Origin of the sequence: Enterobacter cloacae complex sp. SHL001, assembly GCF_049236825.1 — a bacterium.
Classification (GTDB): domain Bacteria; phylum Pseudomonadota; class Gammaproteobacteria; order Enterobacterales; family Enterobacteriaceae; genus Enterobacter; species Enterobacter hormaechei_C.
In genome coordinates, this window is the sequence record NZ_JBMKIP010000006.1 from 56,813 (window position 1) to 112,215 (window position 55,403).

General features: G+C 55.3%; 56 protein-coding genes and 1 tRNA gene (2 of these 57 running past the window's edge). 34 read left to right on the forward strand and 23 right to left on the reverse strand.

Annotation, left to right across the window (positions count from 1 at the left end):
• The 5 genes from ACOTYH_RS16710 to coaD all read left to right on the forward strand — a co-directional run.
• Positions 1–1,033, forward strand: the 3' portion of a protein-coding gene (locus ACOTYH_RS16710; RefSeq protein ID WP_017693963.1) for a glycosyltransferase. It extends 68 nt beyond the left edge of the window; 1,033 of the gene's 1,101 nt are visible here — the last part of the coding sequence; its start codon lies beyond the left edge, outside the window; its stop codon occupies positions 1,031–1,033.
• An 11-nt stretch (positions 1,034–1,044) separates the two neighbouring features.
• Positions 1,045–2,034, forward strand: coding sequence for a glycosyltransferase (locus tag ACOTYH_RS16715; RefSeq protein WP_421637833.1), 990 nt, complete (start codon positions 1,045–1,047; stop codon positions 2,032–2,034).
• Positions 2,035–2,100: 66 nt separating this feature from the next.
• Positions 2,101–3,375: a lipid IV(A) 3-deoxy-D-manno-octulosonic acid transferase gene (gene waaA, locus ACOTYH_RS16720; protein ID WP_003860874.1), complete on the forward strand. Its 1,275-nt coding sequence runs from the start codon at positions 2,101–2,103 to the stop codon at positions 3,373–3,375.
• On the forward strand, positions 3,375–4,145 hold the full coding sequence (locus ACOTYH_RS16725) for a glycosyltransferase family 2 protein (protein WP_047741059.1): 771 nt from the start codon (positions 3,375–3,377) through the stop codon (positions 4,143–4,145). Before waaA ends, ACOTYH_RS16725 begins: the two co-directional genes overlap by 1 nt.
• Before the next feature lie 3 nt (positions 4,146–4,148).
• The gene (gene coaD / locus ACOTYH_RS16730) at positions 4,149–4,628 is read left to right on the forward strand and encodes a pantetheine-phosphate adenylyltransferase (RefSeq protein ID WP_015570040.1); all 480 of its coding nucleotides are present in this window, start codon (positions 4,149–4,151) and stop codon (positions 4,626–4,628) included.
• Between the two features lie 2 nt (positions 4,629–4,630).
• On the opposite strand, the gene mutM is transcribed toward coaD, so the two are convergent.
• The 4 genes from mutM to radC form a co-directional block, all read right to left on the reverse strand.
• A complete protein-coding gene (mutM, locus tag ACOTYH_RS16735) occupies positions 4,631–5,440 on the reverse strand; it encodes a bifunctional DNA-formamidopyrimidine glycosylase/DNA-(apurinic or apyrimidinic site) lyase (RefSeq protein ID WP_003860879.1) in 810 nt (269 codons plus the stop codon).
• A gap of 72 nt (positions 5,441–5,512) precedes the next feature.
• Positions 5,513–5,680 (reverse strand): 50S ribosomal protein L33, encoded by a 168-nt coding sequence (gene rpmG, locus ACOTYH_RS16740; RefSeq protein ID WP_003024094.1) that lies wholly within the window; start codon positions 5,678–5,680, stop codon positions 5,513–5,515.
• Between the two features lie 22 nt (positions 5,681–5,702).
• Positions 5,703–5,939 (reverse strand): 50S ribosomal protein L28, encoded by a 237-nt coding sequence (gene rpmB / locus ACOTYH_RS16745; RefSeq protein ID WP_002436699.1) that lies wholly within the window; start codon positions 5,937–5,939, stop codon positions 5,703–5,705.
• A gap of 217 nt (positions 5,940–6,156) precedes the next feature.
• Complete coding sequence (gene radC, locus ACOTYH_RS16750) at positions 6,157–6,822, reverse strand: RadC family protein (protein WP_421637834.1); 666 nt, start codon at positions 6,820–6,822, stop codon at positions 6,157–6,159.
• Positions 6,823–6,995: 173 nt separating this feature from the next.
• Between radC and coaBC the strand changes: the two genes are divergently transcribed.
• From coaBC to slmA, 3 genes are all read left to right on the forward strand, one after another.
• Positions 6,996–8,207: a bifunctional phosphopantothenoylcysteine decarboxylase/phosphopantothenate--cysteine ligase CoaBC gene (gene coaBC / locus ACOTYH_RS16755; protein ID WP_168728665.1), complete on the forward strand. Its 1,212-nt coding sequence runs from the start codon at positions 6,996–6,998 to the stop codon at positions 8,205–8,207.
• Complete coding sequence (gene dut, locus ACOTYH_RS16760) at positions 8,185–8,643, forward strand: dUTP diphosphatase (RefSeq protein WP_045348433.1); 459 nt, start codon at positions 8,185–8,187, stop codon at positions 8,641–8,643. The genes coaBC and dut overlap by 23 nt, the downstream gene beginning before the upstream one ends.
• A 121-nt stretch (positions 8,644–8,764) precedes the next feature.
• Positions 8,765–9,361, forward strand: coding sequence for a nucleoid occlusion factor SlmA (gene slmA, locus ACOTYH_RS16765; RefSeq protein ID WP_003860901.1), 597 nt, complete (start codon positions 8,765–8,767; stop codon positions 9,359–9,361).
• Between the two features lie 82 nt (positions 9,362–9,443).
• On the opposite strand, the gene pyrE is transcribed toward slmA, so the two are convergent.
• Positions 9,444–10,085: an orotate phosphoribosyltransferase gene (pyrE, locus tag ACOTYH_RS16770; RefSeq protein WP_015570043.1), complete on the reverse strand. Its 642-nt coding sequence runs from the start codon at positions 10,083–10,085 to the stop codon at positions 9,444–9,446.
• Positions 10,086–10,151: 66 nt separating this feature from the next.
• Positions 10,152–10,868, reverse strand: a complete 717-nt coding sequence (rph, locus tag ACOTYH_RS16775; protein ID WP_063413361.1) for a ribonuclease PH — start codon at positions 10,866–10,868, stop codon at positions 10,152–10,154.
• A gap of 125 nt (positions 10,869–10,993) precedes the next feature.
• On the opposite strand from rph, the gene ACOTYH_RS16780 reads away from it, so the two are divergent.
• Both ACOTYH_RS16780 and ACOTYH_RS16785 read left to right on the forward strand, forming a co-directional pair.
• Entirely contained in the window at positions 10,994–11,857 is an 864-nt protein-coding gene (locus ACOTYH_RS16780; protein ID WP_003860907.1) for a YicC/YloC family endoribonuclease, read from the forward strand.
• A gap of 208 nt (positions 11,858–12,065) precedes the next feature.
• A complete protein-coding gene (locus ACOTYH_RS16785; RefSeq protein WP_015570045.1) occupies positions 12,066–12,683 on the forward strand; it encodes a trimeric intracellular cation channel family protein in 618 nt (205 codons plus the stop codon).
• Between the two features lie 26 nt (positions 12,684–12,709).
• Here the strand turns inward: ACOTYH_RS16785 and etk are convergent, their stop codons facing one another.
• From etk to ligB, 8 genes are all read right to left on the reverse strand, one after another.
• A complete protein-coding gene (gene etk, locus ACOTYH_RS16790) occupies positions 12,710–14,887 on the reverse strand; it encodes a tyrosine-protein kinase (protein ID WP_045907000.1) in 2,178 nt (725 codons plus the stop codon).
• Positions 14,888–14,909: 22 nt separating this feature from the next.
• Positions 14,910–15,353 (reverse strand): protein-tyrosine-phosphatase, encoded by a 444-nt coding sequence (locus tag ACOTYH_RS16795; protein ID WP_015570047.1) that lies wholly within the window; start codon positions 15,351–15,353, stop codon positions 14,910–14,912.
• Complete coding sequence (locus tag ACOTYH_RS16800; protein ID WP_032652117.1) at positions 15,341–16,474, reverse strand: polysaccharide export protein; 1,134 nt, start codon at positions 16,472–16,474, stop codon at positions 15,341–15,343. The genes ACOTYH_RS16795 and ACOTYH_RS16800 overlap by 13 nt, the downstream gene beginning before the upstream one ends.
• Before the next feature lie 43 nt (positions 16,475–16,517).
• Positions 16,518–18,611, reverse strand: a complete 2,094-nt coding sequence (locus ACOTYH_RS16805; protein ID WP_193361109.1) for a YjbH domain-containing protein — start codon at positions 18,609–18,611, stop codon at positions 16,518–16,520.
• Positions 18,611–19,348, reverse strand: coding sequence for a capsule biosynthesis GfcC family protein (locus tag ACOTYH_RS16810; RefSeq protein ID WP_032668873.1), 738 nt, complete (start codon positions 19,346–19,348; stop codon positions 18,611–18,613). Before ACOTYH_RS16810 ends, ACOTYH_RS16805 begins: the two co-directional genes overlap by 1 nt.
• Positions 19,345–19,989 carry a YjbF family lipoprotein gene (locus tag ACOTYH_RS16815; RefSeq protein ID WP_047062550.1) on the reverse strand — a complete coding sequence of 215 codons (645 nt, stop codon included), beginning with the start codon at positions 19,987–19,989 and terminating at the stop codon, positions 19,345–19,347. The genes ACOTYH_RS16810 and ACOTYH_RS16815 overlap by 4 nt, the downstream gene beginning before the upstream one ends.
• Before the next feature lie 115 nt (positions 19,990–20,104).
• Positions 20,105–20,401: a hypothetical protein gene (locus tag ACOTYH_RS16820; RefSeq protein ID WP_032672160.1), complete on the reverse strand. Its 297-nt coding sequence runs from the start codon at positions 20,399–20,401 to the stop codon at positions 20,105–20,107.
• Positions 20,402–21,104: 703 nt separating this feature from the next.
• Entirely contained in the window at positions 21,105–22,775 is a 1,671-nt protein-coding gene (ligB, locus tag ACOTYH_RS16825) for an NAD-dependent DNA ligase LigB (protein ID WP_305870705.1), read from the reverse strand.
• A 250-nt stretch (positions 22,776–23,025) separates the two neighbouring features.
• Between ligB and gmk the strand changes: the two genes are divergently transcribed.
• The 5 genes from gmk to recG are packed head-to-tail and all read left to right on the forward strand — an operon-like array spanning position 23,026 to position 28,892.
• Positions 23,026–23,649 carry a guanylate kinase gene (gmk, locus tag ACOTYH_RS16830; RefSeq protein ID WP_006177710.1) on the forward strand — a complete coding sequence of 208 codons (624 nt, stop codon included), beginning with the start codon at positions 23,026–23,028 and terminating at the stop codon, positions 23,647–23,649.
• 54 nt (positions 23,650–23,703) lie between these two features.
• Entirely contained in the window at positions 23,704–23,979 is a 276-nt protein-coding gene (gene rpoZ, locus ACOTYH_RS16835; RefSeq protein WP_000135058.1) for a DNA-directed RNA polymerase subunit omega, read from the forward strand.
• 19 nt (positions 23,980–23,998) lie between these two features.
• A complete protein-coding gene (gene spoT / locus ACOTYH_RS16840) occupies positions 23,999–26,113 on the forward strand; it encodes a bifunctional GTP diphosphokinase/guanosine-3',5'-bis pyrophosphate 3'-pyrophosphohydrolase (RefSeq protein WP_003860921.1) in 2,115 nt (704 codons plus the stop codon).
• A 4-nt stretch (positions 26,114–26,117) separates the two neighbouring features.
• Entirely contained in the window at positions 26,118–26,807 is a 690-nt protein-coding gene (gene trmH / locus ACOTYH_RS16845; protein WP_116290703.1) for a tRNA (guanosine(18)-2'-O)-methyltransferase TrmH, read from the forward strand.
• A gap of 3 nt (positions 26,808–26,810) precedes the next feature.
• The gene (gene recG / locus ACOTYH_RS16850) at positions 26,811–28,892 is read left to right on the forward strand and encodes an ATP-dependent DNA helicase RecG (RefSeq protein WP_349401168.1); all 2,082 of its coding nucleotides are present in this window, start codon (positions 26,811–26,813) and stop codon (positions 28,890–28,892) included.
• A gap of 3 nt (positions 28,893–28,895) precedes the next feature.
• On the opposite strand, the gene gltS is transcribed toward recG, so the two are convergent.
• The gene (gene gltS, locus ACOTYH_RS16855; protein ID WP_006812438.1) at positions 28,896–30,098 is read right to left on the reverse strand and encodes a sodium/glutamate symporter; all 1,203 of its coding nucleotides are present in this window, start codon (positions 30,096–30,098) and stop codon (positions 28,896–28,898) included.
• A gap of 225 nt (positions 30,099–30,323) precedes the next feature.
• Between gltS and xanP the strand changes: the two genes are divergently transcribed.
• Together xanP and ACOTYH_RS16865 are read left to right on the forward strand one after the other, a co-directional pair.
• Positions 30,324–31,715, forward strand: a complete 1,392-nt coding sequence (gene xanP / locus ACOTYH_RS16860) for a xanthine/proton symporter XanP (protein WP_015570053.1) — start codon at positions 30,324–30,326, stop codon at positions 31,713–31,715.
• Positions 31,716–31,833: 118 nt separating this feature from the next.
• Positions 31,834–33,528 (forward strand): AsmA family protein, encoded by a 1,695-nt coding sequence (locus ACOTYH_RS16865; RefSeq protein WP_032620691.1) that lies wholly within the window; start codon positions 31,834–31,836, stop codon positions 33,526–33,528.
• Between the two features lie 128 nt (positions 33,529–33,656).
• On the opposite strand, the gene yicI is transcribed toward ACOTYH_RS16865, so the two are convergent.
• Both yicI and ACOTYH_RS16875 read right to left on the reverse strand, forming a co-directional pair.
• Positions 33,657–35,975 (reverse strand): alpha-xylosidase, encoded by a 2,319-nt coding sequence (gene yicI / locus ACOTYH_RS16870; RefSeq protein WP_058688705.1) that lies wholly within the window; start codon positions 35,973–35,975, stop codon positions 33,657–33,659.
• Positions 35,976–35,987: 12 nt separating this feature from the next.
• Complete coding sequence (locus ACOTYH_RS16875; protein WP_058688704.1) at positions 35,988–37,379, reverse strand: glycoside-pentoside-hexuronide family transporter; 1,392 nt, start codon at positions 37,377–37,379, stop codon at positions 35,988–35,990.
• 287 nt (positions 37,380–37,666) lie between these two features.
• Here ACOTYH_RS16875 and ACOTYH_RS16880 point away from each other — a divergent pair.
• Positions 37,667–37,761 (forward strand) — tRNA-Sec (locus ACOTYH_RS16880).
• An 80-nt stretch (positions 37,762–37,841) separates the two neighbouring features.
• Positions 37,842–38,468 (forward strand): DUF6680 family protein, encoded by a 627-nt coding sequence (locus ACOTYH_RS16885; RefSeq protein WP_050595187.1) that lies wholly within the window; start codon positions 37,842–37,844, stop codon positions 38,466–38,468.
• Positions 38,469–38,473: 5 nt separating this feature from the next.
• Here ACOTYH_RS16885 and ACOTYH_RS16890 read toward each other — a convergent pair whose 3' ends face one another.
• Entirely contained in the window at positions 38,474–38,665 is a 192-nt protein-coding gene (locus tag ACOTYH_RS16890; RefSeq protein WP_032644386.1) for a toxin-antitoxin system HicB family antitoxin, read from the reverse strand.
• Positions 38,666–38,790: 125 nt separating this feature from the next.
• Between ACOTYH_RS16890 and ACOTYH_RS16895 the strand changes: the two genes are divergently transcribed.
• From ACOTYH_RS16895 to ACOTYH_RS16915, 5 genes are all read left to right on the forward strand, one after another.
• Positions 38,791–39,132: a SymE family type I addiction module toxin gene (locus ACOTYH_RS16895; RefSeq protein ID WP_006812446.1), complete on the forward strand. Its 342-nt coding sequence runs from the start codon at positions 38,791–38,793 to the stop codon at positions 39,130–39,132.
• Positions 39,133–39,190: 58 nt separating this feature from the next.
• On the forward strand, positions 39,191–40,219 hold the full coding sequence (locus tag ACOTYH_RS16900) for a virulence RhuM family protein (RefSeq protein ID WP_421637835.1): 1,029 nt from the start codon (positions 39,191–39,193) through the stop codon (positions 40,217–40,219).
• A 263-nt stretch (positions 40,220–40,482) separates the two neighbouring features.
• Entirely contained in the window at positions 40,483–40,968 is a 486-nt protein-coding gene (gene tssD, locus ACOTYH_RS16905; RefSeq protein ID WP_421637836.1) for a type VI secretion system tube protein TssD, read from the forward strand.
• 9 nt (positions 40,969–40,977) lie between these two features.
• The gene (locus ACOTYH_RS16910) at positions 40,978–41,343 is read left to right on the forward strand and encodes a tlde1 domain-containing protein (protein WP_072052498.1); all 366 of its coding nucleotides are present in this window, start codon (positions 40,978–40,980) and stop codon (positions 41,341–41,343) included.
• Positions 41,340–41,927, forward strand: coding sequence for a hypothetical protein (locus tag ACOTYH_RS16915; RefSeq protein ID WP_225561440.1), 588 nt, complete (start codon positions 41,340–41,342; stop codon positions 41,925–41,927). The genes ACOTYH_RS16910 and ACOTYH_RS16915 overlap by 4 nt, the downstream gene beginning before the upstream one ends.
• Positions 41,928–41,959: 32 nt before the next feature.
• Here ACOTYH_RS16915 and ACOTYH_RS16920 read toward each other — a convergent pair whose 3' ends face one another.
• The 4 genes from ACOTYH_RS16920 to ACOTYH_RS16935 all read right to left on the reverse strand — a co-directional run bounded on the left by ACOTYH_RS16920 (position 41,960) and on the right by ACOTYH_RS16935 (position 44,845).
• Positions 41,960–42,403 carry a GNAT family N-acetyltransferase gene (locus ACOTYH_RS16920; RefSeq protein WP_032652089.1) on the reverse strand — a complete coding sequence of 148 codons (444 nt, stop codon included), beginning with the start codon at positions 42,401–42,403 and terminating at the stop codon, positions 41,960–41,962.
• A 48-nt stretch (positions 42,404–42,451) separates the two neighbouring features.
• A complete protein-coding gene (locus ACOTYH_RS16925) occupies positions 42,452–43,222 on the reverse strand; it encodes a GlxA family transcriptional regulator (protein ID WP_223230145.1) in 771 nt (256 codons plus the stop codon).
• 353 nt (positions 43,223–43,575) lie between these two features.
• On the reverse strand, positions 43,576–44,055 hold the full coding sequence (locus ACOTYH_RS16930; RefSeq protein ID WP_023302856.1) for a hypothetical protein: 480 nt from the start codon (positions 44,053–44,055) through the stop codon (positions 43,576–43,578).
• A gap of 1 nt (position 44,056) precedes the next feature.
• Entirely contained in the window at positions 44,057–44,845 is a 789-nt protein-coding gene (locus tag ACOTYH_RS16935) for a winged helix-turn-helix domain-containing protein (protein ID WP_032668878.1), read from the reverse strand.
• 834 nt (positions 44,846–45,679) lie between these two features.
• Between ACOTYH_RS16935 and ACOTYH_RS16940 the strand changes: the two genes are divergently transcribed.
• Genes ACOTYH_RS16940 through ACOTYH_RS16965 form a run of 6 tightly spaced genes read left to right on the forward strand, consistent with a single transcriptional unit; the run spans position 45,680 to position 51,715 of the window.
• Positions 45,680–46,282, forward strand: coding sequence for a helix-turn-helix domain-containing protein (locus ACOTYH_RS16940; protein WP_015570068.1), 603 nt, complete (start codon positions 45,680–45,682; stop codon positions 46,280–46,282).
• Positions 46,283–46,334: 52 nt separating this feature from the next.
• The gene (locus ACOTYH_RS16945) at positions 46,335–46,919 is read left to right on the forward strand and encodes a fimbrial protein (protein ID WP_015570069.1); all 585 of its coding nucleotides are present in this window, start codon (positions 46,335–46,337) and stop codon (positions 46,917–46,919) included.
• A 53-nt stretch (positions 46,920–46,972) separates the two neighbouring features.
• A complete protein-coding gene (locus tag ACOTYH_RS16950; protein WP_017693983.1) occupies positions 46,973–47,650 on the forward strand; it encodes a fimbrial biogenesis chaperone in 678 nt (225 codons plus the stop codon).
• 23 nt (positions 47,651–47,673) lie between these two features.
• Entirely contained in the window at positions 47,674–50,199 is a 2,526-nt protein-coding gene (locus ACOTYH_RS16955; protein ID WP_047733214.1) for a fimbria/pilus outer membrane usher protein, read from the forward strand.
• Complete coding sequence (locus ACOTYH_RS16960) at positions 50,190–50,708, forward strand: fimbrial protein (protein ID WP_015570071.1); 519 nt, start codon at positions 50,190–50,192, stop codon at positions 50,706–50,708. The genes ACOTYH_RS16955 and ACOTYH_RS16960 overlap by 10 nt, the downstream gene beginning before the upstream one ends.
• Positions 50,708–51,715 carry a fimbrial protein gene (locus ACOTYH_RS16965; protein WP_017383645.1) on the forward strand — a complete coding sequence of 336 codons (1,008 nt, stop codon included), beginning with the start codon at positions 50,708–50,710 and terminating at the stop codon, positions 51,713–51,715. Before ACOTYH_RS16960 ends, ACOTYH_RS16965 begins: the two co-directional genes overlap by 1 nt.
• Before the next feature lies 1 nt (position 51,716).
• On the opposite strand, the gene ACOTYH_RS16970 is transcribed toward ACOTYH_RS16965, so the two are convergent.
• Positions 51,717–52,241 carry a lipocalin family protein gene (locus ACOTYH_RS16970; protein ID WP_421637837.1) on the reverse strand — a complete coding sequence of 175 codons (525 nt, stop codon included), beginning with the start codon at positions 52,239–52,241 and terminating at the stop codon, positions 51,717–51,719.
• Between the two features lie 117 nt (positions 52,242–52,358).
• Between ACOTYH_RS16970 and ACOTYH_RS16975 the strand changes: the two genes are divergently transcribed.
• From ACOTYH_RS16975 to ACOTYH_RS16990, 4 genes are all read left to right on the forward strand, one after another.
• Positions 52,359–53,084 (forward strand): MerR family transcriptional regulator, encoded by a 726-nt coding sequence (locus ACOTYH_RS16975; RefSeq protein WP_032103799.1) that lies wholly within the window; start codon positions 52,359–52,361, stop codon positions 53,082–53,084.
• 99 nt (positions 53,085–53,183) lie between these two features.
• Positions 53,184–53,594, forward strand: coding sequence for a hydroxyisourate hydrolase (gene uraH, locus ACOTYH_RS16980; protein WP_017383647.1), 411 nt, complete (start codon positions 53,184–53,186; stop codon positions 53,592–53,594).
• A gap of 102 nt (positions 53,595–53,696) precedes the next feature.
• Positions 53,697–54,656, forward strand: a complete 960-nt coding sequence (locus ACOTYH_RS16985; RefSeq protein WP_126765730.1) for a YbgA family protein — start codon at positions 53,697–53,699, stop codon at positions 54,654–54,656.
• Between the two features lie 146 nt (positions 54,657–54,802).
• Positions 54,803–55,403 carry the 5' portion of an AAA family ATPase gene (locus ACOTYH_RS16990; RefSeq protein WP_023295682.1) on the forward strand. Its footprint extends 488 nt past the window's final position, so 601 of the gene's 1,089 nt are visible here — the first part of the coding sequence; it begins with the start codon at positions 54,803–54,805; its stop codon lies off the right edge, out of view.

Sequence of the window (55,403 nt, forward strand, 5' to 3'; positions counted from 1 at the left end):
CAGCGGACTGACAGAACTGGGGCATCAGGTCACCCTTTTCTCCTTACGGAAGGTGTGCGACTACGCCATTCCGGAAGGCATCGATTTTCAGGTTGTGCAGGATACCTGTAAAAAACCCTGGCGGAAGCTGACCGAGATCCCGCGTCGCGCCCGTTTGCTGGATCGCGCCATCGAGCAGGCAGAACGCAGCGGTAAATTTGACGTCGTGTTCTCGCATCTGCATAAAACCGACCGTATCGTAGCACACAGCCGCGTGCTGGATCGGGATAAGGTCTGGTTCTGCGTACACGGGATGTTCTCCTTCTCCTATTTGCGCCATCGCAGCGGGCTTTCTCGCTGGTTTAAGCATTATAAAATTCGTCATACCTATGAAAACCGCAACGTGGTGGCGGTTTCCGGCGCCGTGCTGCACGATCTCTCTGAGGTACTCGCGATCCCCCTGCGGCGCAAAGCGGTTATCCATAACCCCTTTGATATCCCTGAAATTCAGCGTCTGGCGGAAGCGCCCTTTGAGATGCAGGGGCAGGATTACATTATCCACGTTGGCCGTTTTCATGAACACAAACGTCACGACCGGCTGCTGCGGGCGTTCGCGCTGAGCAAGATCGACGCATCGCTGGTGTTGATGGGTAAAGGTTCTGACGCGAAAATAAACCAGCTCAAACAGCTTGCCGCTAAGCTGGGAATTGAAAACAAGATCGTCTTCCGCCCATTCGAAACTAACCCCTACCCGTGGATCAAAGGGGCACGCCTTTTAGTGTTAAGTTCCGACTGCGAAGGTTTTGGTAATGTACTGGTAGAGTCCATTATCTGTCAGACCCCACCGGTGAGTACAAACTGCCCTGGCGGCCCTGCTGAGATCCTTACTGGCCCCCTGGCGCGTGGTCTGACAGCGTTAACCGACGAATCACTGGCGAAAACACTGGCAGAACTGTATGCCTCTCCGCCGGTTGTTGATCGCGAAACGATCGCATCGTTCGGTATCAACGCCATTTGCCAGCAATACATTGCTTTGGTCGACAACCAAAAATAATCAGGTTTCATATGCAAAATTCAGCGCCTTTATTAAGCGTGGTGGTTGCCGTTTATAACGGTGAAGCTTTTCTCGATCAGTTCTTTACCTGCCTTGTAGATCAACACATCGACAGTATGGAAGTCATCATCGTGAATGACGGTTCCACTGACCGCTCGATGCAGATTGTCGAAAAATGGCGCGAAAAGCTGCCACAGATGCAGGTTATTGAACAACCTAATCAGGGCGTGTCCATCGCGCGTAATACTGGCCTGGCCGTTGCGACCGGGCAGTATCTCTCTTTCCCGGATATTGATGATGTCTTCAAACCCGGCATGTACCAGCGTCTGCTGGATATGGCCGTCACGCAGAACCTGGATGTCGCCACCTGCAATGGTAACTACGTCTGGGAAAATAACAAAAAACCGTCTCGCCCTATCTTCCCTGAAGATAAGCTCGCCTCAACGGGCGTCATGAATGGCGCGGCATGGTTAAAAAAGGCGCTGGATTCACGTAAGTTCCTGCATGTGACCTGGCTGAATATCTATCGTCACGATTTTATTCGTCAGCACGGCTTCCGTTTCGAGCCAGGCCTGCGCCATCAGGATATCCCGTGGACGACTGAGGTGCTGCTTGCCGCGGAACGCGTTCAATACACCAGCGAACGCTTTTACGACTACTACATTCACTCCGCCTCGGTATCGCACACCCCGGATAATGACGACACGCTGATTCGCTCTGCGCGCCATTATATGAAGATCCTGAAGATGCTTGATGCCATTAACCAGCGCTACCCGGATAAAGTGAAAAATATCCCGGCCTGTTACTGGCAAATCGCTAAAGAGGGTCTGGGAATTATTCATACCTTCGACAACATGAAGGATGAGGCGAAGAAATCAATGATAATCAATGAGTTCTTCGACACCGGGATCTGGAAGCTCATCTGGAAAAGTGCCAAAAGCCCGCGTTTGCGCTGGCGCCTGGGCCGGCGCTACTTCCGTTTAAAACGGTATCTGGCATAAGAGATAGCTTTAGCACGCTTAAATGCTTAGAATTTCCCGGCCGAAACTAAAAAAACGGATAATCGCTTGGAATTGTTGTATACCGCCCTGCTCTACATCATTCAGCCACTGGTGTGGCTGCGACTGTTGCTTCGTAGCCGTAAAGCGCCTGCGTACCGTAAACGCTGGGCCGAACGTTATGGCTACTGCCGCAATAAAGTGGCGCCGGACGGTATTCTGCTGCATTCCGTGTCAGTCGGGGAAACGCTGGCCGCCATTCCACTGGTGCGTGCCCTGCGCCACCGTTATCCGTCACTGCCCATCACCGTCACCACGATGACGCCAACCGGCTCAGAGCGCGTGATGTCTGCCTTCGGTAAAGACGTGCATCACGTCTACCTGCCGTACGATCTCCCCTGCGCCATGAACCGTTTCCTGAATACCGTGCGCCCTAAACTGGTGATCGTCATGGAAACCGAACTGTGGCCGAATATGATTTCCGCCCTGCATGCCCGTAAAATTCCTTTGGTTATCGCCAACGCGCGTCTGTCGGAACGCTCGGCGAAAGGGTACGGCAAGCTGGGTAAATTTATGCGTCGCCTGCTCAGCAAAATCACGCTGATCGCCGCGCAGAACGAAGAAGATGCCGCGCGCTTTATCGCCCTCGGCCTGAAGCGCAACCAGCTTGCGGTCACGGGTAGCCTGAAGTTCGATATTTCCGTCACCCCTGAACTCGCCGCCCGTGCGGTAACACTGCGTCGTCAGTGGGCGCCGCGTCGCCAGGTCTGGATTGCCACCAGCACCCATGACGGCGAAGAAGCCATTATTCTTCAGGCTCACCGCCAGCTGCTGGAAAAATTCCCTGATTTACTGCTGATTCTGGTTCCTCGCCATCCTGAGCGTTTTAAAGATGCCCGCGAGATGGTGCAAAAAGGCGGTTTCAGCTTCACCCTGCGCAGCAGCGGCGAAATCCCCTCTGGCAGCACGCAGGTGGTGATTGGCGATACGATGGGCGAACTGATGCTGCTGTACGGGATCGCCGATCTTGCTTTCGTTGGCGGAAGCCTGGTGGAGCGCGGTGGTCATAACCCGCTGGAGCCAGCAGCCCACGCCATTCCCGTGCTGATGGGGCCACACACGTTTAACTTCAAAGATATCTGCGCGAAATTGCAGCAAGCCGATGGCTTAATCACCGTGACCGACGCGGATTCGGTGGTCAAAGAGGTCTCTACCCTTCTGACTGACGAAGATTACCGCCTGTGGTACGGTCGTCACGCCGTTGAAGTCCTGCATCAGAACCAGGGGGCGCTGACCCGTCTGCTGCAACTTCTGCAACCTTACCTGCCGCAGCGGAGCCACTAATGTCAACGCGTCTGTCGGTCGTGATGATCGCCAAAAACGCCGCCGACCTGCTTTCGGATTGCCTGGCCTCTGTTGCCTGGGCTGACGAAATCGTCATTCTCGACTCCGGAAGTACGGACAACACGGCGGACGTTGCCCGTGCAGCCGGGGCAAAAGTCTTTACCGACACCGACTGGCAGGGCTACGGTATTCAGCGCCAGCGTGCGCAGGGTTACGCCACGGGCGATTACGTGTTGATGATCGATACCGATGAGCGCGTCACCCCGGAACTCCGACAGGCCATTCAAACGGTGCTTGCCGCGCCACAGCCCGGCGCGGTCTACAGTATCGCGCGTCGTAACTATTTCCTGGGCCGCTTTATGCGCCACAGCGGCTGGTACCCCGACCGCGTGATGCGCCTCTATGCGCGCGAGCGTTATCAGTACAACGACAACCTGGTCCATGAATCTCTGGCCTGCGATGGCGCTCAGGTCATCCCCCTGACGGGCGATCTGCTTCATCTGACCTGCCGCGATTTCGCCAGCTTCCAGCGTAAACAGCTGAACTATGCCACCGCCTGGGCGCAGGAGCGGCATACGCGCGGCAAGAAGGCCACGCTGACCGGCATCTTCACCCACACGCTGGGCGCGTTTCTGAAAACGCTGCTGCTGCGTGGCGGCGTGCTGGACGGCAAACAGGGCTGGTTACTGGCCGTAGTGAATGCCCAGTATACTTTCAACAAATACACCGAGCTGTGGGCGCTGAACCGCGGCTACTCAGAGAAAACGTGAGCCATGAGCACAAAAGCGATTTATCCGGGTACCTTCGATCCGATCACTAACGGTCATCTTGATATCATCACCCGTGCGGCGTGTATGTTCGACAAGGTAATTCTGGCCATTGCCGCCAGCCCGAGCAAAAAGCCGATGTTCGACCTGAACGAACGCGTGCAGCTTGCCACCGATGCGATTTCGCATCTGTCGAATGTTGAGGTCGTCGGATTCAGCGACTTGATGGCAAACTTTGCCCGTGACCGGCAGGCCAATATCCTGATCCGCGGTCTTCGCGCGGTAGCAGACTTCGAATATGAGATGCAGCTGGCACACATGAACCGCCATCTGATGCCGGAGCTGGAGAGCGTATTCCTGATGCCCTCCAAAGAGTGGTCCTTCATCTCTTCCTCACTGGTGAAAGAGGTGGCGCGCCATCACGGGGACGTTACCCACTTCCTGCCGGTTAACGTCCACCAGGCGTTGATGGAAAAGCTAAAGTAACCCTACTTCTGGCACTGACGGCAGTAAAACGTGGCGCGCTGAGCGTGCTTCGTGGCAATAATCGGCGTCCCGCAGGCTCTGCACGGCTCACCCTTACGGCCATAAACCTGCAACTCCTGCGCAAAATAGCCTGGCTTCCCGTCGCTTTGCAGGAAATCCTTCAGCGTCGTCCCGCCCTGCTCAATTGAGCGCAGCAGTACCGCTTTAATTACTCTGACCAGCAGCTCGCACTCCTGCGCCGACAGCGAGGAGGCCAGCCGATCGGGATGGATCCCGGCGGCAAACAACGATTCGCTGGCATAGATATTTCCCACGCCCACCACCAGCTTGTTATCCATCAGCCAGGGTTTAATCGGGGTTTTCTTTTTCGCGCACTTCTCTTTGAGATAATCCGCGTTAAACGCCTCTGACAGCGGCTCAGGTCCGAGATGCGCCAGCACGTTGTGTCCTTCCAGCTCTTTGGTCCACAGCCATGCGCCAAAGCGACGCGGGTCGGTGTAACGCAGCACTTTGCCGTTACTCATCACCAGATCAACGTGGTCGTGCTTTTCCGCAGGCAACTCTTCGGTGAGGATGCGCAAGCTTCCCGACATGCCCAGATGGATAATGATCCAGCCGTCAGGCAGCTCCAGCAGCAGGTATTTCGCGCGGCGCTGCACGCTCAGGACGGGTTTGTCGCTTAACGCGTGGATCTCATCGGACACCGGCCAGCGCAGACGCCCGTTGCGAACGACAGCATGAAGAATAGTCGCGCCAACCAGATGGGGCTCAATGCCGCGGCGGCTGGTCTCTACCTCTGGTAATTCAGGCATGGTTCCTCCGTTGAGATGCAGAATGCAAAAAACCCCGCAGTTGCGGGGTTTTTCAATACAAGGAGACTAAAATTATTTGATTTTAGCTTCTTTGTACAGTACGTGCTGGCGTACAACTGGATCGAATTTTTTCAGTTCCAGTTTTTCCGGCTTAGTACGTTTGTTCTTCGTGGTGGTGTAGAAGTGACCTGTACCAGCAGAAGAAACCAGCTTGATTTTCTCGCGAATACCTTTAGCCATGATTTATTTCCTCTTTAAGTACTTAGTACTTTTCGCCACGGGCACGCAGTTCGGACAGAACTGTATCGATGCCTTTCTTATCGATTACACGCATACCTTTAGCAGATACGCGCAGGGTGACAAAACGCTTCTCGCTCTCAACCCAGAAACGGTGAGAGTGCAGGTTCGGCAGGAAACGGCGTTTAGTCGCGTTCAGTGCGTGGGAACGGTTGTTACCGGTCACCGGACGCTTGCCAGTAACTTGGCAGACTCGGGACATGTCTATTCTCCAAAAATCAAATTAGCTCGAGCTTCGTATGGGGTATCGGCGCCTCGTCAGGCTTTACAGCCCGGTCATCGCATAGTTCTATTGAACTCTCGATTGCCAGGCCCAAATGCCAAACCCGAGATTCTCAAAGGTGGCGTAGTATACGCTGACTCGGCGGTGTGCTCAAGTCCCGAACAGACAAAGATCCCGATGGATCGCGAGAAAAGGCCTAAATCCAGCCACGTTCGGCAAAAGAAATGTACTCTCCGCGGCCAATTATCAGATGGTCCAGCACACGAATGTCCATGAATTGACAGCATTTGATAATACGTTCGGTAATTGCTTTGTCAGCTCTGCTTGGTTCTGCACAGCCAGAGGGGTGATTATGCGCGAGGATCACGCCGGCTGCATTCACTTTTATCGCTTCCCGCACAATTTCACGCGGATGCACCTCAACGTGGCTCAATGTTCCCGAAAAAAGGCGGGTATGTTTCAGTACCCGGTTTTTGTTGTCGAGAAAGATCACCATAAAGATCTCCCGCTCCAGATCGGAGAGCTGGCTTTGCAGAAATTCGCGGGTCATGTCGGGGGTGAGGATCGGGTCTTCTTCCTCCATACGCACGTTGTAAAATCGCCGGGCCAGCTCGGCAATGCCCCGTAACTGGGCATATTTCGCCACGCCAATGCCCTCAACGTGCGTAAACGCCTCCAGCTCAGCGGTCAGCAATCCATACAGTGAACCGAAATGGTCTATCAGTTCTTTCGCCAGCGTAAATACCGTTTTCCCCGCCGTGCCTGTGCGTAAAAAGAGCGCCAGCAGCTCGTCGTCCTTTAACAACGTGACGCCATGACGCAGCATTTTTTCACGCGGTAGCAGCAGTTCAGTCTCTTCCATGCCCGGCCTCCTTCTGTTTGCCATTATGCTGCCACAGGCAAATTCGGGGTTCGACGCTGGCATTTCGTTCTTGCGTAACGCCTCGCAAAGTGAATTAAGGACATCATCACCCCGTTTTAGGGATTGTGATAAAATGCCCGCTCTCTGGTGAAACCCAACAGGAAAGAATCATGATGAGCCTGGCCGGTAAAAAAATCGTTCTTGGCGTCAGCGGCGGTATTGCTGCCTATAAAACGCCAGACCTGGTGCGCCGTTTGCGCGAGCGCGGGGCCGACGTACGGGTCGCGATCACCGAAGGCGGCAAAGCCTTTATCACCCCGCTGAGCCTGCAAGCCGTCTCGGGATACCCGGTATCCGACAGCCTGCTCGACCCGGCAGCCGAAGCCGCAATGGGCCACATTGAGCTGGGGAAATGGGCCGATCTGGTTATCCTTGCCCCCGCCACGGCAGATTTAATTGCCCGCGTGGCAGCCGGTATGGCGAACGATCTGGTAACGACCATTTGCCTCGCCACGCCTGCGCCCGTCGCGGTTGTGCCCGCAATGAACCAGCAGATGTACCGCAACGCCGCTACCCAGCATAATCTGGACACGCTGGCCTCGCGCGGCCTGCTGATTTGGGGACCGGACAGTGGCAGCCAGGCCTGCGGCGACGTTGGGCCAGGGCGTATGCTCGACCCATTGACGATTGTTGATATGGCCGCCGCCCATTTCTCGCCTGTCAACGATCTGCAACATCTCAACATCATGATTACCGCGGGCCCCACGCGCGAGCCGCTGGATCCGGTGCGTTACATCACCAACCACAGCTCCGGCAAAATGGGCTTTGCGATTGCTGCCGCGGCAGCCAAACGCGGCGCGAACGTCACGCTGGTGAGCGGCCCGGTGTCGCTTACCACCCCTGCGTTTGTGCAGCGTATTGATGTAACGACCGCGCTGGAAATGGAAGCCGCCGTACAGGCACATGCTCAACAGCAGCATATTTTTATCGGCTGTGCGGCCGTCGCTGATTACCGCGCCGAAACCATTGCCGACGCCAAAATTAAAAAGCAAGGTGATGAATTAACAATAAAAATGGTGAAGAATCCGGATATCGTTGCCGGTGTCGCCGCATTGAAAACTCATCGACCTTACGTTGTTGGGTTTGCCGCAGAAACGAATAATGTGGAAGAATATGCCCGGCAAAAACGTACCCGCAAAAACCTCGATTTGATTTGCGCGAACGACGTATCGCTGTCCACGCAAGGATTTAACAGCGACAGCAACGCATTGCACCTTTTCTGGCAGGATGGAGATAAAGTCTTACCGCTTGAGCGCAAAGAACTCCTGGGCCAACACTTACTGGACGAGATCGTTACCCGTTATGATGAAAAAAATCGACGTTAAGATTCTGGACCCGCGCGTTGGCGAGCAATTTCCGCTGCCAACGTATGCCACCTCCGGCTCTGCCGGTCTTGACCTGCGCGCCTGTCTTGATGACGCCGTAGAACTGGCGCCGGGTGCAACGACCCTGATCCCGACCGGGCTGGCGATTCACATTGCTGACTCGTCACTGGCAGCGGTGATCCTGCCGCGCTCTGGCCTGGGCCACAAGCATGGCGTCGTGCTGGGTAATCTGGTCGGCCTGATCGATTCTGACTATCAGGGTCAGCTGATGGTATCCGTCTGGAACCGTGGCCAGGACAGCTTCACCATTGAGCCGGGCGAGCGTATCGCGCAGATGGTGTTTGTACCGGTGGTGCAGGCAGAATTTAACCTGGTGGCAGACTTCGACGCTACCGACCGTGGCGAAGGCGGCTTCGGCCATTCCGGGCGCAAATAACCGCCCGACAAACACGCATCTCACAGCGCCATAATGCAATAACAAACCGCAAACGTCAGTTTGCGGGTCGCTGTGTGGTTGCCAGCCTGACAAGTGCTTATTTTCAGGGGTATTTTGTAACATGGCAGAAAAACAAACCGCGAAAAGGAATCGTCGCGAAGAAATACTTCAATCTCTGGCTCTGATGCTTGAATCCAGCGACGGCAGTCAACGCATCACCACCGCAAAACTGGCGGCCTCTGTGGGCGTGTCAGAGGCGGCGCTGTATCGTCATTTCCCGAGCAAAACCCGGATGTTTGACAGCCTGATCGAGTTTATCGAAGACAGCCTGATCACGCGCATCAACCTGATTCTGAAGGATGAAAAAGACACCAGCACGCGTCTGCGTCTGATTGTGCTGCTGATTCTGGGGTTTGGTGAACGTAACCCGGGTCTGACCCGTATTCTGACCGGCCACGCGCTGATGTTTGAACAGGATCGTCTGCAAGGCCGTATAAACCAGCTTTTTGAGCGTATCGAAGCCCAGCTGCGTCAGGTTCTGCGCGAGAAGAAAATGCGGGAGGGCGAGGGATATAATACGGATGAAACCCTGCTGGCAAGCCAGATCCTGGCATTTTGCGAAGGGATGCTCTCCCGGTTTGTGCGCAGCGAGTTTAAATATCGACCAACGGACGATTTTGACGCCCGCTGGCCGTTAGTGGCTGCTCAGTTACAGTAACGCCATCGCCGGATGGCGGCTTCGCCTTATCCGGCCTACGAACGGGTAGGCCCGGTAAGCGTAGCGCCACCGGGCAATTGAATTATACGCCAAACTCTTCGCGGTATTGACGCACCGCCGCCAGATGATCAGCCATCTCAGGCTTCTCTTCCAGATACGCAATCAGGTCTTTCAGCGTGATAATCGACGTGACCTTGCAGCCATAATCGCGCTCCACTTCCTGAATAGCAGAGATGTCGCCGCGCCCGCGCTCCTGACGATCGAGCGAAATCAGCACACCCGCAAGCGTTGCGCCGTTAGCCTGGATAATCTCCATCGATTCACGGATCGCGGTACCTGCGGTGATCACGTCATCCACCAGCATCACGCGCCCCTGCAACGCACTGCCTACCAGATTGCCGCCTTCACCGTGGGTTTTGGCCTCTTTACGGTTAAAGCAGTACGGTACGTCGCGGTCATGGTGCTCCGCCAGCGCTACCGCCGTGGTGGTTGCGATTGGAATGCCTTTGTACGCGGGGCCAAACAGCAGGTCGAAATCAATCCCGGAATCCACCAGCGCTTCGGCATAGAAGCGGCCTAACAGTGCCAGGTCGCGCCCGGTATTAAACAGTCCGGCGTTGAAGAAATACGGGCTTTTACGCCCGGATTTCAGCGTGAACTCGCCAAACTTAAGTACCTGCTTGTTAAGCGCAAACTCAATAAACTGGCGCTGATACGATTTCATGGATTTGCTCCTTTGTCTTTTCAGTCTTACAGGCAAAAAAAAGGCGACTCATTGGTCGCCTTAAAATCAATTTTCTAACGCCGCTTTCTGCGTCGCTACAATAGATTCGATTCCCCCTCGGGCCAACGCCAGCAAGGTGAGCAGTTCTTCGTGGGTGAATGGCTCGCCTTCTGCCGTACCCTGCACTTCAATGATGCGACCATCTTCGGTCATCACCACGTTCATGTCGGTTTCTGCGGCAAAATCTTCAACGTATTCCAGATCGCAAAGCGCCTCGCCGTTAACGATACCAACGGAGACAGCAGCAACCATCCCTTTCATTGGGTTGGTTTTCAGCTTACCGGCGGCAACCAGCTTGTTCAGGGCATCTGCCAGCGCCACACAGGCACCGGTAATAGAGGCCGTACGCGTGCCACCATCGGCCTGGATCACGTCGCAGTCCAGCGTGATGGTGAACTCACCCAGCGTTTTCAGGTCAACCGCGGCGCGGAGCGCACGCGCGATCAGGCGCTGGATCTCCATAGTACGGCCGCCCTGCTTACCTTTTGCCGCTTCACGGGCATTACGGGTATGGGTTGCGCGCGGCAACATACCGTATTCGGCGGTGATCCACCCCTGGCCCTGACCTTTCAGGAAGCGAGGCACGCCCTCTTCAATGGACGCGGTGCAAAGCACCTTGGTGTCACCAAACTCAACCAGCACGGAGCCTTCAGCGTGTTTTGTATAGTTACGGGTCAGGGTGACGGGACGCACCTGGTTGGCGCTACGACCTGCTGGACGCATGATGGATTCTCCGGCTTGAAACGAATGTGGCTGCGCATTATACGGATAAAGGACGCTTATTCCTATCCTGAGAAGCCCCTGAAAGCTATAATCCCCCCATCTCTCCTTTAAAAACGGGAATGTCTATGATCCGCAGTATGACCGCCTACGCCCGGCGTGAAATCAAGGGTAGCTGGGGTAGCGCTACCTGGGAAATGCGCTCGGTAAACCAGCGCTATCTGGAAACGTATTTCCGTATGCCGGAACAGTTCCGCAGCCTGGAGCCTGTGGTGCGTGAGCGTATCCGTACGCGTCTGACCCGCGGGAAAGTGGAATGTAATTTGCGTTTTGAGCCCGATGCCAGTGCACAGGGCGAACTGATCCTGAACGAAAAGCTGGCAAAACAGCTGGTTAATGCGGCGAACTGGGTCAAAATGCAGAGCGATGAAGGCGAGATCAACCCGGTTGATATTCTGCGCTGGCCTGGCGTGATGGCCGCCGGAGAGCAGGATCTGGACGCGATTACCGCTGAAATCCTGGCTGCACTCGACGGCACGCTGGACGACTTTATCGTTGCCCGCGAAACCGAAGGCCAGGCGCTGAAAGCGATGATTGAGCAACGCCTTGAAGGCGTGAGCGCCGAAGTCGCTAAAGTGCGCGCTCATATGCCAGAAGTGCTGCAATGGCAGCGTGAGCGTCTTGTCGCCAAACTGGAAGAGGCGGAAGTTCAGCTGGAAAACAACCGTCTGGAACAAGAGCTGGTGCTGATGGCGCAGCGTGTGGACGTGGCTGAAGAGCTGGATCGTCTGGAAGCGCACGTTAAAGAGACCTACAACATTCTGAAGAAGAAAGAAGCTGTAGGCCGCCGTCTCGACTTTATGATGCAGGAGTTCAACCGCGAGTCGAACACGCTGGCGTCTAAGTCAATCAATGCAGAGGTAACCAATTCAGCGATTGAGCTGAAGGTGCTGATTGAGCAGATGCGCGAGCAGATCCAGAATATCGAGTAATTCCTTTCAGGGTGGTGTTGCCTCGCACACCACCCATTACTTTTTCTAATCCTTATTTAGCCTTACTTTCTTTTCCTCCCGCCTTATCACAAGCCCGCCAGGCATGCGTTGATAAATTTCTGTAGGGCAAACCCCCTCGCCTTAGAAAATCTCAATCGTGATCTTCCGCACAAATCGCTAATCTCCTCCTCTTCATTCCGGAGGGTTTATGCTGCTTCACATTCTCTATCTTATTGGCATTACCGCAGAAGCCATGACCGGCGCGCTCGCTGCCGGACGTCGCCGTATGGACACCTTCGGCGTGATTATTATTGCCACGGCCACCGCGCTCGGCGGCGGGTCCGTGCGCGATATCCTGCTTGGCCATTATCCGCTCGGCTGGGTAAAAAACCCTGAGTACGTCATTATCGTGGCAACGGCAGCCGTGCTAACCACGATTGTGGCCCCGGTGATGCCTCATCTGCGCCGCGTGTTCCTGGTGCTGGATGCGCTTGGGCTGATTGTTTTTTCCATCATTGGCGCACAAATCGCTCTCGATATGGGTGAAGGCCCGGTTATCGCCACCATTGCTGCCGTGATCACGGGCGTGTTTGGCGGGGTGCTGCGGGATATGTTCTGCAAACGTATCCCGCTGGTTTTCCAGAAGGAACTGTATGCCGGCATCTCCTTTGCCGCGGCAGTGCTTTATGTCGCCTTGCAGCACTATGTCACCAGCCACGATGTGGTGGTTATCTCCACCCTGCTGTTTGGCTTCACCGCGCGTATGCTGGCATTGCGCCTTAAGCTGGGCCTGCCCGTTTTTCATTACAAACACAATGCGCATTAATGTCAGAACGGGCAGGCGCCGGATAATCAGTTACTCGAGTAGTTGTAACCGTAGTGATGATAGCCGTAGCCGTAAGCGTTGCTTGCCCGCTTAACGACGCCGTTGAGAATCACCCCTTTGGTATTGACGCCACTCTGCTCCAGACGCTGTACACAGACCAGCATCTCCTTCACGCTGTTCATCCCGAAGCGGGCGACCAGCAGCGTGGTGCCTGCGCGACGACCGACAACAGCCGCGTCGGTGACCGCCAGGATCGGTGGCGTATCGATAATCACCAGATCGTAGCGTTCATTCGCCCAGTCCAGCAGCTGCTGGAAACGCGTATGCATCAGAAGCTCCGCCGGATTAGGGGGGATCTGCCCGCGCACGATGGTATCGAACCCGCCTTTATCGAAGGTCTGAACGCCCTGGGTATACTCCGCCTTACCGGACAACATCTCCGATAAGCCGCAGGTATTGTCGAGCTTAAACAGATCATGGGCATACCCGCGACGCATATCCGCATCAATATAGAGCACTTTCTGGCCCGCCTGCGCCACGACGGCCGCCAGGGTACTGCTGACAAAGGTTTTACCGCTGTCAGGCGTGGCGCCAGAGATCATCAGTATATTGTTCGCTGACTCCATCATCGCAAAATGCAGACTGGTGCGCAGGCCGCGAATCGCCTCCACGGAGAGATCGACCGGGTTATCCGCCGCCAGGAAGGGGATATGTTTGGTCTTATGGCGCAGCCCTGAGGACATAAAGTCTTTTTTGCGCAAACGCATCTTTTTAGCCAGCCATTCCGACAGCGGTACGGTGGCATAGACGTTAATCCCATGCTCCTCCAGCTGCTCCGGCGTTTCAATGCCCATACGCAGCATACTGCGCGCCAGGATCCAGCCCACAGAGACGAACAGACCCAGGAGAACCCCCAGAACGACGACCAGCGCTTTTTTCGGCTTGACTGGCTGCGGCCGGGTCACGGCCGGATCGATAATGCGGACGTTACCAATTGCGCTCGACCGGGCGATGCTCAGCTCCTGTTCGCGGTTAAGCAGCTGCTGGTAGATAACGCGTCCCGACTCCACATCACGGCTCAGGCGCAACACCTCCTGCTGGGTTGACGGCATGGACGATACCCGTTTATTCAGGCGGTTTTTTTCCTGCTCCAGCGTCTGGCGTTTCTCAATCAGCGCCCGGTAGGTGGGGTGATCTTTTTTGTAGAGCTGCGAAATTTCCGCTTCCCGGAAGGTCAGTTCATTGAGCTGATTGTCCGCATTTACAATCTGCTCCAGCACCGCTTTTGCCTCCAGGTTCAGGTCAACGGAGTCATTTTGCTGGCGATAGCGGTTGAGCTTCTCCTCGGCCTGGTCCAGCTCGCTGCGCACCTGCGGAAGCTGCTGCTTCAAAAATTGCAGGCTTTTCGCATCCTGCGCCGCCTGGCGAGCCACGTTCTGTTGTAAATAGTTATCGGCGATGCAGTTAAGCACGCGCGCCATCTCATCGGGATCTTCCCCCGTGATGGTCAGGCCAAGCATCCCACTGTCCTTGCTGCGCTCGCTCACGGAAAAACGCAGCTGTAGCGCGTCAATGGCCTCCAGCTCGCTCAGCTGTGTAATCGTAAATTGCGTACCCGGCTTCGCCTGGATAGCGGCAATGGTAATGGCGATATTCGCCGCGCTCAGCGGCTGTCCCACGACGCCCTGTAACGTCACGTTATCGCCTTCCAGCTGATAGTGGCCGTTCTCGCCGACGGTCAGCGTCAGCTTTTGCGCCCGACCCGCGACAGGGGGAAGATTGAGCATACGGATATCGACGATGCCAGGCTGTTGGCCGGTGAGCCGCGCCCAGCCGCGTCCGACAAGGGGAAAATGGTTTTCACTTACCTGCGTGCGCAGGTTCAGGTCATCAATCGTTTTACCGAGGATCATGCGCGACTGGAGAAGCTGAAGCTCCGGCGCCGACTCAGGCGAGGAGTCAGGGATGAACTCGCTAAGGTTACTGAGTAGCGCGTTGCCCTGCTTCTGTTCCACCTGTATCAGCGCATCGGCCTGATAAACTGGTGTGGCAAAGAGCGCATAAAGCAGTGCCGCCAGCGTGAACAGCGCGGTAAGGATGAGAATAAATTTTCGGTGGTCGAGCAACTCACCCAACAGGCGCACCAGATCGATCTCGTTATTCGCGGCAGACGCATCATGGGCGTGAAGGTTATTTGTTGACATAAAACGTAACTATCCCGTGTGATTAACTGAGCCGTTTCGCCCATTCCAGACTGGCCTGCTCCAGCAGCCCATAAACATATTCAAATGCGTCCCGGTTTTTACGGTAGGGGTCCGGGATCTCTTTTCTGCCCGTCCAGTGACCAAAGAGCATCATTTTGCCGCGCGCCTCCGGTGCGATAGCCGTGACCTGCTCGATATGTTCCAGCTCCATCGCCAGAATCAGATCGTAGTCGCGCACCATGGCGGGGGTGAGCCTGCGCGCCACATGGCCCTCAAGCAGGGTGCCGCGTTCGGCGGCGATCTCTGTCGCCTGTGAATCGGCGGTGCGCCCTTCCAGGCCACACGTTCCCGCTGAATCGACCCGGGCGGCGGGAAGCAGCCGGCGTAGCAGCCGTTCCCCAATGGGAGAGCGGCAGATATTGCCGGTACAGATCACCAGGATGGCGTTAAACGTTAGTTTGGCCATGTTCTGATATATCTCCCTGTTTCAGTCAGGTCATGTACGCCGGTAATGGTCGGCACAAGCTGAGAGATCACGCGGTTCCAGCGCACCAGCGGCGCGGTGGTGACATAGACGATGTCGTAAGGCTCAAGCTGAAATTCGGTGCTCAACACCATCGCGGTGGCATCCCGGGCGTTAAGCTGGTAGACGTTGGCGATTTTGCCGTTCTGCTTGCCCTGCAACGGACGAATCACAAAGATCCCCGTGGCGTCGGCCATATCCTGATTCACGCCCTGCGCATTACCCAGCGCTTCCGCCAGCGTCATGCCGCTACGGTCCATCTTCAGGGTGCTCTGTTTACCCACCTCGCCCATGACAAACACTTTCAGGTCGTCATTACGGGGAATGAAGAGAATATCGCCCGGATAGAGGAGTTTGTTCTGGGTGAGATCGCCGCGCTGCATCAGCGCGTAGAGAGAAATGTGCGTGTCCTGGCCGTTATGGGTCAGCACCACGTGGCGCCAGTCCGCCTCCGACGTCAGGCCGCCTGCCGCATTGATCGCATCCATTATGGTCAGCGGAATGTTGGTGATGGGCTGCTGGCCAGACTTGGCCACTTCGCCCGTCACGTAGGCTTTTTGCGAGCGGAACGCCGCGACGCTGACATCCACCTGCGGGCTCTCAATCACCGAGTCCAGCCGGGCGGCGATCTCATCGCGCACCTGGGCCAGAGTTTTGCCGACGACGCGGATTTTGCCGATATAGGGGTAGAAGATCGTGCCATCGGCATTCACCCAGTTGCCCGTATCGCTGGCGCTACGGTACTGACCTGCGGGGGTGGTCAGCTCCGGGTGGTCCCATACGGTAACCATCAGCACGTCGCCGACGCCGATGCGATATTGGTAGTTCTGAAGCTGGCGATCCAGTTCAGGATTCGCGCAGGAGTCGACTTTGCCAGGCAGCAACTGCTCCACCAGCCCCGGCGTGAGCGGATAGACGTTGACCATCTTATTCAGATCGTAATTGCTGTCAGGCAGATCGATAATATCTTTGCCCTGGGTGCTAAGTCCCTGGCCCGGTACGATAGTACAACCGCTTAACGCCATCATAGCCAACGCAAGCACGGAAAATTTAACGTTTTTCATTCAGGAAAATCATCTGGTTAAGTAATGCCTGTTTCATCCGGTACTACTGCCCTACCGGGGTTTCGCGTTCTGACGTCATGTCATAGAGCTGATATTTACGGCCTAACATCTGGCCGCCATCACGCGTGAGAGGCGTCCACGAGACCACCGCCCGGTTGCGATTTGGGCCGATCGTCATCAGATCAAGCGGGATCGAGATGTAGAAGCCTTTGCTAAAGCCACCTTCGCCATAATCCTCTTTCGAGACGTTGGTCAGCGCCGCCCAGACGCCTACCGTCACGCCGCTGTCGAATCGCTTCGCGACGTCGAGGGTGGCGCCTTTATCCTTCGCCAGGTACTGCCCGACGCTCAGCTTCATCAGCACGCTGTTGAGCTTCGCCGGGTTCCAGTAGGCGGTGATAAATCCGGTTGGCGCGCTGTAGTCGGTGAAGCGCATCATGTCGTCCCAGTCGCGCTGCTTGACGTAGTTCGCATCCACGCCCAGCGCCCAGTCGCTATCCAGCGGGCGCCAGAGCGCCTCTGCTCCCACGCCGCCGTACATGGTTTCGAGGTAGCCGCCATAAATCTGGGCATAGAAGCCGTGCCCCAGCGCATCGACATAGTTGGCCTGTAAGTTGTTGATGTAGAAGTCATTGCTGACATAATCGCGAATATGGGTTCTGACGCGCGGCAGGCTGGAGTCAGCGGGAAGCAGCGAGGATTTGAACTTGTCGTAGTTGTTATAGAGGTTGGCGAACACGCCGCCGTCGAGCAGCAGACGATCGGTCAGCCAGTAGCTGGCGCTGGCCATCACCCCCACTTGGAACATATAGAAATCTTCCGGACCGCCCAGCGACTGCGCCAGCGTCGGTTTGACGCTGTAGCTGAAGCGATCGGCGCGAATACGGTAGCCGCGCCCGAACGCTGTAGTATCCACAGGCTCGACGCGCTGCTGCCTGAGCGCCTCCTCCTGGCCGAGCGGCTCTCCCGCCAGCTGTTTGCGCAGGCTGGCGACGTCGGTTTGCGTCGTGACCAGCGGCAAATGGTCACGCCGCTGGGTGATAGCGATCGTGTCGACCCCGTCGGGCAGGTTATTGATCAGAATACGGTTGGCGCGATCCACCGCTTCGCGCGGATCGCGATAGCGATACTGTTCGCCGGTCATGTATAAGGTATTGCCGTGCTGAAGGATCTCCGGCGCATCGAAGCCTGCGTTGTACTTAAGCGCGGTGAGCTGGTTTGCCGCCGAGGTATAGTCCAGCGTCTCGCCTGCCGGTGCCGGTTGCCAGGCCGGTTTCGGGTTATCACGCAGCGCGGGGCGCAGATCGTTAAAATTGGTCCGCAGGGTGAAGCCAAACATCAGCGTATTGCCGCGCTCGTAGCTGAGGTTGAGATCGGCCCAGTCGGCAACGCGATAGACCGCCCCCACGTTAATATGGCTCGACTGCTTAATGGAGCCGGCAAAATCATCGGCATAATTGTTGCCGTCATACTCGAGCTTCAGGCGCAGGGGCTGCCAGGGTGTCTGATACTGGAGTCCGCCAAACAGCGACGCCGGACCACGAAACATATCGCTAAAGCTGATATCCCCGGCATCATGTGATTCGCCGCGGGTGCAATACTTATTGTTGTCGTGGCACAGCGGGTTACCCACGTTGTCGCTATTACCGGGATATCCCCAGGCTATTCCAAAGGTAAAATCGACCGGTCCGGCCATTTTACTGGCAACCAGATATTCACCGTCGAACAGGCCGGTGCCCGCAATATCGCGCTTGCCGAGCGCCACCTGCGGCAGGCTATAGTCCTCTTCCCACAGACGAACCTTAAAATCGAACGACTTATCCTTGTAGCTTTGATCGCCGCTGAAATCCTCGTCGCTGCTGTATTTGCGGGTGCGGACGTCGGTATAACGAATCGTCCCTTCCAGCCACGGAAAGAGCACGACCGAAGAGGAGTAAAAACGATACTGGTTGTTATCGCGGTAGTTGACGCTGAATTCCCCTTCCCGGCCAAAGCGCGCGTCGGGCATTTGCATCAGGCCGGTGCCGCCAAAGTCGGACTGTGAAGGTCCGGTCGGATCGGGCCAGGTACGCAGTTCCGCGTGGCAGGCAGAAGAGATCGCCAGAGCAAGGCCGCTCAGTAAAAAAAGTTTGTTCATCAGTCAGGTATCCGCCGCGTCAGGAGCGCAACGATTTGCTCATTCAGACCGGTAAAATCGTCCGGCACCGCCCGGGGATCAAACCCCACCCACAGAACAGCGCCCGGCTCTGCTTCAATATGGCGTGCGTTCCAGTACGCCACCGGCGCAACAACCCTACTGCCGTCAGGATCGATAACGGTCACGTTATTCCTGTCGGCGCCAGCCAGCCGCAGCTGCCCCTGTAAGTAATCCCTGATGCTTGCGCCCGGTCGCCAGGCCAGTTTCCCCGGTGTGGCGACCGCCCCCATCAGCGTGACGGTGCGGGGCGCAGGCGAGAGCCACAGATCGTAACGGCCCTCAAGGGAACGATCGCCGCGGGCGTCGGTACGCACGGCGTCTGGATCGAGGCTGACAAACTGCCGCCCGACGATCCGCAGGGAGCGGATCTGTGCAGCGACAGCGCGAATGGTCGCGATCTGCTCGTCATCGGCACGATTCTGCCAGGCTGAAAGCGACGCCAGCACCTGCTGTTGCGTCTGTTGCGCTCGCCGCGTGGCGGAAGGGGTTGCGATGACAGCGCCCTGCCACCAGACGTTGTTCAGCTGCGGCTGGGTGACCAGCCGGGAGAGCGTATCGGCCTGTCCAGCAGACCACGTTTTGCCCGGCTGATGCACGGTAACGACACTTGCGCATAAGGCGGGCAGGCTGAAGAGAGATAGCCCTACGCCAGGTAACCATTTTCTGAGTCTGTTCATGGGGCGGGCTTCAACATCGTCATGGTGACAGGGAATACGCCCGCGCCGAGCATCTGTTCGCTCTGGCGTACCTGGCCGGTGGCGGAATCAATCCAGAAGGTGTTATGCCAGCGACGATCGAGGCCGTCGGCCTGCACCGTCTCCTGCCAGACCTGACAACGTAGCGTGTTTCCGGCAAGGGTCAGGTTTTCCGTCCCGCTCAGGGAGAAGCGCGAGGTCAGGTGTACGGAGCGATACCGCCCCTCTTCCTGCCAGCGCACATCGCGCGACCACTGGCTGCCGTCGCGGAGCTGCGGCGTGTGGCGCAGCGGATCGTGCTCAAGGTTGGTTACCTCAAGCAGGTTATAAGGGAGCTTGAGCGTGTGGATAAGGCGACCGTTATGCGTGACGATCATCGCATTATCCTGCGATAACCACTTACTGTTTCCCTGTTCGATGTATCCGAGAACCACCAGGATCCTCGGGCCATTATCCAGACGCAGGTACATGGTTGAGTATGGGAGCACCTGAATCTGCCCGTCCGTTACCGTCACATCCTGGCGCCCGTCCAGGCTGGCGTTAAAGGTCTCAATAATGCTCTGCTGGCTCGGCGTACATCCCTGGATCAGCAGAGTCATGATGAGCAGAATAAACAGTCTCACCAGAAATCCTTGATTAAATAACATTGAAATCAATTAAATACCCGGCTTTGATATCGCCACCGGGTCAAGTCGTTGCGCAGTTCAGCGCAAGGCTATATCGCCTTGCGCACCAGCCTTAGCGGGTAACTGTCGTCGTGGAAGTACCATTGCCTGAGTCATCGCCACTGTCGCTTGCCGCGACAACGGCTAACGTCGCTACGCCGGCAATCGCAGCGGTGGTGACAACAGCGGTTGTCCCAATCGCGCCTGCCGCCAGTCCCCCCGTAGTGCCAGCGGTAGTTCCCACCGTTGCTCCGGTTGTTGTACCGGTTGTTGCTGCGCTGGTACTACCTGCTTCGGTGGTAGCGCCTATAGCAGGCAGGGCAGTCGCCAGCGTGAGTGCCATCAGCACTGTACAAAGCGTCCTTTTCATTTTTGGTCCTCATTCAAATGAAGGAAAATATGAGCACCTGGAAACCAGGTCCCGGTTAACGGGCATAAAGCCCGGGGCTGAATTCCGGCCCGACAGGGACGGAAAATCATCCATGTAAAAGCCCTGGGCTCTGAACACCAGCGCATATAAACTGCCAGGATATATTTCGGTACCCTTAATTGCTTCAATTGGAGTTCAGATAGTTAACCCCCTCACGGGGCGCAAAAAGAAAGGAAAACGCAGAGTGATGCGAAATGCACCCCAGCGGTAACTACCTTAAAAATTTTGGATAAGATAATTCTTATAATAATTTGACGCAATGATTTCCGGCAGAATAAATATGACTAATTGTTAACCAGAAAACACTCAACATATTATTAATAAAATAGTTAAACAACTGAAATTAAAAGCAAAAATACGAACAATACTCAGGCTGCATTGCCTATAACTCCTTCATTCCCGGCTATTACTCTCGATTAATAGTGATTGAGATCAATTAAGCCGTTCTCTCAAAGAAAATAAAAACGCAAGCAGAGCAAATTCTGAAATTGGGTTCAGGGATAATATTTCCTAAAAATATATTTACCATGAATAATTCATTTATATTCATAATTATTGCGTATATAAACCGCGTCTCATAAATACGCTATTCACGGCAGCGGAAGTGTGCCCCCTCGCCAGTCTGTTCAGGAGCGCACGCAGATTAAAATCCACCGATGTGCTCTGCGGCCAGCCATTTTGCCAGGGCATCAATCTGAGGCTGATGCAGCCAGTTTACGATCTGGCGGGCCTTCTCCTGCCCGACACCCGGCAGCATCCGCCACTCCGCTTCGCTTCGCTGAATCAGCGCCTGCCAGGTGCGATCCCCTGCCGCCTTGAGCGTCGACCGGGCCAGCGGTATTCCCATCGCGGTGATCCAGCGGATAAAAGGTCGCTCCCGCGCCAGGTTAAACTGATGCCACAGCGCAGCGCCATGCGATGCCGATATCCCCGGCGTCGCGGTGAGCTGCGCCTGCGTGAGCTGTAGCCAGGAGAAGAGGTGCTCAAACCGATGCGCCTGATAGAGGGTCCGCCATCCTGATTCGCCCATTCCTTCGATATCTAACGCCTGCCTGGAACTTAGCCACGTCAGCCGGGCAAAAAATTGCTCCATGCACTCCGGGGAGGCATAGAAACAGGTTAAACCGTTATAGCGCGATGAGGGCGGCTGCGGTTTACGGCGATCCACATTGCGCCACACCACGTTATCCAGCCGGGGAATACCTTGTCCCGCCAGGCTTACCAGCACCTGATCGCCGGGGGCAATATCCAGCCTCTGCCAGCGGTTAACCGACCCTAAGCTGACGCGCTGTACGCGTTTATCGTCGAGCATCAGCGGCTCAAGCTGCGCAATCGCGGTGATCCGCCCGGTACGGCCAACGGTAAAGTGAATCGCTTTGACTTCCGTCACCTGGGCCACAGGAAGGTATTTCCATGCGACGACCCAACTCCCTTCCCCCGGCAGCCATCGCTCGCCCGGCGGCTCTGCCGAGGCGCGAACCACAATGCCATCCGTGGCGAAGGGCAACGAAGCCTTAAACCAGGCCGTCCGCTGCGCCTCCACATCAGCCGCGTTTTTAACCGGCACGGTATAGCGGGCCGTCAGGGTAAAACCTGCCTCCGCCAGCGTGGAAAGGCGTGCTTTCATCGCTTTTGGGCCGTTCGGCCAGGCCCAGATAAAAATGCCTGTCTGCTTCAGCGCTGCGCGATCGGTCGCGCGCATCATCGCTCCCGCTACCTTCGCACGCGCGTTCATCCCTCCCATCCGCTGCTGGATATGCCCCTCGCGCAGCAGAAAAAGTTCACCCTGCAACACGCTGTTGGCAAGCGGCCCGGCCAGCGTTTGCGGAATAGCGGGGATCATTCGCGCCTGTGCCGTCCACTCTTCCCCCTGTAAGCCGTCGCCCCGGCTAATCGCTTGCACCAGCTTGCCGTTTTTGTAGACCAGGGTGACCGCAACACCATCCACCTTTGGCTGTACCCAGAGATCCTGCTTCGTCGCCATCCAGCGGCTAAGCGCCTGCTTGCTTTCTACTTTATGCACGCCGGTATGGGCGAAGGGATGTTTCACCGTCCCACTGGCGGCTGGAAGATCGTCGTGCAGCGGTTCATCGTGAAAACAGCGCTGCCACTGTTTTAAGCGGGCGTTAAGCCTGTCGTAAACGTCGTCGCTCACCTCGCTGCGGCCCTGCTTCCAGTAATCATCATTCCAGCGGGTCAGCTGCGCCTTCAGGGCCGCGATCTCCTGCCCGGCTTTAGCCGGTGACCAGACCGGGCAGATAGCCATCGCCTCGCTGCTTAAGAAGATCATCAGTATGCTTATCCATTTCACCATTATTACCCCTCCCTGTTTTGCGAAGGGTATACCCTGCCCGGGAGCCGCAGACCAGCTGCAAAATTGCATTTTACGAGCGCGCTTCAGCGCATTGTTTTTATTGCAGCAAAAAGAAGGTAAAAGCTGAAAACGGCACGCAAAATTTAATCATCCAGGGGAAAAAGTGTGACAAAGGCTACGTCACACAGCGGCGACGTGTATAATAAGCCCGTATGTAGGACTTCTTCGTTAACACATACAAAAGACTCTCATGGCTCAAGGCACGCTTTATATTGTTTCTGCCCCTAGTGGCGCGGGTAAATCCAGCCTTATTCAGGCACTGTTAAAAACCCAACCGTTGTACGATACGCAGGTTTCTGTTTCTCACACCACGCGAGCACCGCGTCCGGGTGAAGTGCACGGTGAACACTATTTCTTTGTGAATCACGACGAATTCAGAGCGATGATTGGCAGAGACGCGTTTCTTGAACATGCAGAAGTTTTCGGTAACTACTACGGTACTTCGCGTGAAACCATTGAGCAGGTTCTGGCGACCGGCGTTAACGTGTTCCTGGATATCGACTGGCAGGGCGCGCAGCAAATTCGTAAGAAAATGCCTGATTCGCGCAGTATCTTTATTTTACCGCCATCGAAAGATGAACTGGATCGCCGCCTGCGTGGTCGCGGCCAGGACAGCGAAGAAGTTATCGCGAAGCGTATGGCGCAGGCAGTTGCAGAAATGAGCCATTACGCGGAATATGATTACCTTATTGTGAATGATGATTTTGATGCCGCGCTAAGCGATCTCAAAACTATCCTTCGCGCAGAACGTCTGCGTATGAGCCGCCAGAAGCAGCGACATGACGCATTAATCACCAAACTGTTGGCAGACTGAACCCACTTTCAGTATCATGCCCAGTCATTTCTTCACCTGTGGAGCATTTTAAGTATGGCACGCGTAACTGTTCAGGACGCTGTAGAGAAAATTGGTAACCGTTTTGACCTGGTGCTGGTCGCCGCGCGTCGCGCTCGTCAGATGCAGGTAGGCGGTAAAGATCCGCTGGTACCGGAAGAAAACGATAAAACCACCGTTATTGCACTTCGCGAAATCGAAGAAGGTCTGATCAACAACCAGATCCTCGACGTGCGTGAGCGCCAGGAGCAGCAAGAGCAGGAAGCCGCTGAATTACAAGCTGTTACCGCTATTGCTGAAGGTCGTCGTTAATTAAACCTGCGGGTCGCCCTTGTATCTGTTTGAAAGCCTGAATCAACTGATTCAAACCTACCTGCCTGAAGACCAGATTAAGCGTCTTCAGCAGGCGTATCTCGTTGCACGTGACGCTCACGAGGGCCAGACACGTTCAAGCGGTGAACCCTATATCACGCACCCGGTAGCGGTGGCCTGTATTCTGGCCGAGATGAAACTCGACTACGAAACGCTGATGGCCGCCCTGCTGCATGACGTGATTGAAGATACCCCTGCCACCTACCAGGACATGGAACAGCTGTTTGGCAAAAGCGTTGCCGAGCTGGTGGAAGGGGTCTCTAAGCTTGATAAGCTGAAATTCCGCGACAAGAAAGAGGCGCAGGCCGAAAACTTCCGCAAGATGATCATGGCGATGGTGCAGGATATCCGCGTCATTCTCATCAAACTGGCTGACCGCACCCACAATATGCGCACGCTGGGCTCACTTCGCCCGGATAAACGTCGCCGCATCGCCCGTGAAACCCTCGAAATTTACAGTCCGCTGGCGCACCGTTTAGGTATTCATCACATTAAAACCGAGCTGGAAGAGCTGGGTTTTGAGGCGTTGTACCCGAACCGCTATCGCGTGATTAAAGAGGTGGTGAAAGCCGCTCGCGGTAACCGTAAAGAGATGATTCAAAAGATCCTCTCTGAAATCGAAGGGCGTTTGCAGGAAGCGGGCATTCCGTGCCGCGTGAGCGGTCGCGAAAAGCATTTGTACTCTATCTACTGCAAAATGGTGCTCAAAGAGCAGCGTTTTCACTCGATCATGGATATCTACGCGTTCCGCGTCATCGTCCACGATTCAGACACCTGTTATCGCGTGCTGGGGCAGATGCACAGCCTGTACAAGCCGCGTCCGGGGCGCGTCAAAGATTACATCGCCATTCCAAAAGCGAACGGATACCAGTCTTTGCACACCTCCATGATTGGCCCGCACGGTGTCCCTGTTGAGGTGCAGATTCGTACCGAAGATATGGATCAGATGGCGGAGATGGGTGTCGCGGCGCACTGGGCTTATAAAGAGCACGGCGGCGAAAGCAGCACCACCGCGCAAATCCGCGCCCAGCGCTGGATGCAGAGCCTGCTGGAGCTGCAACAGAGCGCAGGTAGCTCGTTTGAATTTATCGAGAGCGTTAAATCCGATCTCTTCCCGGATGAAATTTACGTTTTCACGCCGGAAGGGCGCATTGTCGAACTGCCTGCGGGCGCGACACCGGTCGACTTCGCTTACGCCGTGCATACCGATATCGGCCATGCCTGCGTAGGTGCCCGCGTCGACAGGCAGCCTTATCCGCTGTCGCAGCCGCTTTTCAGCGGACAGACGGTGGAGATCATTACCGCGCCGGGGGCACGTCCTAACGCCGCCTGGCTGAACTTTGTCGTGAGCTCAAAAGCGCGCGCAAAAATCCGCCAGCTGCTGAAAAACCTCAAGCGCGACGACTCCGTTAGCCTTGGGCGTCGTTTGCTCAATCACGCGCTGGGTGGCAGCCGCAAACTGGCAGAGATCCCACCAGAAAACATTCAGCATGAGCTGGAGCGTATGAAGCTCGCCTCGCTGGATGACCTGCTGGCAGAGATTGGTCTCGGCAACGCCATGAGCGTGGTCGTGGCGAAGAATCTGCAACAAGGCGAAACGACAGCCGTTCCTGCCACCACGCAAAATCATGGTCACCTGCCGATCAAAGGCGCTGACGGGGTGCTCATCACCTTCGCCAAATGCTGCCGTCCTATCCCGGGCGACCCGATTATTGCGCACGTCAGCCCAGGTAAAGGGCTGGTGATCCACCATGAATCCTGCCGTAACATCCGTGGCTATCAGAAAGAGCCAGAGAAGTTCATGGCGGTCGAGTGGGATAAAGAGACGGCGCAGGAATTTATCACTGAAATCAAGGTGGATATGTTCAACCACCAGGGTGCACTGGCGAACCTGACGGCAGCGATCAACACGGCCTCGTCCAACATTCAAAGCCTGAATACGGAAGAAAAAGATGGCCGCGTTTACAGCGCCTTTATTCGCCTGACCGCCCGTGACCGCGTGCATCTGGCCAATATTATGCGCAAGATCCGCGTGATGCCGGATGTCATTAAAGTCACCCGTAACCGAAACTAGCATTATGAATTCAAAACGTTACGAGCGAATCTGCGAAATGCTCGCCAGGCGTCAGCCTGATCTGACGGTCTGCATGGAGCAGGTCCATAAACCTCATAACGTCTCTGCTATCGTCCGCACCGCAGATGCCGTCGGCGTGCATGAAGTCCACGCCGTCTGGCCAGGCACACGTATGCGTACCATGGCCTCCACCGCCGCAGGCAGCAACAGCTGGGTATCCGTGAAAACTCACCAGACTATTGGTGAAGCGGTCTCGCACCTGAAAGGGCGTGGCATGCAGGTTCTGGCAACCAACCTCTCTGCTAAAGCCGTGGATTTCCGTGAGATCGACTACACCCGTCCGACCTGCATTTTAATGGGCCAGGAGAAAACGGGGATCACGCAGGAAGCACTGGATTTGGCCGATCGGGACATCATCATTCCAATGATCGGCATGGTCCAGTCACTCAACGTGTCGGTCGCCTCAGCGCTGATCCTATATGAAGCGCAGCGCCAGCGTCAGAATGCCGGAATGTACGAGCGCAGCAACAGCATGCTGCCGGAAGAGGAGCAGCAGCGCCTGCTGTTTGAAGGTGGCTATCCGGTGCTGGCTCGCGTTGCGAAGCAGAAGAAATTGCCTTACCCCCACGTCAACGCGCAGGGCGAAATTGAAGCCGATGCCGAGTGGTGGTCCACCATGCAGTACGCGGGGTAAATCATGAAAGGCCGCCTGCTGGACGCCATACCGCTCAACAGCCTGACGGGCGTGGGCGCGGCACAAAGCAGTAAACTGGCGAAGATAGGCCTGCACACCGTGCAGGATCTCCTGCTCCACCTCCCCCTGCGCTACGAAGACCGTACTCAGCTTTATAAGATTGGCGATCTGCTGCCCGCTATTTACGCCACCGTTGAAGGGGAAGTGCTGAACTGCAACATCACCTTTGGCGGACGCAGGATGATGACCTGCCAGATCAGCGACGGCACCGGCATTCTCACCATGCGCTTTTTCAACTTCAATGCGGCAATGAAAAACAGCCTTGCCACTGGACGACGCGTACTTGCGTACGGTGAAGCCAAACGGGGCAAATACGGCGCGGAGATGATCCACCCGGAATACCGCGTGCAGGGCGATCTCAGCTCACCTGAGCTACAGGAGACGCTCACGCCGGTCTATCCAACCACTGAAGGCATTAAGCAGGCTACGCTGCGCAAGCTCACCGACCAGGCGCTGGAGCTGCTTGATACCTGCGCCATTAACGAGCTGCTGCCGCCGGAGCTGGCGCAGGGCATGATGAGCCTGCCGGAGGCGTTGCGCACCCTGCACCGTCCACCGCCAACGCTTCAGCTTGTTGATTTTGAGAGCGGTAAACACCCCGCCCAACGGCGTCTTATCCTTGAGGAATTACTGGCTCACAACCTGAGCATGCTGGCCCTGCGCGCAGGTGCGCAGCGTTTCCACGCGCAGCCATTAAGCCAGCGTGATGAGCTCAAAGATAAGCTGCTGGCCTCACTGCCGTTTAAACCCACCGGCGCCCAGGCGCGGGTGACTGCCGAGATCGAACGCGATATGGCGCTGGATGTGCCAATGATGCGCCTGGTGCAGGGCGACGTGGGTTCCGGTAAAACGCTGGTCGCCGCGCTGGCCGCTTTGCGCGCCATCGCCCACGGTAAGCAGGTGGCGCTGATGGCACCGACGGAACTGCTGGCCGAGCAGCACGCCAACAATTTCCGGAACTGGTTTGCCCCGCTGGGAATTGAAGTGGGCTGGCTGGCCGGGAAGCAGAAGGGCAAAGCGCGCCTTGCGCAGCAGGAAGCCATTGCCAGCGGGCAGGTGCAGATGATTGTCGGCACGCACGCCATTTTCCAGGAACAGGTGCAGTTTAACGGCCTGGCGCTGGTCATTATCGACGAACAGCACCGCTTTGGTGTTCATCAGCGTCTGGCGCTGTGGGAGAAAGGTCTGCAACAGGGCTTCCACCCGCATCAGCTGATCATGACCGCCACGCCAATTCCGCGCACCCTGGCGATGACGGCCTATGCCGATCTGGATACCTCCACCATCGACGAACTCCCCCCGGGCCGTACGCCGGTGACAACGGTCGCCATTCCGGACACGCGCCGCAGCGACATCATTGACCGCGTGCGCAACGCCTGCACCCAGGAAGGGCGTCAGGCTTACTGGGTCTGTACCCTGATTGAAGAGTCTGAGCTGCTGGAAGCGCAGGCTGCCGAAGCCACATGGGAAGAGTTAAAGCTCGCCCTGCCGGAGCTGAACGTCGGTCTGGTTCACGGGCGCATGAAGCCTGCCGAGAAGCAGGCGGTGATGCAGTCGTTCAAACAGGGCGAACTGCATTTACTCGTTGCGACCACGGTCATCGAAGTGGGCGTGGACGTGCCGAACTCCAGCCTGATGATTATTGAGAACCCGGAGCGCCTGGGCCTGGCGCAGCTCCACCAGCTACGAGGCCGCGTGGGCCGTGGTGCGATCGCCTCTCACTGCGTGCTGCTCTACAAAGCCCCTCTGTCGAAAACCGCGCAGATGCGTTTGCAGGTATTACGCGACAGCAATGACGGCTTCGTCATTGCGCAAAAAGATCTGGAGATCCGCGGCCCGGGCGAACTGCTGGGCACGCGTCAGACGGGTAACGCCGAATTTAAAGTGGCGGATTTGTTGCGCGATCAGGCCATGATCCCCGAAGTACAACGCCTTGCGCGTCATATTCATGAACGCTACCCCGAACAGGCGGCAGCGTTAATTGAACGCTGGATGCCGGAAACCGAGCGGTATTCCAACGCCTGACGGTCAGCCAAACATCGGCAGCATCAGGTAGAGCTTAATGACCAGCGCGTTGACGATATCAATGAAGAATGCGCCCACCATCGGCACCACCAGAAACGCCATGTGCGACGGGCCGAACCGTTCGGTGATCGCCTGCATATTCGCGATGGCCGTTGGCGTCGCTCCCAGACCAAATCCACAGTGACCCGCAGCCAGTACCGCCGCATCATAGTTTTTGCCCATCATGCGCCAGGTAACAAAGATGGCATACAGCGCCATGAACACGGCCTGCACCGCCAGGATCGCCACCATCGGCAGCGCCAGCGAGGCCAGTTCCCACAGCTTGAGGCTCATCAGCGCCATCGCCAGGAACAGCGACAGGCTGACGTTCCCCAGCACGGACACTGCGCGCTCAAAGACGCGGTAGAAGCCCATCTGCGCCAGACCGTTGCTCAGGATCACCCCGATAAACAGCACGCAGACAAAGGTTGGCAGTTCGAAAGCCGTTCCCGCCAGCCATTGCGCAACGATTTTGCCCACGGTAAGGCAGATGGCAATCATGGCGATGGTTTCAATCATTACCAGCGAGGTGATACTACGGCCAACGTCCGGTTTTTCAAATGCGGTCGGCACCATTTCATCGTCTGGCCTGCCTTCCGGCGTGGTGGAGTGTTTCACCAGATAGCGCGCCACCGGGCCGCCAATCAGCCCGCCAAGCACCAGGCCAAAGGTCGCACAGGCCATTGCCACTTCCGTTGCGTTTTCAAAGCCATAGCGTTCGATGAACAGCTTGCTCCACGCCGCGCCCGTTCCGTGGCCGCCTGACAGGGTAATCGACCCCGCCAGCAGACCCATCAGCGGATCCAGCCCCAGCAGCGACGCCATACCGATGCCGATGGCGTTTTGCATCAGCAGCAGGCCCACCACAACAATCAGAAACACGCCCAGCACCTTGCCGCCCGAACGCAGGCTTGCGAGGTTAGCGTTCAGGCCGATAGTGGCAAAGAAGGCCAGCATCAACGGATCTTTCAGGGACATATCAAAATCGATTTCCCAGCCCATGCTTTTTTTCAGTACCAGCAGGGCCAGCGCCACCAGCAATCCACCGGCGACAGGTTCAGGAATGGTGTACTTTTTCAGAAAGGAAACACTGTGTACCAGCTTGCGACCAAGCAGAAGAACCAGCGTTGCGGCAACAAGGGTCGACAACGTATCGAGATGAATCATAAAAGGCTCCTGTTATGCGCGTGTTCCATACACACGCGGCGTTATCCTGGGCCGGGTGATGCTCGTCATGAGCCGCCGGCGCGAAAAGTGTAATTTTTTTTTCCTGTTCGTTGTAGAAAACCTGCTCACATCGGCAGATTTTCTCTCTTATTTTTGCTGGCAATCGTTTGCTTTTACCAGGTGGTCAGCTAAAATGCCCGCTTTTCCACCGTGGGATAGCCGCCGATGTCTGTTAACACTCTGGAGTCTGCTGATGCGCAACCGATTGCGCAGAAGCAAAACAGCGAACTGATTTACCGCCTTGAAGATCGTCCCCCGCTGCCTCAAACCCTGTTTGCCGCCTGCCAGCACCTGCTGGCGATGTTCGTTGCGGTCATCACGCCGGCTCTGCTGATTTGCCAGGCGCTGGGGTTACCGGCGCAGGATACGCAACACATCATCAGTATGTCTCTGTTCGCTTCCGGCGTGGCCTCCATCATTCAAATTAAAGCCTGGGGTCCGGTGGGCTCGGGTTTGCTGTCGATTCAGGGCACCAGCTTTAACTTTGTGGCGCCGCTGATCATGGGCGGTACGGCACTGAAAACCGGCGGCGCAGATGTCCCGACGATGATGGCGGCGCTTTTCGGCACCCTGATGCTGGCAAGCTGCACAGAGATGATCATTTCCCGCGTTCTGCACCTGGCGCGCCGGGTGATCACCCCGCTGGTCTCCGGCGTGGTGGTGATGATTATCGGCCTGTCACTGATCCAGGTGGGTCTGACCTCCATCGGGGGCGGCTACGCGGCAATGAGCGACCATACCTTCGGCGCGCCGAAAAACCTGCTGCTGGCAGGCGTGGTGCTGGCGATCATTATTCTGCTTAACCGCCAGCGTAACCCGTACCTGCGCGTGGCATCGCTGGTGATCGCCATGGCGGCCGGTTACCTGCTGGCGTGGGCGCTGGGCATGCTGCCGGAAAACACCACCCCAACCAACAGCGCGTTGATTACCGTGCCAACGCCGCTCTACTACGGCCTGGGCATTGACTGGAGTCTGCTCCTGCCGCTGATGCTGGTCTTTATGATCACTTCGCTGGAAACCATTGGCGATATCACCGCCACCTCCGACGTGTCCGAGCAGCCGGTCTCCGGCCCACTGTACATGAAACGTCTGAAAGGCGGCGTGCTGGCGAACGGACTGAACTCGTTTGTCTCGGCGGTGTTCAACACCTTCCCGAACTCCTGCTTTGGCCAGAACAACGGCGTGATCCAGCTGACCGGCGTGGCCAGCCGCTACGTGGGCTTCGTGGTAGCGCTGATGCTGGTGGTCCTCGGCCTGTTCCCGGCGGTGAGCGGGTTTGTGCAGCACATCCCTGAGCCGGTGCTGGGCGGCGCGACGCTGGTCATGTTCGGTACCATCGCGGCCTCTGGCGTGCGTATCGTCTCCCGCGAGCCGCTGAACCGCCGCGCAATCATGATTATTGCGCTGTCTCTCGCCGTAGGGCTTGGCGTCTCCCAGCAGCCGATGATTTTGCAGTTTGCCCCGGACTGGGTGAAAAACCTGCTCTCTTCCGGCATCGCCGCGGGCGGTATTACCGCTATTGTGCTGAATCTCATTTTCCCGCCTGAAAAGAACTGATCCCCACACGGCAGGCTGTCAATGCCTGCCGTGACATCTCTTTACACCATTCCCGCCTTGAGCATTGCGCATAAATCGTGCATAACACCCTTATGTGCGTTTCGCGGGAAGGAAGACCATGAAATTTATTGGAAAGCTGCTTATCTATCTTCTGGTAGCCCTGCTCATTGTAGTGCTCGCCTTTTATTTTCTGCTCCAGACCCGCTGGGGCGCATCGCAGGTCAGCAGCTGGATCACGGTGAATACCGATTACGAGCTCAACTTTGACCTGATGGATCACCGCTTTTCATCCCCTTCTCACATCCTTCTGGAAAACGTTACCTTCGGACGAGATGGCAAACCGGCCACGCTGGTCGCTAAAAAAGTGGATATTGGCTTAAGCAGCCGCCAGATCACCGACCCGCTGCATATGGATGCCATCACCCTGTTCGATGGCACGCTGAATTTATCGCCGCAGACGGCGCCGCTGCCGTTCCAGGCCGACCGTCTGCAACTGAATAACATGGCCTTTAACAGCCCGAATACCGAGTGGGATCTCAGTGCGCAAAAGGTGACCGGCGGCGTCAGCCCGTGGCAGCCCGAGGCGGGGAACGTACTGGGAAAAAATGCGCAAATCCAGATGAGCGCCGGGTCGCTCACGCTCAACGGCATACCGGCCAACAACGTGCTGATTCAGGGACAACTCAACGGCAAAGAGGTGGTGCTCAATACCATCGGTGCCGATATGGCGCGCGGCTCGCTGACGGGCTCGGCTCTGCGTAATGCCGACGGTGGCTGGGTTATCAACACCCTGCGTCTGAATGAGATCCGCCTGCAAAGCGACAAATCGCTGCTGGATTTCTTCGCCCCTCTCTCCACCCTGCCTTCGTTACAGATTGGGCGGCTGGAAGTGACCGATGCCCGTCTACAGGGGCCAGACTGGGCGGTAACCGACCTCGATCTCAGCCTGCGTAACCTCACCCTGAGTAAAGGTGACTGGCAAAGCCAGGAGGGACGGTTATCCATGAACGCCAGCGAATTTATCTACGGCTCGCTGCATCTGTTTGACCCTATCCTGAATGCGGAATTCTCCCCGCAGGGCATTGCGCTGCGTCAGTTCACCTCCCGCTGGGAAGGGGGCATGGTGCGTACCTCTGGCAACTGGCTGCGCGAGGGTCAGGCGCTGGTGCTGGACGACGTTGCCATTGCCGGGCTGGAATATACGCTTCCGGAAAACTGGAAAACGCTGTGGATGGACCCGCTCCCGGTATGGCTGAACAGCGTAACACTGAAAAAATTCGGACTGAGCCGCAACCTGGTGATCGACATCGATCCGGCGTTCCCGTGGCAGATCACCTCCCTCGACGGTTATGGCGCTAATCTGCGGCTGGCGCAGGATCACAAGTGGGGCGTGTGGGGCGGTAACGCAACCCTCAACGGGGCGGCAGCAACCTTTAACCGCGTCGACGTGCGTCGCCCGTCGCTGGCGCTGAATGCCAACGCCGCAACGGTAAATATTACCGATCTGAGCGCCTTTACCGAGAAAGGGATCCTGGAAGCGACCGCCACCGTGTCACAGCTGCCACAGCGACAAACCACCGTGAGCCTGAACGGGCGCGGTGTACCACTCAACGTTATGCAGCAGTGGGGCTGGCCAGCGCTGCCGATTGCGGGCGACGGCAATATTCAGCTCACCGCCAGCGGAAGCGTGCAGGCCAATGCGCCGCTGAAGCCGACGGTGAATGGGAAGCTGAGCGCAGTGAATATGGATAAACGGCAGGTGCAACAGACGATGACCGGCGGGATGGTGTCTACGGTGGCTCCGGCACAGTAAAAAGCCGGGTGGCGGCTTCGCCTTACCCGGCCTACGAGGTTTTGGTTCCTTCTACCGTGGGTGAGGGCATCAGACCGCATAATTACCGTAGGCCCGGTAAGCGAAGCGCCACCGGGCATTTTTCCAGCTCAGAGGTGAACCACCACCTCATCCCCCTCGGCTTTCACCACCACACCCCATTCGCTGCCCGCATGTGAACCGCCTTTTACGCCGCCGACCTTCTGCACGTTGCGCAAGCACACCGACCAGTTTTGCGCATCTCCCGCGCCGGTAAAGGTCACGACGTCGCCCTGACGTGACGCCTTCAGCGCAAACACTACAGAACCGTCCGCCGCAGGCACTTCACTCACCGCCGTTGCGCCATCGCTCAGGTTAAAGAGCTGGAAGGCCGTCCCCTCGTGCCACGCATAGTCCGGCTTCTGGTTATTATTGCCGAGCGCCAGCAGTGTGTTGTCGCGCACATAGACCGGCAGGCTCTGGAAATCGTGCTGCTGCTTATGCCAGCGGCTACCCTCGATTTCATCGTTGTGCCACAGGTGCGTCCAGCGCCCTTCCGGCAGGTAGAACTGCACGTCGCCCGCCTCGGAGAACACCGGCGCCACCATCATTGAATCCCCCAACATGTACTGGCGGTCGAGGTAATCGCACGCCGGATCGTCCGGGAACTCCAGCATCATCGCCCGCAGCATCGGCGTGCCGAACTCGCGGGCCAGCGCCGCCTGACGATACAGGTACGGCATCAGCTGACATTTCAGCTGCGTGAAGTGGCGCACCACATCGCAGGACTCGTCATCGTACGCCCACGGCACGCGGTAGGATTTGCTGCCGTGCAGGCGGCTGTGGCTGGAGAACAGCCCGAACGCGCACCAGCGTTTGTAGACGTGCGCCGGAGCGGTGTTTTCGAACCCGCCGATATCGTGGCTCCAGAACCCGAAGCCGGACAGGCCAATCGACAGCCCGCCGCGCAGGCTTTCGGCCATCGACTCATAGTTGGCGTAGCAGTCGCCACCCCAGTGTACCGGGAACTGTTGCGCACCCACGGAGGCAGAACGGGCAAACAGCACCGCCTCTTCTTCTCCCACCGTCTCTTTCAGCACGTTCCACACCAGTTCGTTGTAGATGTAGGCGTAATGGTTGTGCATCTTCTGCGGATCGGAACCGTCAAACCACTGGACCTCCGTCGGGATACGCTCGCCGAAGTCGGTCTTGAAGCAGTCGACGCCGATCTCCACCAGGCCTTTCAGTTTGTCCGCATACCACCTGCACGCGTCCGGGTTGGTGAAGTCGTAGATCGCCAGCCCCGGCTGCCATTTGTCCCACTGCCACAGGGAGCCGTCCGGGCGCTTGAGCAGGTAGCCCTTCTCTTTCAGCTCCCGGAAGATCGGCGATTTCTGGCCGATGTACGGGTTGATCCACACGCAGACCTTCAGCCCTTTCTCTTTCAGGCGGCGGATCATGCCTTCCGGATCCGGGAAGGTCACCGGGTCCCACTCGAAGTCGCACCACTGGAAGGCCTTCATCCAGAAGCAGTCGAAGTGGAACACGTGCAGCGGCAGGTCGCGCTCGGCCATGCCGTCGATAAAGCTGTTAACCGTCGCTTCGTCGTAGTTGGTGGTGAAGGAGGTGGTCAGCCACAGGCCGAACGACCACGCAGGCGGCAGCGCCGGACGGCCGGTGAAGCGGGTATAGCGGTTCAGCACTTCTTTCGGCGTCGGGCCGTCGATCACGAAGTACTCCAGATACTCCCCTTCCACGCTGAACTGCACTTTGGAGACCTTCTCGGAGCCGACTTCAAACGAGACATTTTCCGGATGATTCACCAGCACGCCGTAGCCGCGGTTGGTCAGGTAGAACGGGATGTTTTTGTAGGACTGCTCGGTGCTGGTGCCCCCGTCGCGGTTCCAGGTTTCGACCGTCTGGCCGTTACGTACCAGCGCGGTAAAGCGCTCGCCCAGGCCGTAGACCGTTTCCCCCACGCCCAGATCCAGACGTTCAAACACATAGTTGCGATCGGTATTGCTGTCCTGCACGTAGCCGTTGTTTTTCAGCTGGCTGCCGGTAATGCGCTGGCCGTTGCGCAGGAAATCCAGCGCCCAGAACTCGCCTTTGGTAACGCGCACGCTAACGCTGCCGCTTTTCAGCTCGGCAAATTCGGCGTTGTTTTCAATCTCTACTTTTACATCCTTCAGAACGTTCAGCGGATAGTGCGGACCGTTGTTCAGCGCGCCCTGGAAGTGCTCAATGCGCACCCCGACAATCCCTTCCTGCGGGGCAAACAGGCGCACCGTGAACATCAACGTGTCGAGCTGCCAGGTGCGTTCGCGCACGTCGCGCGGCGCCACATACACCACCAGGTCATTGCCCTGCTGCTCCACGTCGAACACCTGCACCGGGTAGGTCACGTTCAGGCCCGGTTGAATAAGCCAGTTTCCATCACTGATTTTCATACTCTCGTCCTCTTAGTTCTGTAATTCTTTGCTGATCGGCAGGTTTTCAAACTCCTGCTTATTGCGGCGCGCACCCTGCGCCAGCTCGCGCAGGATTTTGGTCAGGAAGGGTGTTTTCAGCGTGTAGTAGCGTTTGGCGATGATGGCGCTCAGCACGTAACAGATCGCCGGTGCCAGGGTAAACAGGCCGATGATGATGCTGATGGTCGCGCTGTTCTGGGTTTTGGCTGCCGCGTCGTAGCCGCCGCCTGCCAGCATCCAGCCTATCATCGCCCCGCCCAGCGCCAGGCCGAGCTTCAGCACGAACAGCGTGCCCGCAAAGCTGATGCCGGTCAGACGTTTGCCGTTGGTCCATTCGCCGTAGTCGACGGTATCGGACATCATTACCCACTGAATCGGCGTCACCAGCTGGTGCAGCACGCCGATAACGAAGATGAAGCCGAACATCAGGACGGTGGCATGCATCGGCACGAAGAACATCGCCACGCTGACCACCGCCAGCGCGGCGTTGGTCCACCAGAAGATGCTGACCTTGCACTTCCAGTCGGTGAGCGGTTTCGCCAGCGCGGAGCCAATCAGATTGCCGACGCAGTAGGTGGTGAGGAAGGCGACGAACACCTCCGGCGAGCCCATGATCCAGGTGCAGTAGTACATCATCGCGCCCCCGCGCACGCAGACGGCGAGTATGTTGAGGATGGTCAGCACGCCAACGATGCGCCACTGGTCGTTTTGCCAGATATCACGCAGATCTTCACGCATGGAGGTGGTGCTCGGCGGCACCTGGATGCGCTCTTTGGTGGTGAAGAAGCAGAACGCCAGCATCAGGAACGCGACCACCGACAGCACGGCGATCCCGCCCTGAAAGCCGAATGCTTTGTCATCACCGCCAATCAGGTTCACCAGCGGCATCATCAGCACCGTAGAGAGCATACCGCCCGCCGTCGCCAGCACAAAGCGCCAGGACTGGAGGGAGATACGCTGCGTCGGGTCGTTGGTGATCACGCCGCCCAGCGCGCAGTACGGGATGTTGACCACGGTATAGAGCAGGGTCAGCAGGGTGTAGGTAACGGCGGCGTAAACCATTTTACCGTTGAGGCTGAGGTCCGGCGTGGTATACGCCAGCACGCAGACGATGCCGAACGGGATCGCGCCGAACAAAATCCACGGACGGAACTTGCCCCAGCGGCTGCGGGTGCGGTCGGCAATCAACCCCATGCACGGGTCGGAGATCGCATCCAGCGCGCGGGCCAGCAGGAACATGGTGCCGACAAACCCGGCGGGAATACCAAAAATATCGGTGTAGAAAAACATCATATAAAGCATGACGTTATCAAAAATGATATGGCTGGCGGCGTCTCCCATGCCGTAGCCAATCTTCTCTTTTACTGACAGGACTTCGCTCATATTTTTATCCTTCACGCTGTAGGGGGCGCTGAGACCGGTTACCGTTTTTTAAACCATTGTTTCAGGAGCGGGTATTGCGTTTTCTGGTTAAGAGATTACGTTTCTTGTTTTTTGTGATCGGGATAAAAGTTGGTGAGCACGAAATGCTAACCTGAGGATTTTCTTAAGAATTAGCTGAAACAGGGGGGTTAAGGTCAAAAGAGAGGTGAAAAAAGTGGTGTGGGGTATGTGGTAAATGCCTGAAAGTAGCTATAATGCGCCCCGCCTCCATGTAGCAATGCAGGCGCGGAAGATCGTCATCTCCGGTGAGGTGGCTGGACTTCAAATCCAGTTGGGGGCGCCAGCGTTCCCGGGCAGGTTCGACTCCTGTGATCTTCCGCCAAAATTCATATAATTAATTTTTTCAAATATCCGTTCTTAAAGCATATAATATCTTTATAACTATCACTCAGGAAGTGTTATATGAATATATTATTTGGCATGGAAACAAAAGATATAATTATGACAGCAGCAGTTATTGTTGGCCCTGTTCTTGCTGTTCAAATACAAAAAACATTAGAGCAATTCAGAGAAAGAAAACAAAGCCGCTTATCGATATTCAGAACTTTAATGTCTACTAGAGCTCAAAGATTGCATAGAGAACATGTGCAAGCATTAAATATGATCGATCTAGAGTTTTATGGAAGAAAACTCCCAATAATAAGAATCAGATACCAAACCAAGAAAGAACAAACTGTTACTCATGCCTGGAAAAGTTATAATAGCCATCTAAATAAAATTAATGACTACCCAGATATTAATATTTGGATATCCAAATCCGATGATCTTTTTACTGACTTGCTCTACGCTCTTTCGCAAGCAATGAATTACGATTTTGATAAAGTACAATTACAAAGAGACTGCTATAGGCCAATTGCTCATGGCGATTTAGAAACAACACAAGCAAATATCTTAAAAGGGTTAGAAAAAGTTTTCTCTGGCGATACAGCCTTACCGATGTTCATCACTAATGCTCCCATGAATAATTCAAATCAGAATGATGAAGTCATGCCTGAAACAACAACTGATTTCGATACAGAAACACGCTGACATATTCATGCTTTCGGTGAAATACCCTTAGCTCGTAACGCCTCTCTCGCCAACTCCTTTAACCAGCTAGCGAGGCTCACCCCTTCCTCAGCCGCTACCGCATCCAACTGTTCCTTCAATGCCGGATCAATACGCATCTTAAACTGCGGAGATTGTCCGCCGCCTTTTGGTTTTTTTTCGCGCGATATGATTGACATGAGGCCACCTATCCATCTACTCTGACACATATAGGAGGCCACCTAATCCTCCTGTATTAGCAACGCTCCGAAGTGCGGGAACACAACCGGAGCGTCTAACCTCACCAACTATCAAGGAGTTGATTATGGCTGATTCGCATTCTACCCCAGACACTGACCAATCCGGAACCGAGCGTTCATTAATTGTGGGATACCGCCCGAATGTTTACGACAAATCCACGCCTAAAATCATCCTTTCCGGCAAGTGGCTGCGCGCGGCGGGGTTTGATACCGGGCAGCAGGTCACGGTAAAGGTCATGAAAGGATGCATCGTTCTGGTGGCGTATAACGAGCAGGAGCAGCGTTTGCAGGACGATTATAAACGGACGAAAGCAAAGCTTATTGAGATAGAGGACGCGCTTGCAGCGATCCAAATTCCACATGCTGGAAAGCGCCTCGCAAAATCAAATACAAACCACCTGGCTTAGCGGCTGTTTCTGGCATACTACGAGCTTACAGGCATCAACCTTATGAAGCGGAGGCAGCATGACATATGAGGAATTAATAAATTCTCCAGCCGGTGAGTTCGTCATGTTTGCCAGCAAGGATGGAAAAGTTCGCATTGAATGCCGCTTCGAAAGCGATACGTTGTGGCTCTCACAGGCCACGATCTGTGAGTTATACGGCAAAGCCAAAGCTACGATCAGCGGGCATATCAAGAATATTTTTGATGAGGGTGAGCTGGTCGAAAATTCAGTTGTTCGGTTTTACCGAACAACTGCCAGCGATGGTAAAGTATATAACGTTCAATACTTTAGCCTGCCCGTCATTCTCGCCATCGGCTATCGCGTCCGATCCACGCGAGGTACGCAGTTCCGCCAGTGGGCCACCCAAACGCTCCAGGAATACCTGGTTAAAGGCTTCGTTATGGACGACGAGCGCCTGAAAAATCCGCCTGTGGGATCTTCCGCCGTCCCTGACTATTTCGATGAAATGCTGGAACGCATTCGCGATATACGTGCCAGCGAACGCCGGGTCTACCTTCGCGTGAGGGAGATTTTCGCATTAGCTGCTGACTATCAGCCGTCGCTCAAAGAAACCACGCAATTCTTTCAGACCATCCAGAATAAACTGCATTTTGCCTGCACTGGGCACACCGCTGCTGAGTTGATTCACCAACGTGCGGACGCCACTCAACCGCATATGGGGCTGACCAGCTATAAAGGCGAAGAAGTCCGTAAAAGCGATGTCACCACCGCAAAAAATTATCTGTCTCAGGATGAGGTGAGCGAGCTTAATCGCGTCGTTAATATGTGGCTCGATTTTGCCGAAGATCAGGCCAAACGCCGCAAGCAGGTATTTTTACGAGACTGGCAAACCAAGCTCGATCAGTTTCTGCAATTTAATGACCGGGACATTTTAGAAGGAGCAGGCAAAATCAGCAAGAAAACGGCTGATGAAAAGGCGTGCTCAGAATACCTCGAGTTTGAAAAAAAGCAGCGCCTGCTGAAAGAAGCTGAAGGTAAGAAAGATATCGCCGGCTTATTAAAATGGGATAAGCAGGCTAAGCGCTAATCCCGGCATAGGTTCATTATTTAATGATATTCATCATTTCAATATTTGATGCTTTTTTTAGTGACTATTATTCTTGCGATGGAAGAATAGTCATAAATCAACCTTATAAATTTTTAAACGTCAATTGATACCATCCATATCTCGCAACTACAACTTTCTATTAAACCAACCAAAATTCTTTAACACTCCTGTTTTGAAATGAAAGTCACAATTTAAATCCATAATGAAGAGTAGTTTCCCTCAGTCTATAAAAGGAGATTGAGATGGCTATACCTGTTTACTTATGGCTCGAGGATGATTCAGGCCGGAGGATTAATGGTTCTGTCGATATAAAATATCGCGAAGGTTCAATAGAAGTGATTGAATTTATGCATTCTATAGAACAACCTATAGATAAATTCTCCGGTAAAATCACTGCAAAACGCATTTGTAGTACCTATGCATTCATGAAAGAGATTGATTCATCATCCTCTTATCTATACAAAGCCTTATGCACTGGGCAAACACTTAAAAAAGCAGAGTTCATATTTTACAGAATCAACTATAACGGACTTGAAGAGGCTTACTTTAAGACAACTTTAGAAAACGCAAGAGTTGTTCAAATTGAACCTGTCATGTTTGATATTAAACATCCGCAAAACGAACACTATACACACCATGAATATGTAGATATGACATATGAAAAAATCACATGGCACTACATTGATAGAAACATCATTCACTCTGATACCTGGAAAGAACGCGCTTAAGGAGAAAGTATGTCCTGGGAATATGATGTAAAAGAGCATAAATTTTATCTGGATGGTGTCTACCAATTTGATGCAGATTACGCAGGTGCTAGTGGTTACAAAAACGATCCGTCACAAGAATGTGTAAAAAACAGCGGACCGCTGCCACGAGGTACCTACACTATTGGGTCCCCTCATAATTCAGCCCACACCGGGAAATATACTCTCAGCCTCACGCCCTACTCGACAAATGAGATGTGTGGTAGAGACTCATTTAAAATACATGGTAAAAGCAGTTTGCACCCTGACGACTCTTCAGAGGGCTGCATCATTGCTCCTCTGAGTGCCAGAAGGAGTATCTGGAAAAGCAACGATACGGTATTGATAGTCAAATGAAGCGTTTATTTTGTTTATTGCCATTACTCGTTGCAGTCAGTTCGCACGTCTCAGCAACGGAAATGACCGGCTTCGCGACCGAGTATTACGATGAAGACGGATCATTGACGGAAATTTCTACAACAGTGCCCCTTTCACCGACCATCGCTATAGGCAAGCAAGCCGTACGAATGGAGGTTACTCACCTGTCAGATATCACCAGCACACCAGTTAACAAAGACAGCTCAGCACGCTGGGTCTGCCTTCATGACGACGATGGCACGAATTACTGGTTCATTTCTGATAACGAAATGGGTGCAGGATTGTTAACTGCGCTAGTTATTGCCAAAGATGGCATCCATAAAGAGTGTGCTAAAACAACGGAACCTGTCAGCGTCTCAGTCGCGAATGTTCCATTGTTGAATGCTACTCACAGGAATCTAATTGAAATGTTCGGCAAGAAAGGGATCGCCAAAAAGAAAGCGATACTTTTTTATCAGGAGACGCCAGTACAGAATGGATTCATCCAGAGTAATACGGTCTCGTATTACTTCGATGGCGAAAAAGTGCGTGGTGTAATCATCGGGCAAATTACCAGTAACTAGCTTGCAGACGCCCTCTCCAGAGGGAGAGGGCGTTAAGCCTGTCCACTCAACCGCATATGCAACAGCGGAAACGGATTCCCCTGCCCGTCCAGCTCCGAGCGCCCGACCGGCTCAAACCCCATATAACGATAAAACGCCACCCCCTGCGGATTCTGCTCGTTCACATCCACTTCATTTACGCCGAATTCTGCGATGGCATATTGCAGCAGCATTTTCCCGATACCCTTCCCCCGGCTCGCATCATCCACAAACAGCATTTCAATGCGATTTTTATCCACGCCCAAAAAGCCGTGAATAATACCCACGTCATCCCGGGCAATCACAACCCTGAGATTAGGCAAATATGCGTTGAGCAATAACGGACGCAGCGCCGCGATATCGCTTTCCTGCAAAAAGCGGTGCGTGGCGCGAACGGACGACTCCCAGACTGCGACGAGGCGTTCAAATTGTGAGGGGTGTGCGGCTTCTATTTTCATGATGATATTCCGGTTGAGTAAAGTTTCAGGGCAGCAATGTAATGATATTCAGCTCTGCGAAGTGCGCCACACGCCAGGCGTACAACCATACTCCGTCTGAAAATGACGAATAAAGTGCGCGCAGTCGCTGAACCCCATCCGCTGCGCAATATCCGTCACGCTTTGCTGTGAGTTCTTCAGCAGCCAGCAAGCATAGCGCAGTCTGGCGCTGCGGATAAATTCGCGGGCCGTTTTGCCGAATTCTGCGTGGAACAGTCGGTTGAGCTGGCGTTCACTCAATGCCACTTCTCGCGCAAGCCCGGCGGTGGTGAGCGGCCGGGTCAGGAACTGTTCTATCAGCATGACGGCGCGGCGCAACCGCGAGTCAGGGATAAGCGCAAAATTCGCCGGACGCGGGGTGGCAATTTCATGCGGAACGAGCGACAAACGCTGACAGGTGGTGCTGGCGATATCATCCCCGGCATGGGCGCGGATAAGCTCAGTTGCCAGCGTCAGGGTGGAAATACCGCCCGGGCAGGTCAGCACATCGCCATCGTCGATGAAATCATACCCTTGCTCAGCATAAACCAGCGGGAAAGCCTGCCGAAATGCATCAAGGTGGAAAGGATGGATGGACGCTCGTCGTTCATTCAGCAATCCTTCCTGTGCGAGGACAAAACTGCCGGTGCCAATGCCAATGAGCGGAACCCCGGCATGGTGGGCATGTGCCAGATATGCTTTATCCCCCTGATACCCTAAGTCCAGATACTGCAATTCACCGCCGATAACAGCAAGATAGTTAAAACTGTCCGGCGGCGCATGGGGGGAATCCGGTCTCATGATAATCCCCGCATTGCTGATAATCGGGATATCAGGAAATTCACTTATCAGGCTGATTTTAAATGCTAATTTATCCTGAGCTTTCGCTGCATAACGCAGCGCCTCCAGCAACCCGGAGACGGCCAGGAGTGAATAACGGGGCCATAATATCAACCCAATATGCAGACACTTTTCCGGTACTGATTTCCCCCCATCGGAGGAGTCAAATACACTTTTCATTTACTTGCCAAATTTAAAATTAATTACATTATCGCAACATGATCTGTCGCACTTTTTATTACTAAGGTAATCCTGATATTTTAAATCAAGCATAAATGAGACGGGAGGAAAATATAATGTTTTTCTCGTTTATATCATTCTTTTTTTGAACCACGACACACATATGTCGGTAATGTTCCTAAGGTAAAGATATAGTTACCATTATGTTGTTCATTGATCCGCATATAAATACTCTTGCCCGGATAGACAAAGAATTGCGGTTCATATTTTTCCAGCCAGCTGTCGTCGACATTATCGTCCGGGAACGTCATATTTTTTTCTGACGTCAGCAAATAGAGATGATCCTGTCTATCCACCCGAAAGGAAATTTTCCTGTCGATGGTTTTACCCGGATCGCTCTTTGCCCGGCCATTCATGCTCAGGGTGCCGAATTTCCCGTCGAAGGTGTAATTCAGCCAGACCGTCAGCGTCTCATCCGGATGGTGCTGTACCAGATTAGCCTGACATGAAAAAGGCTGAACGTAAGTTCGGTGCCACAGGTAATAGCCCGTCAGCACGCCTGCGGTGACGAGGCCCGTCACGATGATATACAGCATCTGCCGAAAACGAGTCATGCTAGCTATCCTTCAGGAAATAATCAGATATACAGCGGTTCGGCTCTTTCATTGGCCGGTCGCAGCGAATAACCGACGCACGAGGAAGCAGAGCGTACCAGCTGATGTAAACCCAGGGATATTGCGCGCATTCAGCCTTGAATTGTTCCACATAGGTCAGCGCGGAAGCGCGTTCAGCGTGAGTCTGAATGTCATTCGCAAGATAAACGCGACAGGCTCCGACGGATGCCGCAAAACGGTAATCCTCAACAAAACGGTTTTCTGTGGCGTTCATATATCCCGTCACACCTGCCCCGGCCAGGACGATCAATAGACCCATGACAACAGCCAGCCAGCGCGTGGGCTTCCTGGCAACGGGTGTTGCTGGCTCGGAGGGTGCAGAGACCTCCTCGATCGCTGGCGCCTCCCCACATTGTTCCTCTGCGGGTTGAGGCGCGACGGGTGAAGACTCTCTGACGGTTATTTGCGTGTCGCTTGCCAGCGTCAACCCAATCCGCGGAATGGTAACGATAGGGTCAGTTTCAAAACCAATCTTTTTGAGCCCTTTGCGCAGGATGGAGATGTTCTGGTAATAGGTATTGGAGGAGACAAGCATGCCGCGGCTTTGCCAGACAATATCAAGGAACTCTTGCTGAGTGACAATCGACCCCGCTCTGTCGATTAATAACAACAGGCATCGGCCTGCTGGCGAATTTAACACAACCACACGGTCAGGATTGTTGATATCACGTAACGTGCTGGCCGCAGGATGAAATTCGACGATATTATTTATAATGTAATGCTTATGCATAGGGGCAGTATGAATTCTCCGGTTAACAGATGTTGAACCTGGGTCACCGCATGTATGGGATGACATTCACGTCGGGATTAATGTGACTGATTAACGTCATGCTGTATATCTTCGCCATTGGCGAAAAATCTTAATTTATATTTCATCCCTTAAGCTTCACTGAACCTGCATAAGAACTCAACCCTTGTAGAATGCGGCTTGCAGAGCCGCTTCATCCACGATCATCCTCATTATGATGTTTTGTGAAGTGAATTTCCGCTCCACAGAAGTATCTGACTACCGGCAGCATCTCATTTATCAGGGCCTCATCTTTTGGCGCACTCCTCGCCTCTTGACATTGACAAATATCTACATAAAAAAACATTGTACGCCACGGACATGCGTGTCTAAAATATTCAGCACCCTTAAGCCTTAAGTTTTCTCAACCTGACCAGTATCAATAACTTACATGGTTTTTGTATGCTTTTAAGCCACCTTTCTATCAGTTTTTATCGATGATAACATTCGTAAATTGTTATTCCCCGTCAGCAACTTCACACCCGCACTGACACCAGACGACAAACTCCTTACAAAACATTTATCAAAGCTAAATTTTCATTAAAAATAGCGGCTATCATAATTTACAGAAAGCGAAGCGGAATAAGACCAATCAGAGGGAAGCGTCGTAACCGGTCTCGATCTTAGTAATTAATACAATTTTAGATTAATTCAGATTACCTCTTTATTGGCCGACGTATAGTAGGCCTACAGTATGCAATACGTCATTGCTTCGAGAATACTGGCGATAACCTTATAAATAATTCGCCTGATTACTATTATAAATCGAGGAATAACATGACGAACAATAGCCAAATAACACAGCATATAACTGTTGCACTGATGGGCGGCGATCATTATGCAAGAAACGGCATTAAAACATTATTAAGCAGCATCCGCGACGACCTTCACATCATTATCATCGAAGGAGGTTATCAGGAACTGGATAAGGCGCTGTCGTCGATTCGTATCGATATCTTATTTATATCCGGCGCAGAGAAATACCATACAGGGTATGACTCACTGAAATATTTAAAAAAAATCAAAGTCACGCAGCCTGAAGTGATTATCTGCCTGTACTCAACCTCTGCCCATTCCCTGTTATGGGTCCGGGAAGATATTGATGCCTATATCTCGCTACAGAACACGGTTTATCAGTGGCGGATAAAGCTAGCAAAAATGGTCGATAGCCATTATCGGCCCCAAAAGCAGCCAGCGGCGTTATCGCTGACGCCAGGAGAAAGGAGGGTATTAAAGGAACTCAGGAACGGACTAGATATACGTTACATCGCAGAACTGGAGAAACTTTCTTATCGCCGCGTGAGCGCCTTAAAAAGCTCAGCGATAAGGAAACTCGGGCTCAGGAATAAGACAGATTTGCTGGTCTTTTTAACCAGTTAGACCTGCCGCTTTCAGAGCAAATCTCGTAATAAAAAAATCAAGGAACTATGAAATGAAAGCACGCCTTACTTGCCATTCTCTGCTGGCATTAAGCATTGCCGCCCTGCTGCCAGCGGGCTCAGCACTGGCCGCCACCACCAGCGGCGGCACGGTTAACTTCAGCGGTAAAGTGGTGACCTCCGCCTGTGCCATCAGCGCCGGTAGCGCCAATATCGACGTCGACATGGGTGAAGTGCGTACCGCCACGCTGGCTGCCGCAGGCAGTGAAGCCAGTACCGCAAAAGCCTTCTCCATCACCCTGGAAGATTGCGAAATCGCCGATACCTCGGCGTCCACGGAAGATAACCCTATTGCCGCAACGACCGTGGCTATCACCTTCACCGGTACACCGGACAGTACCGATGTGAATAGCCTGGCCGCGGGAGTAAACGGCGGCGCGGGCTCGGCGCAGCATGTCGCTATCCGTCTTTATGACGAACAGGGCAACGTCGTCAGGCTGGGTGAGCCGGCAGCAGCGATCCCCCTGCGTGCGGGGGCGAACATCCTGAACTTCAGCGCGAAATATTACTCCCCACTGGGCAACGCCACGGCGGGTGATGCCAGCGCGGTCGCCACCTACACCGTGACCTATTCGTAATCTTCAGGCCCGGTCTGCTGGCCGGGTCTGACTCAGCTTTCAGGAGACGCACTATGCGCGTAAACACATGGATTTGTCTGGCTGGCACGTTATGTTCATCCGCCGTGTACGCAGGCGGCGTGGGGTTAGGCGCAACGCGGCTGATCTACACCGGCGCGGCTACGCAGACGATGATGCAGGTAAGAAATACCCACCCTGATGCCACGTTTCTGATCCAGTCCTGGATGGAAGACGAGAAAGGGAGCCGTACCAACGACTTCGTCATCACGCCGCCGCTGTACGTCATGAAGCCCGCCAGCGAAAGCGCGGTGAAAATCATGTTCAGCGGCGACGCCCTGCCAGCCGATCGCGAGACGCTGTACTGGATGACGGTCAAAGCTATCCCACAGCAGGTTAAAAACGGTTCCGGCAATTCGCTGCAATTCGCCTCTGCCAACCGCATCAAGGTCTTTTATCGCCCGGAGCGGCTCAGGGAAGGTGCAGGGGAGGCATGGAAAAACCTTGCCGGCGCCTACCGCGCGGGCAAGGTCACGCTGACCAACCCAACGCCGTATTACCTCACCACCATTAACGTGAAAATTGATGGCAGGCCGGTGTCGCCCGTCATGGTGCCGCCGAAATCCAGCGTGACGCTGGCAGACACCTTCAGCCATGCGAGCAGCATGAGCTACCAGACGATTAACGATTATGGGGCCTGGACGCCCGTTACCCGCACGTCATTGTCCCAATAATAAAAACAGTAAGGCGTGACCACATGAAAATTAAAATCCTGTGCGCCACGGCGATCGCCCTGGTGATTCGGCAAGCCGTGGCTGCCGAAAGCGAGCTGCAATTTAATCCTGCGTTTCTCAACGGCGAGCGCGCCAACAGCGCCGATCTCGCCTGGGTCAACGCCGGGAGCGCGTTGCCGCCGGGCGAGTACAATCTTAACGTGTATATCAACACCCAGTTCGCGTTCACAGGTAACGTCACGTTTCGCGTCGCTGAAAACACCGCCGGTGAAGCCCTGCCGTGCCTTACGCCTGCGCAATTCGCCGCACTTGGCATCGACAGCCGTCAGGCTAAAGGGGGTGAGCTGCCGCCTGCGCAGCGCTGCATTTTTTTAACCCAGTCATTCGCCGATACCCGGTTTGATTTTGACCAGAGGACGCTTACCCTCAACTTCACCGTACCGCAAAGCGCGATGCGCGCTCTGCCGCGCGGGTACGTCAGCCCGGAGAGCTGGGAGTCCGGCATCCCTGCCGCGTGGCTGAACTATGTGGTCAATGGCGCGAATAATGACTACCGGGGCGAGACGCGCACGCGGGAACAACAGCTGTTTGTGAGCCTCAACAGCGGCGCCAACCTGGGCGCATGGCGGCTGCGTGATTTCACCACGTGGACCAAAGAGAGTAACGAGCTCACCCACGTCCAGACCTGGCTACAGCGGGATATCCGCGCCCTGCGTGCCCAGGTTTATGCCGGTGAAACGTTCACCTCATCGCAGGTGTTTGACGCCGTTGGCCTGCGTGGGGTTGCCCTGAAGACCGATGACAATATGTTGCCCGCCAGCCTGAGCGGTTACGCGCCCGAAGTGCGCGGCATCGCGCGCGGCAATGCCACGGTGACGGTTCGCCAGAACGGTAACGTCATCTATCAAACCTCCGTTCCGCCGGGGGCGTTTGTGCTGAAAGATCTCTATCCGACCTCTTCCGGCGGCGATCTCGCGGTCACCATTCAGGAGAGCGACGGTAGCCAGACGCAATACACCCTGCCCTTTGCCAGCGTGCCGAATCTGGTGCGTAACGGTCAGGTCAAATATGCTCTGGGTGCGGGGAAATACCGCCCTGCGGGCAATCAGATCTCGCCCTCCTTCGCGCAGGGCGAGCTGTTCCTGGGCTGGCGATACGGCCTCACGTTTTATGGCGGGGCGCAGTTTTCCGATCGCTACAACGGCCTGGCCTTCGGTATCGGGCAGAATCTCGGCCGCTTTGGCGCCTACTCCCTCGACCTCACCCATGCCCGCAGCCAGCTGGCTGATAACCAGCACTACACCGGTGATTCGGTGCGCCTGCGGTACAGCAAGCTGCTGAACGATATCGGTACGCGAGTCAATTTCTTCTCGCTGCGTTACTCAACGGCAGGGTTTTATACCCTCAGCGATACCACTTACAAAGGCATGGCGGGCGGAGCGCCAAAACAGACCGTGGAAGACGATGGCACCGTCACCACTCACTACGACACGGTTTACAACCTGCATATGTCGCGTAAGGCAAAAAATCAGCTGCTGTTGTCGCAGCCGATGGGCGAATACGGCGCGCTGTCGCTGTCCTGGGATCAACAAACCTACTGGAATACGTCAAAAACCACGCAAAGTTTGCAGTTCGCGTGGAACGCGACGTTTCGTAACCTGTCGCTTGGCATCAGCGCCCAGCGTAGCTCTGGCCTGTACGACAACAAGAAAGACAATATCCTCGCGTTGTCCCTGTCGGTGCCGCTGGGTAACCCGGCGCTGTCGACCCGTCTCCGTTTTACCGCTACCCATGCGGATCCCGCTGGCACCACCGCCAGTACCGGTGTCAGTGGTTATCTGCCGGGGCAGGAGAATCTTTTCTATAGCGTCAACCAGCGCTACAGCGCGCAGCAGCACTACGGCGGCGATGCCGCGCTGCAATACGAGGGCGCGTGGGGAGACTATAACCTGGGCTACAGCTACGCCGGTGACTCCCGCAACCTCAGTTACGGGATGAGCGGCGGTGCGGTGCTGCATGAGGATGGTCTGACGCTGAGCCAGCCGCTCGGGAACACCAATATTCTGGTGAAAGCCCCGGGCGCCAGCCATGTCGCCGTGCTCAACCACAAGGGCATCAAAACCGACAGCCGGGGCTATGCGGTGATCCCGTACGCCACGCCGTATCGCGTTAATCAGGTTGCGCTGGATGTCACCACCGTGGGCAATGACGTGGAACTTGAGAACGCCATCGCCAATAAAATCCCCACCGACGGGGCACTGGTTCGCGCCACCCTCACCACGCGTCAGGGGGCAAAAGCGATGTTTATCGTACGTCACGCTAAAGACGTGCTCCCCTTCGGCACGCTGGTCTCGTCAGAGGATGACAAAGCCAGCGGTATCGTCGGCGACGGCGGCAGCGTGTATCTGACCGGCCTGTCAGCGGAGGGAACCTTGCATGCCGTATGGGGGCGCGACAGCGCCCAGCGCTGCACGATCCGCTATGCGCTGAACCCGCAGAATTATCACGCCCGCACCGGGCTTTATTCCCAGGAGGTCATATGTCAGTAACCATCCGGTTCCTCCCCCTGATCCTGCTGATGTTCATCACCGTTCCCGCGCGCGGCTATGACGTGCTGGTTTCCGTGACCGGCAACGTGATCGGCAATACCTGCATTGTCTCGGAAGATTCGAAGGAGCAAAACGTGCCGCTGGGCACCCTCGGCGTGAAGCAATTTAGCGAGGCGGGCGCGGTCAGCAATATCAAAACGCCCTTCACGCTCACCCTTGAAGCGTGCGGCCCCACCTTTGCTGGCGTGAAAATCCGCTTCAGCGGTACGCCGGATGACGAGAACCCGCAGCTTCTGAAAGTCGCTGACGGCGGCGCGACCGGCGTGGCGGTGCAGATTCTGGATAAAGACAGCGTACTTATCCCGCTGGACACCCAAACCGCTGCTTACGGCGCGGCGGGGGATGACAGCGTAAAAATGACCTTCTATGCGCGACTGGCCGCCACGGGTGCGCCGGTCAATGCCGGAGACGTTTCGGCAGTGGCGACCTGGACGACGGAGTATCAATAATGCGTTTACTGTTTTTAGCCCTGTTTTTCATGTCCTCTCAGGCACTTGCCCTCTCCTGGACATCGGATATCACCCTTTCGCCAACGCCTATGTCGTGGTCCGGCCCGGCAGACTCCATCGTGCCTGGAAAGACGATCGGCTCTGAATGGAGCGCCTCTGCGAGCGTCTCGGAAGTGTTCTGGTGCGGCCTGGTATTTACCTGCTCCAAAGGGACGCTGGAGCCGAGCAGCAGTATAACCGCCACCGGCATCACGGTTATTCTTGATGGCGCAAATTACATGGTATTTGAAACGGGCGTGCCCGGCATCGGCTTCATTCTTGGGCTTAAAGATTATAACGGCACCACCTATGTCCCGATGCAGACGGGCATTACGCAGAGCTATCCGGCCGATGGGACTAACGGTTACGCCACCGCACTGGGCTGGTCGGCAAAAGTGACGTTTATCAAGACCGGCGTTCCGCTGAAATCCGGCGTATACCAGACCCCGACCATTAACGCGGCGATCCTGACGGCCTATAACAACGAAGTGAAAACCGCGCAGGTGATCATCAACCCCACCACCATCACGGTGACGGCAAGCGGCTGCACGGTAGGCACGAAAAGCGCCAACGTCGACCTGGGCACCATTGATATTCACACGCTGCCCAGCGTAGGCAGCACCTCGCCGTCGGGGGAGTTTAACGTCAGCCTGACCTGCGATGAGAACGTGGCGGTTAACGCAGTGATGACCGATCAGACCACACCGTCAAATACCTCGTCGGTCGTGACGCTGACCGGGGACTCCACGGCCTCCGGCATTGGCGTACAGTTTTTCTATAACGGTACCGGGCCGCTTATGATGGGGCCGGACAGCTCGTCCGCAGGTACGACAGGACAGTTTTTCATCCAGACCACCAGCTCGGCACAAACGCTGTCCCTGCCGTTCCAGGCGCAGTACATCCGAACCGGTGAACTGGTCCCCGGCTCGGCCAACGCCCTGGCAAGCATCACCTTTTCGTATCAGTAGGTTAGTGCTTCACCCACACCAGCTGATCGACCCGGAAGCCCAGCTCGCGTGCGGTGTTCAGGTAGTCCTGTTTTACCACATCCGGAATGGTCGGGGTGCGCGATAAAATCCACAGATAGTCGCGGTTCGGGCCGCTGACCAGCGCGTACTGGTACTTATCATCCAGCTTGATCACGTTATAGCCGCCGTAGAACGGGCCGAAGAACGATACCTTCAGCGCAGCCGTGGTCGGTTCGCCGGTAAAGTACGCCTTTCCTTCGCTCTCATTCCATTTTTTCTTCACCGGATCGTAGCCGCGGTTCAGTACGCTGATACCGCCATCGCTGCGATTGCCGTACGTCGCGGTGACCTGTTCCAGACCGCGCTCGAAGCGATTTTCCAGTCGGGCGACTTCATACCATTTGCCGAGATAGCGGCTGGCATCAAAGCCGGTAATGGGCTGCACGCCTTTCGGCGGCGTGGGAGATTTACAGGCAACCAGCGTCAGCGCAATGGCGACACCGGTAACGACAGGCCATAGCCTCATGAGAACTCCTTTCATTTACGCGGTTGGACGTTAAGTGTAGCGCACCCGTGCGGCGCTTCATCCCGTCGTGGAATATTCGTAGTATATTGAGACAACTCCTTCTCTTCGGATGCAGACATGGCTTACTCCATCGGCGAATTCGCCAGACTCAGCGGCATCACCGCCACCACGCTGCGGGCGTGGCAGCGACGCTATGGCTTGCTCAAACCCGAGCGTACGGACGGCGGTCACCGCCTGTACAGCGATGAGGACGTTCAGCAGGCGCTGAAAATCCTCGACTGGGTAAAAAAAGGCGTACCCATCGGTCAGGTAAAATCACTGCTGGAACGCCCTGCGCCGCGCCGCGCCAATAACTGGCAAACCCTGCAACAGGCCATGCTGCAAAAGTTGCAGGAGGGGAAAATTGAGTCCCTGCGTCAGATGATTTACGACGCCGGACGCGAATACCCAAGGCCAGAGCTGGTCACTAACGTGCTGCGTCCGTTGCGCAGCCAGATATCGGCCAACGTCGCCGCCGCCATGACGCTGCGTGAGATCCTCGACGGCATCCTCATCGCCTATACCTCGTTTTGCCTTGAGGGCGATAAAAAAGCGCCGGGCGATAACATCCTCATCAGCGGCTGGCATCTGAACGACCCCTGTGAGATCTGGCTTGAAGCTCTGACGCGCACCGGCCAGGGCCACCGCATCGACATACTGCCGGTTCCCCCTGCCGCGCTGGCCCCGGAAATTTTCCCGGACCGCAAATGGCTGCTGGTCACCAGCGGTAAACTTACCGCCGTGCGGAAAAAGCAGGTTGCGCAGTGGCAGCAGCAGGTTTCCCTTGAGGTGATTATCCTCTGATTATTTTCTGCTGAGGCAATCTTCACGAAAAGTTGAATATTTTTTCGCACAGCGAGTGCTAACGTTTTCCTGTCACCGACAACTCAACAGGAAAACACGATGAAAAAGACACTCCCTCTGATGATGCTGGCTACAATGGCTTTCGCGCCTGCCGCGTTCAGCGCCCCGGCAGGCACCCTGAGCGTCCACGTTCTGGACCAGCAAACCGGTATGCCGCCAGCGGATGTGGCCGTCACGCTGGAGAAGCAGGAGCAGGACAAGTGGACCCCGATTGCCAGCGGTAAAACCGACCACGACGGGCGCATCAAATCGCTCTATCCGCAGGATCAGGATATGGCGCCTGGCGTGTATAAAGTGACCTTCAAAACCGCCGATTACTTCCACGGTAAAAAGCTGGACTCCTTCTTCCCGGAAGTGCCGGTGCTGTTCACCGTCACCCGCACCAATGAAAAACTGCACATCCCGCTTCTGCTCAGCCAGTACGGTTACTCAACCTACAAGGGCAGCTGATTGCTCTTGATTTTAAAGACGATTTAAAAATAATCCCGCCAATACTTGGACAAATACGCATTGTTGTGTAACTTTTAGGTATGAGATCGGGAGGTGCACACCATGACAACAAAACCTGTGCTGGGTATTAGCGGATGTTTGACCGGTTCCGCCGTTCGCTTTGACGGCGGGCATAAGCGTATGGGCTTTGTGATGGATGAGCTGGCGCAGTGGGTCGCTTTCCGTCCGGTATGCCCTGAAATGGCTATCGGCCTGCCCACGCCTCGTCCGGCGCTGCGTCTGGTGATGACCACCGGCGGCGAGACAGAAATGCGGTTCAGCAAAGCGCCGCACGATGACGTCATGCAGAAGATGGCCGCATTTACGGCAGATTATCTGCCGAAAATCGGCGATCTGGCGGGTTTTATCGTCTGTGCAAAATCCCCCAGCTGCGGCATGGAGCGCGTGCGGCTGTACGACGAAAACGGCAACCGGGGCCGCAAGGAGGGTGTCGGGCTGTTCACCGCCGCCCTCCTTGAAACTTTCCCCTGGCTGCCCGTCGAAGAAGACGGTCGCCTGCACGATCCGGTACTACGGGAAAACTTTGTTGAGCGCGTTTTCGCTCTCCACGAACTGAACGTAATGCGTAAAAATGGCCTGACGCGCCGTGCCCTGCTGGACTTTCACAGCCGCTATAAGCTTCAGCTTCTGGCGCACCATCAGGCAGGCTACCGTGAAATTGGCCCGTTCGTGGCATCACTGCACGAGTGGGACGATCTGGACGCGTTTTTCGTGGCCTATCGCGACAAGCTGATGACCATTCTGAAAAAACCCGCTTCGCGGAAGAATCACACTAACGTGCTGATGCACATTCAGGGCTATTTCCGTAACCAGCTGAACAGCCGCCAGCGTGGAGAACTGCGTGATGTGATCCTGCATTACCGGGACGGGCTGCTGCCGATCCTCGCGCCGCTGACGCTGCTGAAGCATTATCTGGCTGAATACCCTGACCGGTATCTGATGACGCAAAACTACTTTGATCCCTATCCTGATGATTTGGGTCTGCGTCTGGCCGTTACCTGATAAGAAAGAAGCGAAGGCCCTGTTGACCCACAGAGGCCCAAAGCAGTACCCCGTTTAGACGACACCCTCACTGTCGTCTTTTTTTTGCGCTCAGCGTAAAATACTGTAATTCTGTACAGGTTAAGCGTGCACAGCGGAGTACCCCGATGATCAAAAATTTGCATATTCAGAACTACCGCTCAATTCGCGATATGTCGCTTGAGCTGGAACAGCTCAATATCGTGTTCGGCCCCAACGGCACCGGAAAATCCAATATTTATAAAGCGATTTACCTGATGCACAGCGCGGCGCAGGGGCAATTCTCCCAGGCGCTGGCGAACGAGGGGGGAATTTTGAAAGTGTTCTGGGCGGGAAAAACCCGCAGCGACCAGCTGCGACGCATGAACCTGGCGGTGGAAACGGAAACCTATGAATATGAGCTTCAGGTCGGGTTCGTGGAAAAGCTGCCCTACCCCTCACAGTTTCAGCTCGATCCGGTGATCAAGGAGGAATCTATCTGGCTCGGCGGACAGCACCGTCGCCCGTCGTCACAGCTGATGAAGCGTAAGAATCAGGCGGTATTCCTGAACAACGTGCATCACGAAAAAGTGACCCACAGCGGTACGCTGTATGAGAACGAGTCGGTGTTCGGTCAGCTCGGTGAACCGCACCTCTACCCCGAAGTGTCGCAGATGCGCGAGTCCCTGCGTAACTGGCGATTTTATCACGAGTTTTCCGTCTCATCCGGCTCGGCGATCCGTGCCCCGC

What these genes read in the sequence shown, in the direction of transcription:
- ACOTYH_RS16920 (WP_032652089.1), bottom strand. Translation starts at nt 42,403, where the DNA reads ATGAAAATAGAAGCCGCACACCCCTCACAATTTGAACGCCTCGTCGCA.
- ACOTYH_RS16800 (WP_032652117.1), bottom strand. Translation starts at nt 16,474, where the DNA reads ATGAAAAACGTTAAATTTTCCGTGCTTGCGTTGGCTATGATGGCGTTA.
- radC (WP_421637834.1), bottom strand. Translation starts at nt 6,822, where the DNA reads ATGGAAGAGACTGAACTGCTGCTACCGCGTGAAAAAATGCTGCGTCAT.
- yicI (WP_058688705.1), bottom strand. Translation starts at nt 35,975, where the DNA reads ATGAAAATCAGTGATGGAAACTGGCTTATTCAACCGGGCCTGAACGTG.
- ACOTYH_RS16785 (WP_015570045.1), top strand. Translation starts at nt 12,066, where the DNA reads ATGCTGCTTCACATTCTCTATCTTATTGGCATTACCGCAGAAGCCATG.
- uraH (WP_017383647.1), top strand. Translation starts at nt 53,184, where the DNA reads ATGAAAAAGACACTCCCTCTGATGATGCTGGCTACAATGGCTTTCGCG.
- rpmG (WP_003024094.1), bottom strand. Translation starts at nt 5,680, where the DNA reads ATGGCTAAAGGTATTCGCGAGAAAATCAAGCTGGTTTCTTCTGCTGGT.
- ACOTYH_RS16945 (WP_015570069.1), top strand. Translation starts at nt 46,335, where the DNA reads ATGAAAGCACGCCTTACTTGCCATTCTCTGCTGGCATTAAGCATTGCC.
- xanP (WP_015570053.1), top strand. Translation starts at nt 30,324, where the DNA reads ATGTCTGTTAACACTCTGGAGTCTGCTGATGCGCAACCGATTGCGCAG.
- ACOTYH_RS16950 (WP_017693983.1), top strand. Translation starts at nt 46,973, where the DNA reads ATGCGCGTAAACACATGGATTTGTCTGGCTGGCACGTTATGTTCATCC.
- ACOTYH_RS16885 (WP_050595187.1), top strand. Translation starts at nt 37,842, where the DNA reads ATGAATATATTATTTGGCATGGAAACAAAAGATATAATTATGACAGCA.
- ACOTYH_RS16975 (WP_032103799.1), top strand. Translation starts at nt 52,359, where the DNA reads ATGGCTTACTCCATCGGCGAATTCGCCAGACTCAGCGGCATCACCGCC.
- ACOTYH_RS16780 (WP_003860907.1), top strand. Translation starts at nt 10,994, where the DNA reads ATGATCCGCAGTATGACCGCCTACGCCCGGCGTGAAATCAAGGGTAGC.
- ligB (WP_305870705.1), bottom strand. Translation starts at nt 22,775, where the DNA reads ATGGTGAAATGGATAAGCATACTGATGATCTTCTTAAGCAGCGAGGCG.
- trmH (WP_116290703.1), top strand. Translation starts at nt 26,118, where the DNA reads ATGAATTCAAAACGTTACGAGCGAATCTGCGAAATGCTCGCCAGGCGT.
- dut (WP_045348433.1), top strand. Translation starts at nt 8,185, where the DNA reads ATGATGAAAAAAATCGACGTTAAGATTCTGGACCCGCGCGTTGGCGAG.
- ACOTYH_RS16805 (WP_193361109.1), bottom strand. Translation starts at nt 18,611, where the DNA reads ATGAACAAACTTTTTTTACTGAGCGGCCTTGCTCTGGCGATCTCTTCT.
- ACOTYH_RS16965 (WP_017383645.1), top strand. Translation starts at nt 50,708, where the DNA reads ATGCGTTTACTGTTTTTAGCCCTGTTTTTCATGTCCTCTCAGGCACTT.
- rph (WP_063413361.1), bottom strand. Translation starts at nt 10,868, where the DNA reads ATGCGTCCAGCAGGTCGTAGCGCCAACCAGGTGCGTCCCGTCACCCTG.
- mutM (WP_003860879.1), bottom strand. Translation starts at nt 5,440, where the DNA reads ATGCCTGAATTACCAGAGGTAGAGACCAGCCGCCGCGGCATTGAGCCC.
- tssD (WP_421637836.1), top strand. Translation starts at nt 40,483, where the DNA reads ATGGCTATACCTGTTTACTTATGGCTCGAGGATGATTCAGGCCGGAGG.
- rpmB (WP_002436699.1), bottom strand. Translation starts at nt 5,939, where the DNA reads ATGTCCCGAGTCTGCCAAGTTACTGGCAAGCGTCCGGTGACCGGTAAC.
- ACOTYH_RS16915 (WP_225561440.1), top strand. Translation starts at nt 41,340, where the DNA reads ATGAAGCGTTTATTTTGTTTATTGCCATTACTCGTTGCAGTCAGTTCG.
- pyrE (WP_015570043.1), bottom strand. Translation starts at nt 10,085, where the DNA reads ATGAAATCGTATCAGCGCCAGTTTATTGAGTTTGCGCTTAACAAGCAG.
- ACOTYH_RS16900 (WP_421637835.1), top strand. Translation starts at nt 39,191, where the DNA reads ATGACATATGAGGAATTAATAAATTCTCCAGCCGGTGAGTTCGTCATG.
- coaBC (WP_168728665.1), top strand. Translation starts at nt 6,996, where the DNA reads ATGAGCCTGGCCGGTAAAAAAATCGTTCTTGGCGTCAGCGGCGGTATT.
- etk (WP_045907000.1), bottom strand. Translation starts at nt 14,887, where the DNA reads ATGTCAACAAATAACCTTCACGCCCATGATGCGTCTGCCGCGAATAAC.
- recG (WP_349401168.1), top strand. Translation starts at nt 26,811, where the DNA reads ATGAAAGGCCGCCTGCTGGACGCCATACCGCTCAACAGCCTGACGGGC.
- ACOTYH_RS16985 (WP_126765730.1), top strand. Translation starts at nt 53,697, where the DNA reads ATGACAACAAAACCTGTGCTGGGTATTAGCGGATGTTTGACCGGTTCC.
- ACOTYH_RS16960 (WP_015570071.1), top strand. Translation starts at nt 50,190, where the DNA reads ATGTCAGTAACCATCCGGTTCCTCCCCCTGATCCTGCTGATGTTCATC.
- ACOTYH_RS16865 (WP_032620691.1), top strand. Translation starts at nt 31,834, where the DNA reads ATGAAATTTATTGGAAAGCTGCTTATCTATCTTCTGGTAGCCCTGCTC.
- ACOTYH_RS16820 (WP_032672160.1), bottom strand. Translation starts at nt 20,401, where the DNA reads ATGAAAAGGACGCTTTGTACAGTGCTGATGGCACTCACGCTGGCGACT.
- ACOTYH_RS16715 (WP_421637833.1), top strand. Translation starts at nt 1,045, where the DNA reads ATGCAAAATTCAGCGCCTTTATTAAGCGTGGTGGTTGCCGTTTATAAC.
- rpoZ (WP_000135058.1), top strand. Translation starts at nt 23,704, where the DNA reads ATGGCACGCGTAACTGTTCAGGACGCTGTAGAGAAAATTGGTAACCGT.
- coaD (WP_015570040.1), top strand. Translation starts at nt 4,149, where the DNA reads ATGAGCACAAAAGCGATTTATCCGGGTACCTTCGATCCGATCACTAAC.
- gltS (WP_006812438.1), bottom strand. Translation starts at nt 30,098, where the DNA reads ATGATTCATCTCGATACGTTGTCGACCCTTGTTGCCGCAACGCTGGTT.
- ACOTYH_RS16895 (WP_006812446.1), top strand. Translation starts at nt 38,791, where the DNA reads ATGGCTGATTCGCATTCTACCCCAGACACTGACCAATCCGGAACCGAG.
- ACOTYH_RS16910 (WP_072052498.1), top strand. Translation starts at nt 40,978, where the DNA reads ATGTCCTGGGAATATGATGTAAAAGAGCATAAATTTTATCTGGATGGT.
- gmk (WP_006177710.1), top strand. Translation starts at nt 23,026, where the DNA reads ATGGCTCAAGGCACGCTTTATATTGTTTCTGCCCCTAGTGGCGCGGGT.
- ACOTYH_RS16970 (WP_421637837.1), bottom strand. Translation starts at nt 52,241, where the DNA reads ATGAGGCTATGGCCTGTCGTTACCGGTGTCGCCATTGCGCTGACGCTG.
- ACOTYH_RS16875 (WP_058688704.1), bottom strand. Translation starts at nt 37,379, where the DNA reads ATGAGCGAAGTCCTGTCAGTAAAAGAGAAGATTGGCTACGGCATGGGA.
- ACOTYH_RS16725 (WP_047741059.1), top strand. Translation starts at nt 3,375, where the DNA reads ATGTCAACGCGTCTGTCGGTCGTGATGATCGCCAAAAACGCCGCCGAC.
- ACOTYH_RS16935 (WP_032668878.1), bottom strand. Translation starts at nt 44,845, where the DNA reads ATGCATAAGCATTACATTATAAATAATATCGTCGAATTTCATCCTGCG.
- ACOTYH_RS16930 (WP_023302856.1), bottom strand. Translation starts at nt 44,055, where the DNA reads ATGACTCGTTTTCGGCAGATGCTGTATATCATCGTGACGGGCCTCGTC.
- ACOTYH_RS16890 (WP_032644386.1), bottom strand. Translation starts at nt 38,665, where the DNA reads ATGTCAATCATATCGCGCGAAAAAAAACCAAAAGGCGGCGGACAATCT.
- ACOTYH_RS16810 (WP_032668873.1), bottom strand. Translation starts at nt 19,348, where the DNA reads ATGAACAGACTCAGAAAATGGTTACCTGGCGTAGGGCTATCTCTCTTC.
- ACOTYH_RS16955 (WP_047733214.1), top strand. Translation starts at nt 47,674, where the DNA reads ATGAAAATTAAAATCCTGTGCGCCACGGCGATCGCCCTGGTGATTCGG.
- ACOTYH_RS16940 (WP_015570068.1), top strand. Translation starts at nt 45,680, where the DNA reads ATGACGAACAATAGCCAAATAACACAGCATATAACTGTTGCACTGATG.
- slmA (WP_003860901.1), top strand. Translation starts at nt 8,765, where the DNA reads ATGGCAGAAAAACAAACCGCGAAAAGGAATCGTCGCGAAGAAATACTT.
- ACOTYH_RS16925 (WP_223230145.1), bottom strand. Translation starts at nt 43,222, where the DNA reads ATGAGACCGGATTCCCCCCATGCGCCGCCGGACAGTTTTAACTATCTT.
- ACOTYH_RS16795 (WP_015570047.1), bottom strand. Translation starts at nt 15,353, where the DNA reads ATGGCCAAACTAACGTTTAACGCCATCCTGGTGATCTGTACCGGCAAT.